At 71.1% G+C, this 57,671-nt stretch carries 43 protein-coding genes and 1 pseudogene (1 of these 44 running past the window's edge); 29 read left to right on the plus strand and 15 right to left on the minus strand.

Annotation, left to right across the window (positions count from 1 at the left end):
• Window positions 1-52: 52 nt before the first annotated feature.
• The 3 genes from AB0915_RS00815 to AB0915_RS00825 form a co-directional block, all read right to left on the minus strand.
• A complete protein-coding gene (locus tag AB0915_RS00815; protein ID WP_366689018.1) occupies window positions 53-1,243 on the minus strand; it encodes a DUF5667 domain-containing protein in 1,191 nt (396 codons plus the stop codon).
• Between the two features lie 210 nt (window positions 1,244-1,453).
• Window positions 1,454-2,230 (minus strand): ECF subfamily RNA polymerase sigma factor, BldN family, encoded by a 777-nt coding sequence (locus tag AB0915_RS00820; protein WP_030928170.1) that lies wholly within the window; start codon window positions 2,228-2,230, stop codon window positions 1,454-1,456.
• A 383-nt stretch (window positions 2,231-2,613) separates the two neighbouring features.
• On the minus strand, window positions 2,614-3,570 hold the full coding sequence (locus AB0915_RS00825; RefSeq protein WP_366689019.1) for an HAD-IB family hydrolase: 957 nt from the start codon (window positions 3,568-3,570) through the stop codon (window positions 2,614-2,616).
• Between the two features lie 158 nt (window positions 3,571-3,728).
• Between AB0915_RS00825 and AB0915_RS00830 the strand changes: the two genes are divergently transcribed.
• The 5 genes from AB0915_RS00830 (at window position 3,729) to AB0915_RS00850 (ending at window position 9,196) form a co-directional block, all read left to right on the plus strand.
• On the plus strand, window positions 3,729-4,004 hold the full coding sequence (locus tag AB0915_RS00830) for a glutaredoxin family protein (protein ID WP_358858408.1): 276 nt from the start codon (window positions 3,729-3,731) through the stop codon (window positions 4,002-4,004).
• 272 nt (window positions 4,005-4,276) lie between these two features.
• Window positions 4,277-5,050, plus strand: a complete 774-nt coding sequence (locus tag AB0915_RS00835) for a redox-sensing transcriptional repressor Rex (RefSeq protein WP_366689020.1) — start codon at window positions 4,277-4,279, stop codon at window positions 5,048-5,050.
• A complete protein-coding gene (locus AB0915_RS00840; RefSeq protein WP_366689021.1) occupies window positions 5,047-6,549 on the plus strand; it encodes a glutamyl-tRNA reductase in 1,503 nt (500 codons plus the stop codon). Before AB0915_RS00835 ends, AB0915_RS00840 begins: the two co-directional genes overlap by 4 nt.
• Entirely contained in the window at window positions 6,546-7,532 is a 987-nt protein-coding gene (hemC, locus tag AB0915_RS00845; RefSeq protein ID WP_366138332.1) for a hydroxymethylbilane synthase, read from the plus strand. The genes AB0915_RS00840 and hemC overlap by 4 nt, the downstream gene beginning before the upstream one ends.
• Window positions 7,529-9,196 (plus strand): bifunctional uroporphyrinogen-III C-methyltransferase/uroporphyrinogen-III synthase, encoded by a 1,668-nt coding sequence (locus AB0915_RS00850; RefSeq protein ID WP_366689022.1) that lies wholly within the window; start codon window positions 7,529-7,531, stop codon window positions 9,194-9,196. Before hemC ends, AB0915_RS00850 begins: the two co-directional genes overlap by 4 nt.
• Window positions 9,197-9,384: 188 nt before the next feature.
• Here AB0915_RS00850 and AB0915_RS00855 read toward each other — a convergent pair whose 3' ends face one another.
• The gene (locus tag AB0915_RS00855; RefSeq protein ID WP_366689163.1) at window positions 9,385-10,530 is read right to left on the minus strand and encodes a DUF6596 domain-containing protein; all 1,146 of its coding nucleotides are present in this window, start codon (window positions 10,528-10,530) and stop codon (window positions 9,385-9,387) included.
• Window positions 10,531-10,538: 8 nt separating this feature from the next.
• The gene (locus tag AB0915_RS00860) at window positions 10,539-10,946 is read right to left on the minus strand and encodes a YciI family protein (RefSeq protein WP_366689023.1); all 408 of its coding nucleotides are present in this window, start codon (window positions 10,944-10,946) and stop codon (window positions 10,539-10,541) included.
• Between the two features lie 145 nt (window positions 10,947-11,091).
• Here AB0915_RS00860 and hemB point away from each other — a divergent pair, with 145 nt between their 5' ends.
• Window positions 11,092-12,090: a porphobilinogen synthase gene (gene hemB, locus AB0915_RS00865; protein WP_366689024.1), complete on the plus strand. Its 999-nt coding sequence runs from the start codon at window positions 11,092-11,094 to the stop codon at window positions 12,088-12,090.
• Between the two features lie 418 nt (window positions 12,091-12,508).
• On the opposite strand, the gene AB0915_RS00870 is transcribed toward hemB, so the two are convergent.
• Complete coding sequence (locus tag AB0915_RS00870) at window positions 12,509-13,270, minus strand: 4'-phosphopantetheinyl transferase superfamily protein (RefSeq protein WP_366689025.1); 762 nt, start codon at window positions 13,268-13,270, stop codon at window positions 12,509-12,511.
• Between the two features lie 112 nt (window positions 13,271-13,382).
• Between AB0915_RS00870 and fabG the strand changes: the two genes are divergently transcribed.
• The 19 genes from fabG to AB0915_RS00965 all read left to right on the plus strand — a co-directional run bounded on the left by fabG (window position 13,383) and on the right by AB0915_RS00965 (window position 45,656).
• The gene (gene fabG, locus AB0915_RS00875; protein ID WP_366689026.1) at window positions 13,383-14,129 is read left to right on the plus strand and encodes a 3-oxoacyl-[acyl-carrier-protein] reductase; all 747 of its coding nucleotides are present in this window, start codon (window positions 13,383-13,385) and stop codon (window positions 14,127-14,129) included.
• A complete protein-coding gene (locus AB0915_RS00880) occupies window positions 14,126-14,887 on the plus strand; it encodes an alpha/beta fold hydrolase (RefSeq protein WP_366689027.1) in 762 nt (253 codons plus the stop codon). The genes fabG and AB0915_RS00880 overlap by 4 nt, the downstream gene beginning before the upstream one ends.
• A gap of 54 nt (window positions 14,888-14,941) precedes the next feature.
• Complete coding sequence (locus tag AB0915_RS00885; protein ID WP_366689028.1) at window positions 14,942-15,877, plus strand: TauD/TfdA family dioxygenase; 936 nt, start codon at window positions 14,942-14,944, stop codon at window positions 15,875-15,877.
• 71 nt (window positions 15,878-15,948) lie between these two features.
• A complete protein-coding gene (locus tag AB0915_RS00890) occupies window positions 15,949-16,923 on the plus strand; it encodes a TauD/TfdA family dioxygenase (protein ID WP_366689029.1) in 975 nt (324 codons plus the stop codon).
• Between the two features lie 24 nt (window positions 16,924-16,947).
• Entirely contained in the window at window positions 16,948-17,904 is a 957-nt protein-coding gene (locus tag AB0915_RS00895) for a beta-ketoacyl-ACP synthase III (RefSeq protein ID WP_366689030.1), read from the plus strand.
• Between the two features lie 100 nt (window positions 17,905-18,004).
• Complete coding sequence (locus AB0915_RS00900; RefSeq protein WP_366689031.1) at window positions 18,005-18,250, plus strand: phosphopantetheine-binding protein; 246 nt, start codon at window positions 18,005-18,007, stop codon at window positions 18,248-18,250.
• 3 nt (window positions 18,251-18,253) lie between these two features.
• A complete protein-coding gene (locus AB0915_RS00905) occupies window positions 18,254-19,651 on the plus strand; it encodes a condensation domain-containing protein (RefSeq protein WP_366689032.1) in 1,398 nt (465 codons plus the stop codon).
• Complete coding sequence (gene sbnA / locus AB0915_RS00910; protein WP_366689033.1) at window positions 19,648-20,661, plus strand: 2,3-diaminopropionate biosynthesis protein SbnA; 1,014 nt, start codon at window positions 19,648-19,650, stop codon at window positions 20,659-20,661. Before AB0915_RS00905 ends, sbnA begins: the two co-directional genes overlap by 4 nt.
• Window positions 20,655-21,671 carry a 2,3-diaminopropionate biosynthesis protein SbnB gene (gene sbnB / locus AB0915_RS00915; protein ID WP_366689034.1) on the plus strand — a complete coding sequence of 339 codons (1,017 nt, stop codon included), beginning with the start codon at window positions 20,655-20,657 and terminating at the stop codon, window positions 21,669-21,671. Before sbnA ends, sbnB begins: the two co-directional genes overlap by 7 nt.
• Before the next feature lie 198 nt (window positions 21,672-21,869).
• Complete coding sequence (locus AB0915_RS00920) at window positions 21,870-26,744, plus strand: amino acid adenylation domain-containing protein (RefSeq protein WP_366689035.1); 4,875 nt, start codon at window positions 21,870-21,872, stop codon at window positions 26,742-26,744.
• A 25-nt stretch (window positions 26,745-26,769) separates the two neighbouring features.
• The gene (locus AB0915_RS00925; RefSeq protein WP_366689036.1) at window positions 26,770-27,687 is read left to right on the plus strand and encodes an ornithine carbamoyltransferase; all 918 of its coding nucleotides are present in this window, start codon (window positions 26,770-26,772) and stop codon (window positions 27,685-27,687) included.
• Between the two features lie 44 nt (window positions 27,688-27,731).
• Window positions 27,732-29,096, plus strand: a complete 1,365-nt coding sequence (locus AB0915_RS00930) for an MFS transporter (protein ID WP_366689037.1) — start codon at window positions 27,732-27,734, stop codon at window positions 29,094-29,096.
• Window positions 29,089-29,853, plus strand: coding sequence for an ABC transporter ATP-binding protein (locus AB0915_RS00935; RefSeq protein WP_366689038.1), 765 nt, complete (start codon window positions 29,089-29,091; stop codon window positions 29,851-29,853). Before AB0915_RS00930 ends, AB0915_RS00935 begins: the two co-directional genes overlap by 8 nt.
• A gap of 5 nt (window positions 29,854-29,858) precedes the next feature.
• On the plus strand, window positions 29,859-32,339 hold the full coding sequence (locus AB0915_RS00940) for an FtsX-like permease family protein (protein WP_366689039.1): 2,481 nt from the start codon (window positions 29,859-29,861) through the stop codon (window positions 32,337-32,339).
• Window positions 32,340-32,584: 245 nt separating this feature from the next.
• Entirely contained in the window at window positions 32,585-32,800 is a 216-nt protein-coding gene (locus AB0915_RS00945; protein ID WP_366689040.1) for an MbtH family NRPS accessory protein, read from the plus strand.
• 136 nt (window positions 32,801-32,936) lie between these two features.
• Window positions 32,937-37,976, plus strand: coding sequence for an amino acid adenylation domain-containing protein (locus AB0915_RS00950; protein ID WP_366689041.1), 5,040 nt, complete (start codon window positions 32,937-32,939; stop codon window positions 37,974-37,976).
• A gap of 15 nt (window positions 37,977-37,991) precedes the next feature.
• Entirely contained in the window at window positions 37,992-40,751 is a 2,760-nt protein-coding gene (locus AB0915_RS00955) for a condensation domain-containing protein (RefSeq protein WP_366689042.1), read from the plus strand.
• Entirely contained in the window at window positions 40,748-43,600 is a 2,853-nt protein-coding gene (locus tag AB0915_RS00960) for an amino acid adenylation domain-containing protein (RefSeq protein WP_366689043.1), read from the plus strand. The genes AB0915_RS00955 and AB0915_RS00960 overlap by 4 nt, the downstream gene beginning before the upstream one ends.
• Before the next feature lie 271 nt (window positions 43,601-43,871).
• On the plus strand, window positions 43,872-45,656 hold the full coding sequence (locus tag AB0915_RS00965) for a BTAD domain-containing putative transcriptional regulator (protein ID WP_366689044.1): 1,785 nt from the start codon (window positions 43,872-43,874) through the stop codon (window positions 45,654-45,656).
• 38 nt (window positions 45,657-45,694) lie between these two features.
• On the opposite strand, the gene AB0915_RS00970 is transcribed toward AB0915_RS00965, so the two are convergent.
• Window positions 45,695-46,534: a 4'-phosphopantetheinyl transferase superfamily protein gene (locus AB0915_RS00970; RefSeq protein WP_366689045.1), complete on the minus strand. Its 840-nt coding sequence runs from the start codon at window positions 46,532-46,534 to the stop codon at window positions 45,695-45,697.
• A 354-nt stretch (window positions 46,535-46,888) separates the two neighbouring features.
• Entirely contained in the window at window positions 46,889-49,864 is a 2,976-nt protein-coding gene (locus AB0915_RS00975; RefSeq protein WP_366689046.1) for a BTAD domain-containing putative transcriptional regulator, read from the minus strand.
• A 361-nt stretch (window positions 49,865-50,225) separates the two neighbouring features.
• On the opposite strand from AB0915_RS00975, the pseudogene AB0915_RS00980 reads away from it, so the two are divergent.
• A pseudogene (locus AB0915_RS00980) lies at window positions 50,226-50,324 on the plus strand (ATP-binding protein); the annotation flags it as partial.
• A 283-nt stretch (window positions 50,325-50,607) separates the two neighbouring features.
• Here AB0915_RS00980 and AB0915_RS00985 read toward each other — a convergent pair.
• The 3 genes from AB0915_RS00985 to AB0915_RS00995 all read right to left on the minus strand — a co-directional run bounded on the left by AB0915_RS00985 (window position 50,608) and on the right by AB0915_RS00995 (window position 52,975).
• Entirely contained in the window at window positions 50,608-50,952 is a 345-nt protein-coding gene (locus AB0915_RS00985) for a hypothetical protein (RefSeq protein WP_366689047.1), read from the minus strand.
• A 48-nt stretch (window positions 50,953-51,000) separates the two neighbouring features.
• Entirely contained in the window at window positions 51,001-51,792 is a 792-nt protein-coding gene (locus AB0915_RS00990) for a DUF4253 domain-containing protein (RefSeq protein WP_366689048.1), read from the minus strand.
• Window positions 51,793-52,018: 226 nt separating this feature from the next.
• Entirely contained in the window at window positions 52,019-52,975 is a 957-nt protein-coding gene (locus AB0915_RS00995; RefSeq protein ID WP_366689049.1) for an Lrp/AsnC family transcriptional regulator, read from the minus strand.
• 161 nt (window positions 52,976-53,136) lie between these two features.
• Between AB0915_RS00995 and AB0915_RS01000 the strand changes: the two genes are divergently transcribed.
• Complete coding sequence (locus AB0915_RS01000; RefSeq protein ID WP_366689050.1) at window positions 53,137-54,117, plus strand: C-terminal binding protein; 981 nt, start codon at window positions 53,137-53,139, stop codon at window positions 54,115-54,117.
• Window positions 54,114-54,887: a class II aldolase/adducin family protein gene (locus tag AB0915_RS01005; protein ID WP_366689051.1), complete on the plus strand. Its 774-nt coding sequence runs from the start codon at window positions 54,114-54,116 to the stop codon at window positions 54,885-54,887. The genes AB0915_RS01000 and AB0915_RS01005 overlap by 4 nt, the downstream gene beginning before the upstream one ends.
• A gap of 50 nt (window positions 54,888-54,937) precedes the next feature.
• Here AB0915_RS01005 and AB0915_RS01010 read toward each other — a convergent pair whose 3' ends face one another.
• The 4 genes from AB0915_RS01010 to AB0915_RS01025 all read right to left on the minus strand — a co-directional run bounded on the left by AB0915_RS01010 (window position 54,938) and on the right by AB0915_RS01025 (window position 56,775).
• Window positions 54,938-55,582: a GNAT family protein gene (locus AB0915_RS01010; RefSeq protein WP_366689052.1), complete on the minus strand. Its 645-nt coding sequence runs from the start codon at window positions 55,580-55,582 to the stop codon at window positions 54,938-54,940.
• A gap of 69 nt (window positions 55,583-55,651) precedes the next feature.
• A complete protein-coding gene (locus tag AB0915_RS01015; protein WP_366689053.1) occupies window positions 55,652-55,774 on the minus strand; it encodes a hypothetical protein in 123 nt (40 codons plus the stop codon).
• A 127-nt stretch (window positions 55,775-55,901) separates the two neighbouring features.
• On the minus strand, window positions 55,902-56,639 hold the full coding sequence (locus AB0915_RS01020; protein ID WP_366689054.1) for a DUF4232 domain-containing protein: 738 nt from the start codon (window positions 56,637-56,639) through the stop codon (window positions 55,902-55,904).
• Window positions 56,640-56,643: 4 nt separating this feature from the next.
• Window positions 56,644-56,775, minus strand: coding sequence for a hypothetical protein (locus AB0915_RS01025; protein WP_366689055.1), 132 nt, complete (start codon window positions 56,773-56,775; stop codon window positions 56,644-56,646).
• Between the two features lie 174 nt (window positions 56,776-56,949).
• Here AB0915_RS01025 and AB0915_RS01030 point away from each other — a divergent pair, with 174 nt between their 5' ends.
• Window positions 56,950-57,671: the 5' portion of a helix-turn-helix transcriptional regulator gene (locus AB0915_RS01030; RefSeq protein WP_366689056.1), read on the plus strand. 640 nt of this gene lie beyond the right edge of the window; only the first 722 of its 1,362 coding nucleotides appear in the window; it begins with the start codon at window positions 56,950-56,952; its stop codon lies off the right edge, out of view.

Consider the following 57,671-nt stretch of genomic DNA (forward strand, 5'->3'; position numbering starts at 1 on the left):
GCAATGTTTGCCCCTTCGCGACGCGACGGGGCAAACATTGCCGGTCACGGCTCTAGCTGTCTTCGCTCTCGTTGTTGATTCCCAGGCCTGGGAGCAGCCCGGGGAGCAGCGGGGGCAGTGTGACGTCCGGGGTGGGTGAGTTGGATCCCCTGCCCGTGGTGGACGGGGTGGCGCCCGGTGACGGGGGGTCCAGGAGACCGTCCGCGCCGCCCGGGATCAGGCCGTCGGCCGGGGTGGAGGCCGAACTGGACGGGTTCGGGGTGCCAGTGTCGCCCTGTCGGCCCTGTGAGGCTTCGGGGGACGAGGGTGCTGGGCTGTCCGTGAGGGAAGGGTCGTCGGACTGCTGTGACGACCCGGGCTGTTGCGAGTCGGTATTCCGGTCCGGGGTGCGGGGCAGCAGCGACTGCAGCGGTGCGATCTCTTCGTCTATGGCATCGAAGACCGAGCTGACCTCGTCCCCGACGTCCGTCAGCTGGACCGGCAGCCGGTCGCGCAGGCTGCTCCAGCTCCCACGGTGGTTGCGGGAGAAGGAGTCCAGGGTCTGGATCGGGCCGAGTGCTCCGTCACGCTGGTACGCGGCGTGGAGCAGGCGGTGGCCCTCGGTGGCGTCCTGCGTCATGCCGTTCAGCGTGCGCCTGATCTCGCCCAGTGATTCGTGGTCCAGATCGCCCGCGCGGTCGCGTTCCATGAGCCTGCGGGCCTCGCTCAGCCGCGTCGATGCCTGGTCGAGGTAGACCTCGCCGCGGTCGATATCGCCGTTGGCCATACCGAGGTGGATGTCCTCCATGCCGCGCTTCAGCCCGTACAGCGAATCACCTGGAAGGGCGTCGGAACTGGCAGCGGCTACTCCGCCGAAGGCTCCTGCGGCGACGCCGACGGTGAGCCCGCCGGCGGCGAGCCCCTTCGTCCAGCGGGAGCGGGGGCGCAATTTTCGGAGCGGAGAGGCCCGGTGGGTCCCCTTGCTCCGTTGTTCGGGCACCGTAGGGCCCGTGGATGCGCCGCCCTCGGCAAACATGGCCTCCATGGCTGCCACGAGCCGCGCTCGCTGCACCACTTTGACCTCGGGATCCAACTCCGGTCTCGGCAGCTCACCGAGGCCGTTCGCCAGGGCCAACAGCGTTCCGTGGTCGGCCGGTTCGGCCGGTTCCTCGGGCTGTACGGCCGCCGCACCCTGGAGCTCCTGCTCCTCCAGCGCCTGGGCGAAGGCGTTCGCCCGCCGGTGTGCCGAAACGTTTGCGATCACTGGCGGCACCTCCTCTCGTCATGACGGTCGACTCCCCTGGGGGTCCGGAAGGTTGCACACCTTGAGCGCTTCCACACGAATGAGTGAGTGTAGGCGGACAGGGAGTGACGACAGGGGGCCTGCAACCGGCACAACGAGTGGCGCGGCACTTGGGTTACGCAGGAAAGATGATCGGACCAATGCGTGACCGGGGAGTCGCCGAGGGTGTTTTCAGCGGGCATCGTCCGGCAGCAGTCGGGCGAGGGTGCGGACGGCGCGGTACTGCAAGGTCTTGATCGCGCCCTCGTTCTTGCCCATCACGCGGGCCGTCTCGGCGACCGAGAGGCCCTGCAGGAAGCGCAATGTCACGCATTCCTGCTGCTGGGGGTTGAGTCGGCGCACGGCTTGCAGCAGTGCGGCGTTGGAGAGGGACTCCAGGACGGAGTCCTCGGGGCTGCGCTCGACCTCGTTGGCGTCGAGCATTTCGCCGGTGGTCACTTCCAGCCGGAACCGGCTGGACTTGAAGTGGTCGGCGACCAGGTTGCGGGCAATCGTGACGAGCCAGGCGCCGAAGTCGCGGCCCTGCCAGGTGAAGGTCGAGATGCGGCGCAGGGCGCGCAGGAAGGTCTCACTGGTGAGATCCTCCGCCGTCGCCTTGCCGCCCACCCGGTAGTAGATGTACCGGTACACGGTGTCGCTGTACTGGTCGTAGAGACGGCCGAAGGCGTCAGCCTCACCGGCCTGTGCGCGCTCGACGAGATCCATCATGCGCGCGCTGTCGCTGTCGGCGGTCGGCCGACGAACGGTGGACGTGGTCGTTGCGCCGCGGTTGCTGCGTCTTCCGACCGCCGCACCGCGTTCGGCCAGGGCATAGCAAGGGCCGACAGGTGCAGGGGTGGCAAAGGCGGGTACGGCGTACGCGGTGGGGACGAAGCCGCGCAAGCGGTCGGCGACCGTTGCGCGCAGCGTAGCCAGGCCCGAGGCGTCAACCCCGACGTGTGGGTACACGGGACTCCCAGAGGCAGAGCTTCCATCACGTGCAGTGCGAAACCGTCACTCGTCGTAGTGAGTGGGCGTTCCGGAATGCGTCTGAGGAGAATAACGCTTCGTACAGGCAGTGCTACACCCAGTTGCTGAAATCACCGATTCCGTCGCTTCTGTAGCGACTATGAGGCGCATCAAGTAGCACATCGTGACCAGTTATTGATCGGAATACTTCGCGATCTGGCTGCGGCCGCGACGGGTTGTGGTCGGGTGGGCGCAATCCGACTGGCGGGAGCGGTCGGTGGGTAAGGGGTCCCGATTGGCGGCGCGGCCGGGCGTGGCCCTGCCCCCCGAGGCGGGGGCCGGGCCACGTGGTCGGTGTGCCGGTGTGTCGGTGCGTCCGGGGGTCAGCGGCGGCGGCGGTGCAGGGCGACCGCGGCCGCGGTGCCGCCCGCGAGGGCGCCGACACCGGCGGCGGCCGGGATGCCGACCTTGGCCGCCTTGCGGCCCGTGCGGTAGTCGCGCAGCCGCCAGTCCAGGGCCCGGGCGTGCTTGCGGAGCTTGGTGTCCGGGTTGATCGCGTACGGGTGCCCGACCAGGGACAGCATCGGGATGTCGTTGTGCGAGTCGCTGTACGCCGCGCAACGCGCCAGGTCGAGGCCCTCGGCTGCGGCCAGGGCGCGGACCGCCTCGGCCTTCGCGGGCCCGTGCAGCGGTTCGCCGACCAGGCGGCCGGTGTAGACGCCGTCGATGGACTCGGCGACCGTGCCGAGCGCGCCGGTCAGGCCCAGGCGGCGGGCGATGATCGTGGCCGTCTCCACCGGGGCGGCGGTGACCAGCCAGACCTTCTGCCCGGCGTCGAGGTGGGCCTGGGCGAGGGCGCGGGTGCCGGGCCAGATGCGGTCGGCCATGTACTCGTCGTAGATCTCCTCGCCGATGGACATCAGCTCGGAGACCCGGTGGCCCTTGACGATGGACAGGGCGCTGTCGCGGGCGTCCTGCATGTGTTCCGGGTCCTCGACGCCGGCCAGCCTGAACCAGGCCTGCTGCCAGGCGAACCGGGTCAGCTCGCGGCGCTGGAAGAACTTGCGTTTGTACAGGCCGCGGCCGAAGTGGAAGATCGCCGCGCCCTGCATGACGGTGTTGTCCAGGTCGAAGAAGGCGGCGGCCCGTTCGTCGCCGACGACCGGGAAGGCCGGTTCCGGCTCCTCGGTCGTGGCGGGGGCCGTGCCGGTGGATCGTCCGGCGGGCTGTCCGGCGGGGAGTGACGACTTCCGCGCTGCCTCGGCTGCTGCCTCGCCTGCCAGCACGCTCAGTGCTGTCGCGGAACGCCTACGGGGTGTGAGCCATCCAAGAGCGGCCATGTCGTGAGCATAGCCAGTCCGTTCGGCCTTTCCCGACGTGCCGGGATGCGGTGGCGTGAACTCTCGCGGACCGAATTGTTAAGCGGGCGATTCCGGACGTAACGGATCGGCGCCCGACGGGCTCCGGAAACGGCGGGCGGGCGGCGCAGAATAAAGGCATGAGTGCCTTGCTGCGTCGTACGAAAAAGAAGCCCGCGGACCGTGTCGTGACCCTGGTCGGGAAGCCCGGTTGTCACCTCTGTGACGACGCGCGGCTCGTGGTGAGGGAGATCTGCGAGGAGACCGGCGCGTCCTGGGAGGAGAAGGACATCACCCAGGACGAGGAGCTGCACCGGGAGTACTGGGAGCAGATTCCGGTCGTCCTCATTGATAACGAACAGCACACGTTCTGGCGGGTGGACCCGGCGAGGCTGCGCAGGGCGCTGCTTTCCTGAGTGAAACCCGGTTACCATCATGGGCGTTTTGGGTGGTCTCGGGGGTGTAGTTGTGAGGAGTGTGTACCGTCTTGCCCCCTTCGGGCCTGCAACGGGCTGATGCGATCCATGGTTCCGGGATCGCGCGACGAATGTGCGTGACCCCGGTCACTTTGACCGGACAAAACGGACACTATCTTTGTGCACACGTTCACAAAGACATAGCCTGCATTCGACGGGGCGGTCTTGGAACATACGGCCGCCTGCAGCCCCGCTCATCCCGCAGGAGCACCGTGGCAACTGGCCGAACTCACCGACCGGCGACCCGTAGCCGAGGAATTCCCGAGGCCACCGTCGCTCGGCTTCCGCTGTATCTCCGCGCACTGACCGCGCTCTCCGAGCGCTCGGTCCCCACGGTCTCGTCCGAGGAACTCGCCGCGGCGGCGGGGGTCAACTCCGCCAAGCTGCGCAAGGACTTCAGCTACCTCGGGTCGTACGGGACGCGCGGTGTCGGCTACGACGTCGAGTATCTCGTCTACCAGATCTCCCGCGAACTCGGGCTCACCCAGGACTGGCCGGTCGTCATCGTCGGTATCGGTAACCTCGGCGCCGCGCTGGCCAACTACGGCGGCTTCGCTTCCCGTGGCTTCCGGGTCGCCGCGCTGATCGACGCCGACCCCGCGATGGCCGGTACGCCCGTCGCCGGGATCCCCGTCCAGCACGCCGACGAGCTGGAGAAGATCGTCACGGACAACGGCGTGTCGATCGGTGTCATCTCGACCCCCGCCGGTGCCGCACAACAGGTCTGCGACCGGCTCGTCGCCGCGGGCGTGACCTCCATCCTGAACTTCGCGCCGACGGTGCTCTCCGTGCCCGACGGCGTCGACGTCCGCAAGGTCGACCTCTCGATCGAGCTCCAGATCCTCGCCTTCCACGAGCAGCGGAAGGCGGTCGATGAAGCCCCTGGCGGGAGCAGTGTCGACCCGGCCGCGCCGCCCGTGCGTGCCGCCACGGACAGCAGCCGGAAGGGACCCGACGGGGACGTTCCCGCCGTGATGCCGGCATGAGTCTTCTTGTCGTCGGACTGAGCCACCGCAGCGCCCCCGTCTCCGTACTGGAGCGGGCCTCGCTGGCTGCCGGGACGCAGGCCAAGCTGCTGCAGGACGTCCTTGCCGCGGAGCCCGCGGCCGAGGCCGCCATCCTGGCCACCTGCAACCGCATCGAGCTGTACGCCGACGTGGACAAGTTCCACGCCGGTGTCGCCGAGCTGTCCACGCTCCTCGCCCAGCACAGCGGGGTCGGGCTGGACGAGCTCACTCCGTATCTCTATGTGCACTACGAGGACCGGGCCGTCCACCACCTCTTCTCGGTGGCGTGCGGGCTGGACTCGATGGTCGTCGGCGAGGGCCAGATCCTCGGCCAGATCAAGGACGCGCTGGCGCTGGGGCAGGAGCTCCACACCGCCGGCCGGCTGCTGAACGACCTGTTCCAGCAGACCCTGCGGGTCGGTAAGCGCGCCCACAGCGAGACCGGGATCGACCGGGCCGGGCAGTCGCTCGTCACCTTCGGTCTGCAGCAGCTCGCCGACGGCGCCGATGTCGCCGTCTGGGCGAAGGGCAAGAGCGCCCTGGTGATCGGTGCCGGGTCGATGTCCTCGCTGGCTGCCGCCACGCTGGCCCGTACCGGTGTCGCCGAGATCGTCGTCGCCAACCGGACCCGGGCCCGCGCCGACCGGCTCGTCGAGATCCTCCAGCAGCCCGGTGGAACGGGAGTGACTGCCCGCGCCGTGGAGATGGCCGCGGTCTCCGACGAACTGACACGTGCCGATGTCGTCGTCTCCTGCACCGGTGCGACCGGTCTCGTGCTCACCGCCGAAGCCGTCGCCGGAGCGCTCGGGCTGCCCTTCGATACGGCCGTCACCGCGCCCCCGGCGCCCGCACTGCCCGCCGCCGACCTGGACCAGCACGCCGCGTGGGTGGAGAACGGCTCCGCCACCGCGACCGCGCAGGTGCAGGCCGTCCGCCGGGCCACCGTGCCCGCGCAGTCCCAGTCCGCCGGACCGGTCAGGCTCGCCCTGCTCGACCTCGCGATGCCGCGCGACATCGACGGTGCCTCGACGCGCCTCGACGGTGTGCGCCTCGTCGACATCGAGTCGCTCGCCGAGGCATCCGCGGACGCTCCGATGGCCGTCGATGTGGACCAGGTGCGCACCATCGTCGCCGACGAGGTCGCCGCGTTCGGTGCCGCCCAGCGCGCCGCCCACATCACACCGACCGTCGTCGCCCTGCGCACGATGGCCGCCGATCTGGTGGCCGGCGAGATCGCACGGCTCGACGGACGCCTCCCCGACCTGGACGAGAAGCAGCGCGCCGAGATCACGCAGACCGTGCGCCGCGTCGTCGACAAGCTCCTGCACGCGCCCACCGTGCGGGTCAAGCAGCTCGCCAGCGAGCCCGGCGGCGCCGGGTACGCCGATGCGCTGCGGGAACTCTTCGACCTCGACCCGCAGACGGTCGCCGCCGTCTCCCGGGCAGACCTGAACGACCCGAATAGAGGGCGGTCATGACCGACAACTCATCCCAGCGCGCGCAGACCGACGCGCCGCTCCGGCTGGGCACCCGGCGCAGCAAACTCGCCATGGCGCAGTCCGGCCTCGTCGCCGACGCGGTCAGTGAGGTGACCGGGCGCGCCGTCGAGCTCGTCGAGATCACCACGTACGGAGATGTCTCCCGCGAGCACCTCGCGCAGATCGGCGGCACCGGTGTGTTCGTCGCGGCGCTGCGCGAGGCGCTGCTGCGCGGCGAGGTGGACTTCGCCGTGCACTCGCTGAAGGACCTGCCGACCGCACAGCCCGAGGGCCTCGTCCTCGCCGCCGTGCCGGTGCGCGAGGACCCGCGCGACGCGCTGGTGGCGAGGGACGGGCTGACTTTCGAGCAGCTGCCGTCCGGTGCCCGCGTCGGCACCGGTTCGCCGCGCCGCATGGCGCAGCTCAACGCGTACGCCCGCAGTCACGGCCTCGACATCGAGACCGTGCCGATCCGCGGCAACGTCGATACGCGTATCGGATTTGTACGAAGCGGTGAACTGGACGCGGTGGTTCTCGCCGCGGCCGGACTCAGCCGCCTCGGCCGGACCGGTGAGGTGACCGACTTCCTGTCGGTCGACACCGTTCTGCCCGCTCCCGGCCAGGGAGCACTGGCGATCGAATGCGCTGCAACCAGCGCGGACCTCGCCGCAGCACTCGCCGAGCTCGACGACCCGTACACCCGGGCCGCCGTGACCGCCGAGCGCGCCCTGCTCGCCGCCCTGGAGGCCGGCTGCTCCGCACCTGTGGGTGCGCTGGCCGACCTCCTGGTCGACGGACAGGTTGTCAACGAACTGCGCCTGCGCGGTGTCGTCGGTTCCACCGACGGTTCCTCGCTCGTACAGATGTCCACCACCGGTCCCGTCCCCACGTCGCCCGACGACGCGGCGGCCCTCGGTCGCGAGCTCGCGACCGAGATGCTTGCCAAGGGTGCGGCCGGTCTTATGGGGGAGCGAGCACTTTGAGCCCCACCGGCCCCGCCGCATCCGACTTTCCGGTCCTGTCCGCAGGGCACGTCACCTTCCTCGGCGCCGGTCCCGGCGATCCGGGACTGCTGACTCTGCGCGCTGTCGAGGCGCTCGCGAGCGCGGACGTCCTTGTTGCCGAGCCGGACGTTCTCGGCGTCGTCCGCGGCCATGCGCGAGCAGGCGTCAGCACCCCCGAGCTGGCTGTTGTTGACGTGACGTCAACAGCCGCCGGGGTGCCCGTTCTCAGGGACGCGGCCAATCTTGTCATGGAGGCCGCGAAGGGCGGCAGGCGGGTCGTCCGTGCCGTCGCAGGGGACCCGGGCCTGGACGGGAACGCAGGCGCGGAGATGCTCGCCTGTGCCGCCGCCGGCATTCCCTTCGAGGTCGTGCCGGGTGTCGCGAACGCCGTGGGCGTGCCCGCGTACGCCGGCGTGCCGCTGCGTGATACGCAGGGCGCCGACGTCCGGTTCGTCGATGCCCGGACCGCCTCGGACCGCTGCTGGACCGAGGTCGGCGCGAGCGATGCCACGGCGGTCGTCTCGACGACGCTGGACTCGGTCGCGGCCGCCGCGGGCGAGCTGGTCTCTGCGGGCCGCAAGCCCGACACCCCGCTGACCGTGACGGTCGCCGGCACGACGACGCGCCAGCGCACCTGGACGGCGACCCTCGGGACGATCGCCCAGGTCCTGAAGCAGGCGAAGGTGCTGCCGTCGCCGGATGGGCACCAGCCGGTCATAGCCGTGGTCGGTGAGTGCAGCTCCGCCGCCCAGCGCGACCAGCTCTCGTGGTTCGAGTCCAAGCCGCTCTTCGGCTGGAAGGTGCTCGTGCCGCGGACGAAGGAGCAGGCGGCGTCGCTCTCCGACCAGCTGCGTTCGTACGGCGCCGTGCCGCACGAGGTCCCGACGATCGCCGTCGAGCCGCCGCGTACGCCCCAGCAGATGGAGCGCGCGGTCAAGGGCCTCGTCACGGGCCGCTACGAGTGGATCGCCTTCACCAGCGTCAACGCGGTCAAGGCGGTCCGGGAGAAGTTCGAGGAGTACGGGCTCGACGCCCGTGCCTTCGCCGGGATCAAGGTTGCCGCGGTCGGCGAACAGACCGCCGCCGCACTGATCGATTTCGGTGTGAAGCCGGACCTGGTGCCTTCCGGTGAGCAGTCCGCCGCCGGTCTGCTGGAGGACTGGCCGCCGTACGACCCGGTCTTCGACCCGATCGACCGCGTCTTCCTGCCGCGCGCCGACATCGCCACGGAGACGCTCGTCGCCGGCCTCATCGACCTGGGCTGGGAGGTCGACGACGTCACCGCGTACCGCACGGTCCGCGCCTCGCCGCCGCCGTCCGACACCCGTGAGGCGATCAAGGGAGGCGGGTTCGACGCGGTGCTCTTCACCTCGTCGTCGACCGTCCGGAACCTGGTCGGTATCGCGGGCAAGCCGCACAACGTGACCGTCATCGCGTGCATCGGCCCCGCCACGGCGAAGACCGCGGAGGAGCACGGCCTGCGGGTCGACGTGCTCTCCCCGGAGCCGTCGGTGCACAAGCTGGCCGAGGCGCTCGCCGATTTCGGTGCGCAGCGCCGGGAGGCGGCGAAGGAGGCCGGTGACCCGGTGACGCGGCCGAGCGAGCGGCGTCCGGGTGCGCGCAGGCGTCGTACGACTACCTGACCGGCCGGGTCGGGAGTGTTCAGGGGTCCGGTTGCTTCGGCAGCCGGGCCCCTGCCCGTTTTTCCGGCTCTTCGTAGGGCAAACATTGCCGGTCACGGCATGAGTCTCGACCTGCCTACTCCCTGTGAGGCGACCACTCCGGCCACGGGGCCGCGCCAAGTGCTGCGGGAAAATCCGAGCGCGACCCGTCATCGACACCGGCGGGCGTTGAGCCGGGCGGCCTGGCGCGTCAGGTAATCGCGCTCGGCGAGGTTGGGTGCCTTGTGGGCCGCCTCGGCGTACAGCCGTGCCGCCGTCACCGGGTCGCCGTCGCGCTCGTGGAGGTACGCCGCCACGGCGGCGTGGCGGGGCAGTGAGTCGTTCAGTGCCGCGAGCGCCGCCAGCCCGGCGCGCGGTCCGTCGGCCTCGCCGACGGCCACTGCGCGGTTGAGCCGGACGACCGGGCTGTCGGTCAGGCGCGCGAGCTCGTCGTACCACTCGACGATCTGCACCCAGTCGGTCTCCTCGGCGGTGGGTGCGTCGGCGTGGAGTGCCGCGATGGCGGCCTGGGCCTGGAACTCACCCAGCCGGTCGCGGGCGAGGGCCGCCTGGAGGATCTCGACGCCCTCGGCGATCGACTCGGTGTCCCACCGGCCGCGGTCCTGCTCGGCGAGCGGCACCAGGCTGCCGTCGGGCGCGGTCCGGGTGGCGCGCCGGGCGTGATGGAGCAGCATGAGGGCGAGCAGCCCCGCCACCTCGGGGTGGTCGATCGCGTCCGCGAGCTGCCGGGTGAGCCGGATGGACTCGGCGGCGAGGTCGACGTCGCCGGAGTAGCCCTCGTTGAAGACCAAGTAGAGGACGCGCAGCACGGTGGCGACGTCGCCGGGCTGGTCGAACCGGACGCCGGAGACGGTGCGCTTGGCACGGCTGATGCGCTGCGCCATGGTCGCTTCGGGCACCAGGTAGGCCTGGGCGATCTGGCGGGTGGTCAGCCCGCCGACGGCGCGCAGCGTGAGCGCGACCGCGGACGACGGCGTCAGCGACGGGTGGGCGCACAGGAAGTAGAGCTGGAGCGTGTCGTCCACCGCGGGCGCGGGCCCGGGCGCCGGCTCCTCGTCGACGAGATCCTCACGCCGGCGGCGGGCGGCGTCCGCCCGGGTCGCGTCGAGGAACCGGCGCCAGGCCACGGTGACCAGCCAGCCCTTCGGGTCCCGCGGTGGGTCGGCCGGCCAGACGCGGACCGCCTCGACCAGCGCGTCCTGCACGGCGTCCTCGGCCGCCGCGAAGTCGGCTCCGCGGCGGACGAGGATCCCGAGCACGCTCGGCGTGAGGCTCCGGAGCAGGGCCTCGTTCATCGATGAGGTCACTCCGTGATGGTGGGCGGGCAGGCCAGGAACGGGCGTACCTCGAGCCACTCGTGGATCGGCTTCCCGCCTGCCCCGGGGGCGGCCGACAGCTCCCCGGCCAGCTCGATGGCGCGCTCGTAGCTGTCGACGTCGATCACCATCCAGCCGGCGATGAGGTCCTTGGTCTCGGCGAACGGGCCGTCGGTGACCGGGGGGCGCCCCTCACCGTCGTACCGGACGAACGTCCCCTCGGGGGCGAGCGCCTGACCGTCGACGAACTCGCCGGTTCCCTCGAGCCGGGCCGCGAAGTCGTTCATGTACTGCACGTGCGCCGAGATCTCCTCCGGCGTCCACTGGTCCATGCACACGTCGTTGACCGGAGCCGGAGCGCCGCGGTAGTGCTTGAGAAGCAAGTACTTGGCCATCGTGTTTCTCCTCGGTGCTGGTGCGACCCATTGTGGTCGCGTTCACCGCGGGGACGGAGCCAGTCACGGGTTCTCGACATCGCCGTCCATTTTTCCGGCACGGGTGTCGGTAAGACGGTGATGTGTACGGGTCTATCGTCGAAGGATGACTGTGTACGGAAACTTCCCCGGCTCCCGCCCCCGGCGGCTGCGGACGACCCCCGCGATGCGACGGATGGTCGCCGAGACACGGCTCGACCCGGCGAACCTGATCCTGCCCGCGTTCGTACGCGAAGGCATCACGGCGCCCGTCGCCATCTCGGCCATGCCCGGTGTCCAGCAGCACACCCTCGACACCCTCCGGAAGGCCGCGGTCGACGCGGTGTCGGCCGGGGTCTCCGGGATCATGCTCTTCGGTGTCCCCGCGGACGAGAAGAAGGACGCCCGGGGGACGGCGGGCACCGATCCGGACGGCATCCTTCAGGTCGGTCTGCGCGCGGTGCGCGAAGAGGTCGGTGACGACCTCGTCGTCATGTCGGACCTGTGCCTGGACGAGTACACGGACCACGGTCACTGCGGCGTCCTGACCGCCGACGGCCGCGTCGACAACGACGCGACGCTGGAGCGGTACGCCGAGATGGCCCAGGTCCAGGCGGACGCGGGCGCCCATGTGGTCGGCCCCAGCGGCATGATGGACGGCCAGGTCGGCGTCATCCGTGACGCGCTCGACCAGACGGGCCACGAGGACGTCTCGATCCTCGCCTACACGGCGAAGTACTCGTCGGCGTTCTACGGGCCGTTCCGTGAGGCGGTCGGCTCCTCGCTCAAGGGCGACCGCAAGACGTACCAGCAGGACCCGGCGAACACCCGTGAGTCCCTGCGCGAGCTGGCGCTCGACCTCGAAGAGGGCGCCGACATGGTCATGGTCAAGCCGGCCGGACCGTACCTGGACATCCTCGCGAAGGTCGCCGACTCGGTGAACGTGCCGGTCGCCGCGTACCAGATCAGCGGCGAGTACGCGATGATCGAGGCCGCCGCCGAGAAGGGCTGGATCGACCGCGACGCGGCGATCATGGAGAGCCTGACCGGGATCCGGCGCGCGGGTGCGCAGATGATCCTGACGTACTGGGCGACGGAGGTCGCGCAGCGGCTGCGCCGTTCGTAGCAGCGGACACCTGGAACCCGCGCCGACTCAGGCCGCGGGTTCCAGGCCCCGGGACGTCTCCTTCGCCCTCGACGTGCTCGCTCGGGAACAGCCCCTTGGTCCGGTCGGTGTGGCGGGTTTCTTCCTCGGAGGCTTTATGGCGGTGGCACTTGCCGGGGCCCGTGTCTATCCGCGGATCCTGTGGGCGGTGCTGACGGGGGCGGTCCCGTTGCCAGGGATCCCCGAGTTCCCTGGCGTGCTGGAGGCGCTGCGGAAGAAGTACCCGCTGGACGAGTCATCAGGGCCGAGCGGCCACTCGCGGAGGCGGCCGCTGGACGATGCCGCAGCAGAGCGCCACTCACCGGCAAGCAGCTCGGGCCACTCGCCGCGTATCCCGCCGTCGACCAGCCATGTTCGTGACTCTAGACGTGGCCACTGACTACGGGAGCGGAGGGCCGGGCGGGGCGGACGGCGGCGGGGCGGCGGGGTGTGGTGGTGAGGGCGTGGGTGCGAGCAGGGCGATGGCGGTCACGGCGAGGGTGCCGGTGGTGCGCCAGCGGCCCTCGAAGCCGGTCAGCCGGGTGCCGGACAGCTCCGGGCCGGGGACCAGCAGGGTGGCGGAGAAGGTGCCCCCAGGGTGCAGGGTGACCCGGGCGTCGTGGAATCCGAGCCAGGTTCCGGTGAGCGGGAACCAGGTCTTGTAGACGGACTCCTTGGCGCTGAACAGCAGCCTGTCCCAGGGGGTTTCGGGGTGCCGGGCAGCGAGCTCGCGCAGGGCGGCGCGCTCCGTGCCGTCGGAGACCAGCGCCAGGACCCCCGGGTCGGACAGCGGCTCCGCCGGTTCGGCGTCTATGCCCAGGGAGGCGACCTCGGTGGACCGGGCGACGGCCGCCGCCCGGTAGCCGGTGCAGTGCGTGAGGCTGCCGACGATGCCTTCGGGCCAGCCGGGTTCGCCCCGCGGGCCCGGCAGGATCGGCACCGGGGCCACACCGGAGACGGCCAGGGCGGCGCGGGCGCACGCGCGGACCGTGCTGAACTCGCGCCGTCTCCGGGCCGCGAACCGGGCCGCGACCGCCTCCTCCTCGGGGAACAGCGCGGCTCCCACCCCGTCGTGGCAGGTGTCGACGACGGTGACCTGGGCAGGGAGCAGGGCGGCGAGGACCCCGGCCGGGACCGGGCCGCCGTACGGAATCGGGGTCATGAACGGTCACGGTAGCGGGCGTCGATCCGCCCCGGGTGCGGTGCTGGCTGCCGTATAGGCCGGATATAGCCAGCGAAAGCACGCTCGACTCATTCGAACGAATGGGGGAAGCATGCCGGACCAAGAATCACAGGTGGCTCTGGTGACCGGGGGTTCGCGCGGCATCGGCCGGGCGGTCGCCACCCGGCTGGCACACGACGGGTTCGACGTGGCGATCTGCTACCGCTCGGACGAGGTCGCCGCGGAGCAGGTGGAGAAGGAGATCATCTCCGTCGGCCGCCGTGCGCTGATCCGCCGGGTGGATGTCGCCGACCGGGTCGGTGTCCGCGCCTTCGTGGCCGACGTCGAGTCGGAACTCGGCCCGGTGTCGGCGGTGGTGACCTCCGCGGGCATCACCCGTGACCGTCCGCTGGCACTGATGCAGGACGAGGAGTGGGACCAGGTCCTGCGCACCAACCTCGACGGCACGTACAACCTGCTGCGCTCCGTGGTCCGTTCGATGATCCGCCGCCGGGCCGGCACGGTCGTGACCCTCTCCTCGGTGGCCGGCGTCGTCGGCAACGCCGGTCAGACCAACTACTCCGCCTCCAAGGCCGGGATCATCGGTCTGACCCAGGCGCTCGCCAAGGAGTTCGGCCGGTACGGGGTCCGCGCGAACGCGGTGGCCCCCGGATTCATCGACACCGAGATGGTCGCCGGAGTCCCCGAGGCGGTCGCCAAGGACGCGCTGGCCCGCATTCCGCTGGGCCGGTTCGGCACCCCCGACCAGGTCGCCTCGCTCGTCTCCTACCTGGTCTCCCCGCAGGCCGAGTACATCACCGGTCAGGTGGTCCGGATCGACGGGGGCATGGCCCTGTGAGCGGGTCCGGGATCTGGTTCCGCCGGTACGCGCGGACGGTCCGGCCGCGGCTGCGGCTGGTCTGCTTCCCGCACGCCGGAGGGAACGCCCAGCTCTTCCACAGCTGGCCGGCGCGGCTGCCCGCGGACATCGAGGTCCTCGCCGTGCGCTATCCGGGCCGCCAGGAGCGGCTGGACGAGCCGTGCGTCGAGTCGATGGACGAACTGGCCGACCGGATCTCGGACGCGCTCACCCCTCACCGGGAGCTGCCGCTGGCGTTCTTCGGGCACAGCATGGGGGCGGCGGTGGCGTACGAGGTAGCGGTGCGCCAGGAGGCGCAGGGCGGTCCCGGCCCGGTCCGGCTGCTGCTCTCCGGCCGCAACGCCCCGCACCGCACGTCCCCCACCGCGCTGCACCGGGCCGCCGACGACGTACTGGTGGCCGGGGTGACCCGGCTCGGCACCCTGGGCGGCGACGCCTACTCCGTACCGGAGCTGCGGGAGCTGCTGCTGCCGGTGCTGCGCTCCGACTACCGGCTGATCGAGACCTACCACCCGGAGCGGCCCGCCGTGCTGCGCACCCCCGTGGTCGCCTACCTCGGCGACCGGGACCCCGGCGTCTCGCAGCGGCAGATCGTTGCCTGGGCCGAGCTGACGAGCGGCGGATTCGCCCTGCGGTCCTTCGCCGGCGACCACTTCTACCTCGCCCCCCGGGAGGCGGAGCTGACCGCGGACATCGCGGAGCGACTGGCTCACATCCCGTCCGGCCAGCCGGCCTGAGCACAGACGACAGACGACAGACGGCTTTACGGCAACAGTGAGAGGAGCGGCGCCGTGACGAGTTCCACGACTTGGGCACCACTGGAGATCGAGGCGCAGGACGGCGGCGGGGTCGAGGAGCTGCTGAGTCGCCTGGATGCCCTGGAATCCGGTCTGACCGGAACGCTGGTGAAGGAGAAGGGGCTGGTCTTCCGCGGCTTCGGGATCACCCCGCAGACGCTGGACAGGGCGCTGGACCGGCTGCTGCCGAACCGGCTGGCCTATGTGCACGGCAACTCGCCGCGGACCAAGGTCGGCGGCAACGTGTACACGTCGACGGAGTACCCGCAGGAGTACACCATCTCGATGCACAACGAGATGAGTTACGCCCACGCGTGGCCCACCCGGCTGGCGTTCTTCTGCCAGGTGCGGCCCGGCAGCGGCGGCGCCACCCCGGTGCTGGACGCCGCGACCTGGCTGGCGGTGCTGGACCCCGAGGTGCGCGACGCGTTCGCCGGCGGGGTGCGCTACGTGCAGAACCTGCACGACGGCTACGGCCTCGGCAAGAGCTGGCAGGACACCTTCGAGACCGCCGAGCGTGCCGATGTCGAGGCGTTCCTGAAGAGCGCCGGTGCCGAGTGGGAGTGGCGGCGCGACGGCAGTCTGCGCGTCGAGTCGCACCGCCCCTCGACCACTCGGCACCCGGTCACCGGCGCCGAGGTCTGGTTCAACCAGGCCGACCAGTGGCACCCGGCCGGTCTCGGTGACGACACCGCGAAGGAGCTGGCCGAGATCCTCTCCGAGGACGAGCTGCCGCAGTCGGTGACGTTCGCCGACGGCAGCCCGATCCCCGCCGAGTACGTCATCCAGGTGCGAGACCGCGGTCTGGAGGCCGCGGTGGACGTCGACTGGCGCGCCGGCGATCTGCTGCTCATCGACAACGTGCTGCTGGCCCACGGCCGGCGGCCGTTCACCGGGGACCGCCGCGTCCTGGTGGCGATGTCCGACTGAGCCCTGCCGGGCGCCCCGGCGTCCCTCTGCTCCCTGCTCCCTGACTCCCGCGACGACAGAGCGAGTTGACCATGACCATCACCTCGGAAGAGATACCCGCCGGCTGGGTGGGGAGCGGAACCGTGCCGGGGCTGTGCCGTCCCGGTGCACCCGGCACCGGTATCCACGGCTACCTCACCGAACACCGCGCCGAACTGCGTGAACTGCTTTCGGAGCGCGGTGCGTTGCTGCTGCGCGGCTTCGACGTCGGCGGTGTGGACGGCTTCGACGGGACCGTGCGGGCGTTCTCCGGCACGCCGCCGCTGGCGTACGCCGAGCGTTCCTCGCCCCGCTCCACCATCAAGGGGCAGGTCTACACCTCGACGGACTACCCGCAGAACGAGGAGATCTTCCTCCACAACGAGAACTCCTACCAGGCCGTCTGGCCGCACACCCTGTACTTCTACTGCGTGGAGCCGGCCGTCAGCCAGGGCGCCACTCCGCTTGCCGACATTCGCCAGGTGCTCCGGTCCATCGACCCGGAGGTCCGCGCGGAGTTCGAGCGGCGCGGCTGGCAGGTGGTGCGCAACTTCCACGCCGGGTTCGGCGTGCCCTGGCAGGAGGCGTTCAACACCTCCGACAAGGACGCCGTGGTGGCGTACTGCAAGGAGCGGCGGATCGAGGCCGAGTGGCGGCCCGACGGCGGGCTGCGCACCACAGCGGTCCGTGAGGCGGTGCACCGTCACCCGGTCAGCGGCGAGCCGGTGTGGTTCAACCACGCCACGTTCTTCCACGTCAGCACGCTGGCGCCGGAGGTCGGCGCGGGACTGCGCGCGATCTTCGCCGACGAGGACCTGCCCACGAACACCTTCTACGGCGACGGCGGGGCCATCCCCGACGAGGTGACCGATCATCTGCGCGCCCGGTACCGGTCGGCTTCCGTCCGGTTCGACTGGCAGCGCGATGACGTCCTGGTCGTCGACAACATGCTGGCCGCGCACGGGCGCGAGCCGTTCACCGGGCCGCGGCGGATCGCCGTGGCCATGGCAGAGCCGTCCGAAGCCTGACGGCTCGGGGGAGTTGAGGGAGAAATGCTCAAGACGTACGGATCACGCATCTCCGGGCTTGCGGTGTACCGGCCGGCCCGGCTGGTCTCCAACGAGGAGCTGGCGCAGCGCACGACGGTCTCCCCGCAGTGGATCGAGGGCCGGACCGGCATCAAGACCCGCCACCACGCCTCCGAGGAGGAGGACATCGCCACGATGTCGGCGGCGGCCGGGGAGAAGGCCGTGGTGACGGCCGACATCGACCCCGCCGAGGTCGACCTGACGATCGTCGCCAGTGCTACCCGCCGGGTCCGGATGCCGGGAATCGCCCCCGAGGTGGCCAGTCGGATCGGACTGCCGAACTCCGGTGCGTACGACTTGAACGCGGTCTGTGCCGGGTTCACCTACTCGCTGGCGATGGCGTCCAACGCGGTGCGGCTCGGTGAGGCGCGTCATGTGCTGGTCGTCGGCGCCGAGCGGACCAGTGAGTGGATCGACCCGAAGGACCCCGACACCTTCGTCATCTTCGGTGACGGTGCGGGTGCCGCGGTGGTCTCCCGTTCGGAGACGTCCGGCATCGGCCCGGCGGTCTGGGGCAGCGACGGCGCGCGCGCCGACGTCCTCGGCATCACCGAGAAGGAGGACGGCCGGGAGTACGTCACCATGAACGGCCCGCTCGTCTACAAGTGGTCCACGGCCACCATGCCGGACGTCGCCCACCGGGCCTGCGCCGCGGCCGGGATCACCCTCGACGACATCGACTGGTTCGTGCCGCACCAGGCCAACAACCGGATCATCAAGACCCTCAGTTCCAACCTCGGGCTGCCGCCGGAGCGCGTCGTCAACGACGTCGTGGACACCGGCAACACCTCGGCCGCCTCGGTGCCGCTGGCGCTCAGCCGGCTCAAGGACAGCGGACGGGCCACGCCCGGCGAGAAGGTCCTGCTGCTCGGCTTCGGCGCGGGCCTGACCTACGCGGGCCAGGTCGTCGACATGCCGTGACCGGTCCCGCGGACCGGACCGGCACCCGGATTCTTTCCCCTGCTCTGCCCTGTACCACCCCTGCGCAGCCGCGCCCATCCCATCGGAGAGACGGAAGACCATGACCAGAGACGAACTGATTGTCGAGATCATCAACCTCACCCTGCGCACCGCGCCCGACCTGGAGGGCGAGATCACCGCGGAGTCCAGCTTCGACGAGCTCGGCATGGACTCGCTGACCCGGATCGACCTGCTGGCCGCCGTGGAGAAGACGTTCGACCAGTCGGTTCCCGACGAGAAGGTCGGCGACCTGCTCCGCGTCATCGACGTCGTCGACTTCCTCGCGGCGAACAAGGCAGGAGTCTGATCCATGGACCACACGGACCCCATGGGCGGGGCGATGCCCCTGTCGGTGGGCCAGGAGGGGCTCTGGCTGCTCCACAAACTGGCTCCCGGCAGTGCTACGTACAACCTCGCGGGTGGTGTCCGGATGGAGCCCGCGCCGGACCCTGAGGTCCTGGCGCGGGCGGTCCGCGCCCTCACCGAGCGGCATCCGATGCTGCGTTCGGTGTACGTCGAGACCGACAAGGGACCCGGCCGTGTCGTCAAGACGCCTGGTGAGACAGGTGAGTTGAAGGTGCGTGAGGTGTCCGGCGCGGACGACGCGGAGATCGAGCGGCTCATCGCGGCCGAGGTCTCCGCCCCCTTCGCACTTTCTCAGGACGGCCCCCTCCGCGCGGTGCTGCTGCACCGCGGCCCGGACGCCGTGCTGCTGGTCATCACGCACCACATCGCCACCGACGCCATCTCACAGTGGCTGCTCTGGCGCGACCTGCTCGCCGCGTACGAGGCGTACGCCGTCGGCAAGGAACCCGGCTGGGCACCGGTCCCGGTCGGCTACGAGCACTTCGTCGAGAGCGAGCGTTCGCTGCTCGAATCCTCGCGCGGCGAGCGGCAGGCGGAGTTCTGGAACGAGCAGTGCGCCGGCTCCGTCGCCGGGGAACTGCCCACCGACCGTCCCCGCCCGGCCACGTCGTCGAACACCGGCACCAGCCTGGTGCGCCGGCTGCCCGACGCACTCTCCGAGGGGATCAGGCGGACCGCCGCCGACCGGGGTGTGTCGCAGTTCGCGCTGGCCCTCGGGTCGCTCCAGGCGCTGGTGAACCGCTGGACCGGCCAGGGCGACTTCCTGATCGCCTGCCCGGCGTCGGTCCGCCGCTCCTCCGCCAAGGACGTCGTCGGCTACTTCGTCAACCCGGTCCTGATCCGGGCCGACTTCACCAGAACCAGCACTCTGGGCGAGGTGATCTCCCAGGCCAACGACCGGCTCCGGCAGGCGACCGCCCGGGCGACCTACCCGTACCCGCTGGTGGCGCAGAACGCGGCGGCCGGCGGACCGCTCTTCCGGATCTCCATGACGATGGTGACCACGGACCGGTTCGGCGCCGAACTCGGCGTCGCGGCCGCCGGGGTGCCGCTCGATGTGGCGGGTGTGACGACCACCTACCTGGAGATCCCGCACCTGGAGGGCCAGTGCGACGTGTCGCTGGAGGTCACCCGGGACGCCAACGGGCTGACGATCGCGCTGCGTTATGACACCGCGCTCTTCGAGCGGGACACCATGGACCGGCTGTTCGACCAGTTCGTCCGCTTCCTGTCGGCGGCCACCGCCGACGCCGAGCGCCCGGTCGGCCGACTCCCGCTGACGGACGACGCCGAGCGTCGCTCGCTGCTGGCCCTGGGCAGCAACACCGGCGCCGGCTCATGAGGCCGCCCGTGCTCCACGGCATCCTCGACGGCGTCGGCAACACCCACCTCGTCGAACTCGGCGGCCTGCTGCCGCGCTTCGGCTCCCGGGTCTTCGCCAAGCTGGAGGCGTTCAACCCCGGCGGCAGCGTCAAGGACCGCTCGGCGCTCTCCATGCTGCTGGGCCGCATCCGCAACGGTGAACTCGTCCCCGGCCGTTCCACCGTGGTGGAGTCCAGCTCAGGGAACCTCGCCATCGGCATCGCGCAGATCTGCCGGTACTTCGGGATCGACTTCATCTGCGTGGTGGACCCCAAGACCACCCAGCAGAACCTGGCGATCCTGCGCGCCTACCGGGTCTCGGTCGAGATGGTCACCGAGGTCGACCCCGAGACCCGCGCCTATCTGCCGATGCGGCTGAAGCGGGTACGGGAACTGGTGGCGGCGATCCCGGGCGCGTACTGGCCCAACCAGTACGCCAACCCGCTCAACCCCCGGGCCCACGTCCAGACCATGCGCGAGATCGCCCAGGCGCTGGACGACCGGGTGGACTACCTGTTCTGCTCCACCGGCACCGGTGGCACCCTGACCGGCTGCGCCCAGTACATCCGCGACCGCGGCCTGACCACCACGCTGGTGGGCGTCGACGCGCTGGGCAGCGTGCTGTTCGGCGGGGTGTCCGGACCTCGGCTGCTGCCGGGTCACGGGGCGGCGGTCCGGCCCGAGCTGTTCGATCCGGCCCTGGCCGACGAGGTCGTGCACGTCTCCGACCTCGACTGCGTGGTGGGTTGCCGGACGCTCACGGACCGCGAGGCGATCCTCGCCGGCGGTTCGTCGGGCGCCGTCACCGCGGCCCTGGGGAAGTACGCCGAGCGCATCCCGGCCGGCAGCAACGTCGTGATGATCTTCCCCGACCGCGGCGACCGGTACCTCGACACGATCTACTCCGACGACTGGGTGCGCGCCCACTTCGGAGAGGTCTCACATCTGTGGAACGAATCCGAACTCTCCTTGGCGGTGGGCGCATGCTGATCCTCAGGCACGGTGAAGTGGCCGGGCTGCTGGCCGGACGTGAGAAGGAGGTCATCGACCTCGTCGCGGAGGCGTACCAGCGCCACGACGAGGGACGCACTGTCCTGCCGCACTCCGTCTTCCTGCGGTTCCCGGACCGCCCCAGGGACCGGATCATCGGTCTCCCCGGCTATCTCGGGGCCTCGTCCGACGGCGGTCCCGGTGAGGTCGCCGGAATGAAGTGGATCTCCTCCTTCCCCGGCAACGTCGCGGCGGGCCACCAGCGCGCCAGCGCCGCCGTACTGCTCAACTCCCTGGAGAACGGGCACCCCGAGGCGCTGATCGAGGGCTCGCTGATCTCCGCCCAGCGCACCGCGGCGTCCGCCGCGCTCGGCTCCCGGATGCTGCTCGCCGGCCGCCGGCCGTCCGGGATCACCCTGATTGGCACCGGGGTGATCAACCGGGAGGTGCTCCGCTTCCTCGCCGTCGAACACCCCGAGCTGGACTCCCTCGCGGTCTACGACACCGACCCGGATCGGGCCAGGCGGTTCACCGCCGACAACGCCCGGCTGCTGCCCGGTGCCCGGGTCCGCCACTGCACCTCGCTCGACGAGGCGCTCGCCGCGCACGACCTGGTCTCCTTCGCGACGACGGCCGCCACCCCGTACACCGGTCTCGACGCCTGCCCGCCCGGCACCGTCGTGCTCCACGTCTCGCTGCGGGACCTCACCGTGCCCGCGATCCTCGGCAGCCACAACGTCGTCGACGACACCGACCACGTCTGCCGCGAGCAGACCTCGCCGCACCTGGCGGAGCAGCACACCGGCGGGCGCGACTTCGTCGACGCCTCGATCGGCGCGCTGCTGCGCTCCACCGCCCGGCTGGAGCCGAAGGACGGCCGGCCGCTGGTGTTCTCCCCGTTCGGGCTCGGCGTGCTGGACCTGGCGCTGGCCGGTTTCGTCCGCGACGAGGCCGGATCGGGCTCCATCGGCACCCGCGTCGAGGGATTCCTGCCGGCCCCGACCCCGTAGGGCGTGTCCGCGAAGTTCCGCCCGGCCAGCGACGCCCGGCCCGCGCATCGCGGCGCAGCGTACGGCGTCCGCCGGGCGTACGGCGCGACTTCGCGGACACGACCCAGGGACTTTCGTCCGGATCCAACCGGACCCGCGGGGTCCCGCCGTCCGGCACCGCACTGAAGGCCGCAACTGATCAACACCTCTGGAGAAGAGATGTCTGTCCCGCTGCACGAACTGATCGCCCACCAGGCCGTCCGTACTCCCCACGCCACCGCGGTCGACGACGCTCAAGGGGCGATGACGTACGCGCAGCTGGACCGGCGCGCGAACCGGATCGCGCGACTGCTCCAGGCCGGCGGCGTGGGCCCGGAGGCGCGGGTGGCGGTCTGCCTGCCGCGCGGCCGTGACCTGGTCGCGGCGCTGCTCGGGGTCTGGAAGACCGGCGCGGCCTATGTGCCGCTGGACGCCGCCCACCCGGCCGAGCGGACCGCGTGGATGGTCGAGGACAGCGGCGCGGTGAAGCTGCTGACCGTCACCGCGTCGGCCGGTGCGGTCGACGGGCTGCTGCCCGACGGCACCGTGCTGCTGGACGGCGCGGACAGCGGACTCGACGCGCTGCCGGACACCGCCCCCGACCCGGTCGGTGTGGACCCGCTGAACGCCGCGTACCTCACCTACACCTCCGGCTCCACGGGGCGACCCAAGGGGGTGCTCGTCGAGCACGGCGGGATCGCCAACCGGGTCTCCTGGACGGTGGACCGTCAGGAACTCGGCCCGCAGGACCGGATGCTGCAGAAGACTGTGCTCACCTTCGACGCGGCGGCCTTGGAACTCTTCGCGCCGCTCGTCGCGGGCGGCACCGTGGTGATGGCCCCCGAGGGCGCCGAGTCCGACCCGGCCTTGCTGGTGCGTACGATCGCCGAGCAGCGGATCACCGTCCTGCAGGGCGTGCCGTCCGTGCTGCGCCTCCTCGCCGAGGAGCCCGGCTGGCCGGAGTGCACCGGGCTGCGGCTGGTCTTCTCCGCGGGCGAGGCGCTCGACGCCGAGCTGTGCCGCAGGCTCGGTGAGCCGACCGGCGCCACCGTCTGGAACACCTACGGTCCCACCGAGTGCTCCATCGACGTCACGGGTCAGGAGTTCGACCCGGAGCAGCACACCGAGGCGGTGCCCATCGGCCGTCCCCTCGACAACCTGCGGGTCTACGTGCTGGACGAGGAGCTGGACCCGGTTCCGATCGGTGTCGTCGGCGAGCTGTACGCCGCGGGCACCGGTGTGGCCCGTGGCTATGCCGGCAACCCCGCCCAGACCGCCGACCGTTTCGTGCCCGACCCGCACGGCCCGGCCGGCAGCCGGATGTACCGCACCGGTGACCTCGCCCGCTGGCGCTCCGACGGCGCCCTCGCCTACCTCGGCCGGGTCGACCACCAGGTCAAGGTGAACGGCGTACGGATCGAGCCCGCCGAGGTCGAGGCCGCGCTGGGCGCGCACCCCGACATCCGTGGCGCGGTCGTCGGCGCGTACACCGTGGCCGGTGCCAAGCGGCTGGTCGCCCATCTGGTCTCGGCCCGCCGCATCCCGCGCGACGAGCTGCGCAGCTTCCTGCGCCGCCGGCTGCCCGAGCCGATGATCCCGGCCCAGTTCGTCCCGGTGGACGCCTTCCCGCTCACCTCGAACGGCAAGGTGGACCGCGCCGCGCTGCCCGACCCGCAGGCGGCCGCCGTCGACGGCAGCGGTGAGGGCCCCGCCCATATCGCCCCCCGTACGCCCGCCGAGCGGCTGGTCGCCCAGGTCTGGGAGCAGCTGCTCCAGGTCGAACGGGTGGGTGTGCACGACGACTTCTTCGCCCTCGGCGGCTCCTCGCTGGTCCTGACCCGGCTCGCGGTCGCGCTGGGCAAGGCGTCCGGCGACGACATCCAGCTCCGTGGTCTCTTCGGTGCCTCGACCGTGGAGGCGCAGGCCCGGCTGATCGAGGAGTCCCGTCCGGCCGTGCCCGCGGTGGTCCCGGTGGGCCGTGACACCCCGCTGCCGCTCTCCTTCGGGCAGCACCGGCTCTGGTTCCTGGACCGGATGCACCCGTGCAGCCCGGAGTGGGTGGCCCCGCTGTTCCTGCGGCTGCCCGCGGGCACCGGCGCCGAGACCGTCCGATCGGCGCTGGACACGCTGGAGGAGCGGCACGAGGCGCTGCGCACCCGGTACGTGCTGGAGGGCGAGGAGCCCCGCCAGGTCGTCGCTCCGGCACAGCCGGTGGAGCTGCGGGTGGTGGACGCGGGCGAGAGCGAGCTCGAACAGCTCTTCGGTGAGCAGTTCGGCCGGGGTTTCGACCTGACCGACGGCCCGCTCTGGCGGGCGCTGCTGGTGCGGGTGCCGATCGGCGGCCCGGTGCTGCTGGTGACGACCCACCACATCGCCAGTGACGGCTGGTCGACCGTCGTCATGGAGCGCGAGATCCGCGAGCTGTGCGCCGCCGCGGCCGAGTTCCGCAGCCCCGAACTCCCGCCGCTGCCGGTGCAGTACGCGGATTACGCGGCCTGGCAGGCGGCCCGCTCCGACGACACGGTGCTGGACCGCGAGCTGGACTACTGGAAGACCGCCCTGCGCGGCATGCCGGAGCTCCAGCTGCACACCGACCGGCTGCGCCCGGCCCGCCGCGACGGCAAGGGTCAGGGGGTCCGGTTCTCCGTCCCCGCGGGTCTCGCCGACGCGCTCAGCGGGATCGGCCGGCAGCACGGCGCGACGCAGTACGCCACCCTGCTGGCCGTCTTCGCCGCGCTGCTCTCCCGGCACAGCGGACAGTACGACTTCGGCATCGGCAGCCCGGTCACCGGCCGGCTCAGGCCGGAGACCCAGGACACCGTCGGCTTCTTCCTCAACTCGCTCGTGATGCGCTGCGACCTGACCGGCGACCCGAGCTTCGCCGAGCTGCTGGGCCGCACCAAGGACACCGCGCTGTCCGGCTTCGCCCACCAGGAGCTGCCGTTCGAGCGGCTGGTGGACGAGCTCCAGCCGGTGCGTGACCTGTCGCGCACCCCCCTCTACCAGGTGGCCTTCGACCTCCAGGACGAGGGAGCGACGTCGGTGGCCGCCGACGGTGTGCTGATGGACGCCTTCCAGGGAGCCTGGCGGGTGGCGAAGACGGACCTGACGATGTTCATCTGGCGCCAGGCCGACGGCTCGCTGAACGGTGCGCTGGAGTACGCGACCTCGCTCTTCGACCGCTCCACGGTGGAGCGGATGGCCGACCACTTCGTGCGGCTGCTGCAGGGTGTGGTGGACGCGCCCGGCACCGCCCTGTCGGCGATCGACATCACCTCGGTCCACGAGCAGCGCCTGCTGCGGGTCTGGAACGACTCGGCGGTGCGGGTGGCCGAGGTGTCGGTGCCGGAGTTGGTGGCGCGTCAGGTGGCTTTGGTGCCGGATGCGGTGGCGCTGGAGTGTGGTGAGGAGCGGCTCGGTTACGCGGAGTTGGATGTGCGGGCGAACCGTCTGGCGCACCGGCTGATGGCGGCGGGTGTGGGGCCTGAGTCGACGGTGGCGGTGCTGTTGGACCGGTCGGTGGATCTGGTGGTGTCACTGCTTGCGGTGTGGCGGGCGGGTGCGGGGTATGTGCCGATGGATCCGGTGCTTCCGGTGGGCCGGATCGCCGGCATGGTGGAGGAGGCCCGGGTTTCGGTGGCGGTGACCTCGGCCGCGTATGCGGATCGGTTCGATGTGGATGTGGTCCGGGTCGACGACCCGGGTCTGGCGGAGTTCTCGGGCTTTGCGCCTTCGGTGGCGGTGGATCTGGATTCGGTGGCGTATACGGTCTTCACGTCGGGTTCGACGGGTCGGCCGAAGGGTGTGCAGGTCTCGCACCGTAGCCTGGTCAACCATGTCGACTGGGCGGTACGTGAGTTGGCTGCCTCCTGGTCGGGTGGTGCGCCGGTCTTCTCGTCGGTCGCTTTTGACCTGGTTGTGCCGAACGTGTGGGCGCCGCTGGCTGCGGGTCAGCGGACCTGGCTGTGGGATGGTGAGCTGACGGAGCTGGGCGGGAGCCTGGTGGCCGCGGGTCCGTTCTCCTTCATCAAGCTGACTCCCGGGCATCTGGAAGTGCTGTCCGGTCAGCTCTCCGACGAGGAGATCCAGGCGCTGACCGGTCGGGTCGTGGTGGCGGGTGAGGCGTTGCCGGGTGCGCTGGTGGAGCGCTGGCGGAACCTGCTGGGCAATGGGCAGGTGATGAACGAGTACGGCCCCACCGAGACCACGGTCGGTACCTGTGTCTTCCCGCTGGTCGAGCCGTTCGAGGGGGTCGTGCCGATCGGGCGTCCGTTGCCGAACATGGTGATGCGGGTGCTGGACACCGAACTTCGGCCGGTTCCGGTGGGTGCGGTCGGTGAGTTGTTCGTCGGTGGTGCGGGGGTGGCGCGTGGGTATGCGTTCCGTCCGGGTGCGACGGCGGAGAAGTTCCTGCCGGATCCGTACGGTCCGGCCGGCTCCCGGCTGTATCGCACGGGTGATCTGGCGCGGTGGCGGAGCGATGGTGCGGTGGAGTTCCTCGGCCGGATCGACGACCAGGTCAAGATCCGTGGCTACCGGATCGAACTGGGTGAGATCCGGGCGGCGTTGACCGCGCATCCGCAGGTCACCGATGCGGCGGTGGTCGTATCGGAGGACCAGCGGCTGATCGCCTACGTCGTCGGTGAGATCCCCGACCTGACCGACGCGCTGCCCGAGTACATGGTGCCGTCCGCGTACGTCCAGCTCGACGCGATCCCGCTGACCGCCAACGGCAAGCTCGACCGCCGCACCCTCCCCGACCCCGACACCGCGGGCCAGGAAGGCTTCGTCGCCCCGCGCACCCCCACCGAGCAGCGCATCGCGGCCATCTGGCAGGACCTGCTGGGCAAGGAGGCGAGCGCACAGGACAGCTTCTTCGACCTGGGCGGCCACTCCATCCTCGCGGTGCGTCTGGTCTCGCGGCTCCAGAACGAGTTCGACCTCGACCTGCCGATGCGCGTCGCCTTCGAGAGTCCCACGATCGCGCAGCTCGCGGTGGAGATCGAGGACCGCGTCCGGGCCGAGATCGACGCCGTGCTCACCGAGACCCACTGACCCCGCCGAGACGAAGGACGTCCTCATGCGACACCTCATCTCCATCACCGACCTGACCGACGACGACCTGCGCGGACTCGTGGCACGCGGGGCCGAGTTCGCGGCCGGGGCCGTGGCGGACTCCCTCCGGGACGCGATCGTCGGCATCTACTTCCGGCGCACCTCGACCCGTACCCGTACCGCCTTCACCAGCGGCGCGCTGCGGCTCGGCGCGAAGACCGTGACGTTCGGGCCCGGCGACCTCCAGCTGAACACCGGGGAGACCACCGAGGACACCGGCCGGGTGCTCTCCGGGATGCTGGACCTGCTGGTGGCCCGGACCGCCGACGCCACCGAGGAACTGCGCACCTGGGCGGCGGCCGGGCCGATGTCGGTCGTCAACGCGATGAGCGCCGAGGAGCACCCCACCCAGGGGCTCACCGACCTCACCACGCTGCACCACCACTTCGGGCGGGTCGACGGCCTGCGCGTGCTGTACGTCGGCGAGGGCAACAACAGCGCGGCCGCGCTGGCCCTGGCACTGACCCGGTTCCCCGGCACCGAGCTGGAGCTGCGCACCCCGCGCGGATACGGGCTGGCGCCGGAGATCCTCGCCACCGCGGCCGAGCAGGCGGCGCGCAGCGGGTCGAAGCTCTCCGAGCAGCACGACATGACCGGACTGCCGGCCGGGTTCGACGCCGTGTACACCACCCGATGGCAGACCACCGGGACCAGCAAGCCGACCGCCGACTGGCGTGAGGTGTTCGCGCCGTTCCAGGTCACCCGGGAGCTGTGGCGGGACAGCCCGGACGCGGTCTTCCTGCACGACCTGCCCGCCCACCGGGGCGAGGAGGTCACCGCCGAGGTGCTGGACGGCCCGGCGAGCATCGCCTTCACCCAGGCCACGCACAAGCTGCACAGCGCCATGGCGGTCCTTGAATGGTGCCGGGCCGCCCGTCCATGAGCACCGAGGGGGGATACCGCACGCGGGGGAAGGGTAAGCACGAAATGCCCTCGCTGCGCAGCTACCGCGACTTCCGGCTCCTGTGGACCGGCTCCGCGATGTCGGTCATGGCCGAGCGCTGCTCGGGCATGGCCTTCACCCTGCTGGTGCTCTGGCACACCGGGTCGAAGAGCGCGGCGGGGCTGGTGGGGTTCGCCGGTCTGCTCCCCGCGCTGGTGGTCCAGCTGCCGGCCGGGGTGCTGGTGGACCGGATGAACCGGCGCCGGGTGATGATGACCTGCGTCCTGGTGCGGATGGCGGCGGTCGCCACGGTGGCGGCCTCGCTGCTGGGGGACCGGGTCTGGGTCTGGCACATCGCCCTGGTGGCATTCATCCAGAGCAGCATGACGGTCTTCTACCAGCTGTCCGAGCGGGCCATGGTCCGCGGTGTGGTGCCGCCCCGGCAGCTCGGCGCGGCGATGGCGACGAACGAGGCCCGCTCCAGGGGGGTCAACTTCATCGGCCATCCGACGAGCGGTGCCATGTTCGGGCTCTCCGCCTGGGTGCCGTTCATGTCGAGCGTCACGCTCTATCTGTTCTCACTGATCACGCTGGTGCGGCTGCGCGGGGAGAACGAGCCGCCACGCCGTCCGAACAAGCGCCGCAAGATACGTGAGGACATCTCTGTCGGTCTGCGCTGGGTATGGAATCGAGCCTATTTCCGTACGGCGCTGCTGATCATCGCGGGCAGCAATCTGGTGTTCCAGGGTCTGATCCTGACCGTGGCCGTGGTGATCAGGGAGGACGGCGGAGCGGCGGGCACGATCGGCCTGATCATGGCGGCCGGGGGGATGGGCGGCCTGTGCGGGGCGCTCACCGGCGGCTGGCTGAACAAGCGGCTGGCGATGCGTCACATGATGATCCTGGCGCACGCCGCGTGGGCCGTGGTCATGCCCGCAGCGGTATTTTTCAGACAACCTGTGGCACTTGGTGTTCTCTTTTTCATAACGTCTCATATAGGAGCCACTGTTACTGTCTCCGGCATGTCTTATCAGGTGCGCATCACCCCCAACAACATGCAGGGGCGGGTCGGCAGTGTCGTCATGCTCCTGGTGTCCGGGGCGAGTTCACTCGGCGCACTCGGTACCGGATATCTGCTGGAGGCCGTCGGCAGCCGTCACACCCTGATGGTGGTGTCCGGCGTGATGGTGGTGCTGGCCCTGGTGGCGGCCGTGGTCTTCAGCAGGCCCGGGGCGGCCCGGGAGGACCGTCAGGACAACAACGAACCTCCCGAAGCGGTGCACACGCCCGTCCCGCCGGCGGCGACCGATTCGCCGGTGGTACCCGAGATGCCCGAGCCGGCTTCCGTCGCGGACGGGGCGACGGCCGATCCCCTCACGACCCTGGAAGCGCGGAGAACCGATGGATGACGCAGTGCGACTGGAGTCGCTGACCAAGACCTACGGCTCCGGCGACAGCGTGGTGAGCGCGTTACGCGAGATCAGCCTTTCCTTTCCGCGGGGGAGTTTCACCGCGATCATGGGTCCGTCGGGCTCCGGCAAGTCGACGCTGCTCCAGTGCGCCGCCGGACTCGACCGGCCGACCTCGGGGGAGGTGTTCATCGACGGCCGCAGCCTCGCCGGGATGAACGAGACCCGGCTCACCGAGCTCCGCCGGGAGTCCACCGGCTTCATCTTCCAGGCCTTCAACCTGCTGCCTTCGCTGACTGCCGAACAGAATGTGGCGCTGCCCATGCGGCTGTCCGGCCGCAAGCCCGACAGGAGGACGGTGCGTCAGGCGCTGGCCCAGGTGGGGCTGGAGAACAAGGCGGGCAACCGCCCGAGCCAGCTCTCCGGCGGCCAGCAGCAGCGGGTGGCCATCGCCCGCGCCCTGGTGTCCAGGCCCGCCGTGCTCTTCGCCGACGAGCCCACCGGGGCGCTGGACCTCACCACCGGGCGCGAACTCCTGGACACCCTGCGCGGACTGGTCGGCCAGGTCACCGGTTCCGAGGCCGGCCAGGAGGACCGGGTGACCACCACCATCGTGATGGTCACCCACGACCCGAACGTCGCCGCGTACGCGGACCGGGTGCTGTTCCTCGCCGACGGCACCCTGGTCGGCGAGGAGCTCTCGCCCACCGCCGAGGCCGTCGCCGCCCGGATGACGTATCTGGCGGTGTCGCAGTGATCAGGGTGGCCTTCCAGACCCTGCGGGCGCGATGGGTGTCGTTCCTCGGCACCGTCGTCGCCCTGGTGCTCGGGGTCGCCCAGGTCGCGGCCATGGGGCTGCTCCTGATGACGATGCTGGACATGCCCGACCGGCCGGTGGAACGGTTCGCCGGCGCGGCGGCCGTGGTCCAGCCGTCCTCCGCAGGTTGGAACGACGCCCAGCACGACCTGGGCATCCGTTCCCCCGAAGCGGCCCGGGGCATCTCTCCCGAGCTGCGGGACAAGGTCGCGGCCACCGGGCAGACCGTGGTGGACCGGGCGTTCTACGCCCAGCTCGAAGGCGGCCCCAAGGACCAGGTGGGCCACCCCTGGGCGGTGGCCGGGTTCGGCGGCTACAAGCTGGTCGACGGCAGGCAGCCTACCGGGGACCGCGACATCGTCGTCCCCTCCGACCAGGCCCGCACTGGTGACAGGGTGACCGTCCTGACCGCGTCCGGCGTCGAGCCGTACACGGTCAGCGGCACCGTCTCGCCGGTCGGCTACGAGGACGCGGTCTTCTTCTCCGACGCGGAGGCCGCCCGGCTCTCCCCGCGAATCGAGTCCCTGGTCGCGCTCGGCCCGCTCGCGGCGGTCAAGGCCGCCGTCGGTGACAGCGCCACCGTGCTCACCGGTCAGGACCGGCACAAGGCGGACGCCAGCGAGGCGGCCGACCGGGAGACGCTCGACAACACGATCACGCTGGTGCCGGTGATGGCCAGCGTGGCGGGGACCACCGCGATCTTCGTGGTGGCGTCCACCTTCGCCTTCGCGGTCGTCCAGCGCCGCCGGGAGGTGGCGCTGCTGCGCGCCGTCGGCGCCACGCCCAAGCAGGTGCGCAAGATGGTCCGCAACGAGGCACTGCTCGTCGGCGGCGCGGCCTCCGCGATCGGCGCGCTCCTGGGACTGTTCGGCGCGCAGCTGCTCGCCGACATGCTGATCTCGATGGACATCTCGCCCCCGTGGTTCACCGTGGAGCCGTCGCTGCACTGGACCGTGCTGGCACCGCTCGTCGCCGCGTTCCTGGTCGGTCTGGTGGTCTCCGTCGGCGGTGCGGCCTCCGCGGCCCGCCGGGCCGGCTCCATCCAGCCGATCGAGGCGCTGCGCGAGGCCTCCGTCGATGACACCGGGGTGACGCCGGGCCGTGCGCTGCTCGGCGGGATCGCCCTGGTCGGCGGGGTCGGCTGGACGGCCTGGATCGCCACCGGTTCGCCGGGCACGGTGCTCTCGCCGACCGTGTACGTGGTCTCGCTGATGGTGCCGGTGCTGGCCGCAGCGGTGCTCGCGCCGCTGGTCGTCGGACCGCTGACCAGACTGCTGATGTGGCCGTTCCGGCATGCCTCGGGGCCCACCGCAATGCTGGTCCGGGAGAGCGCGCTGACCTCGCGTCGGCGTACCGCGGCGACCGCCGCCCCGGTCCTGCTCACCGTGGGGCTGTCCTTCTCGCTGCTCGCCGCCACCGACTCGCTCGGCGCGGCCCGCGACAGCGGACTGCAGAACCGGGTCACCTCGCAGTACGCGCTCGCCCCCGACCACACCCCGGGCATCAGCCCGCAGGTGGTCGACCGGGTCGCGCGCATCGACGGGGTGAAGATCGTCGCCCCCGTCCTGACCACGATCTACGCCAAGGACGAGGACCGATACGACGAGAACGACGGGCTCGTCGTCGACCCCGCGGCGCTCAAGCGGACGATGGACCTCAAGGTCACCGAGGGTTCCCTGGACGATCTCGACGACAACAGCATGGCCGTGGCCGACCTGTGGGGCATGGACCTCGGATCCAGGCAGAAGCTGCTGATGGCGGACGGCCAGGAGGTCGAACTCCGGGTGGCCGCCGTGTACAAGGCACTGCGTGGCGAGGACGTCGCCTATCTGCCCCAGCGGTTCGCCGGGACGGCGCTCTACGCACGGGACGGGCTGGCCCGGCGCGCGTACATCACGCTGGACCCGGGCGTCGACCGCACGGCGGTCACCGCCCAGATCCGCAAGGCGGTGGCGGGCAGCGGCGCGACATTCATGACGAGGGACCAGCTGGTCGAGTCGGAGAGCGCGTACGCCCGTCATCTCACCGAGGTGCGGCAGCGTTCCACGGCCCTGATCATCATGCTGTTCTGCTTCATCGCGATCCTCAACACCCTGCTCATGGCGACCGCCGACCGCCGGCGCGACCTGGCGGTGCTGCGGATGACGGGGGCCACGCCCCGGCAGGTGGTGCGGTTCTTCCTCGCCGAGTCGCTGCTGGTCTCCGCGATCGGCCTGGTACTGGCCCTGGTGGCCACGGTGGTCAACCTCACCGGGTTGTGGAGCGCGCTGTTCCAGCTGTTCGGTACGACACCGATCGTGGTGCCGTACGCGATCGTCATCGGCGTCGCCGCCGTCTCCACCCTGCTCGCCGTCATCGGCACGGTGCTGCCGGTCGGCGCGGCGCTGCGGGCCAGGGCCGTGCAGTTCGTCGGCTCGCGCGAGTAGCCCGCCCCGCCCCACCGCTCCACCTGTGACCCACGCGGTCCGGTCCCGCCACCCCCGACGGGACCGGGCCGCGTGCTGCGTCGTGCCCGTACGACGGCGGCCGCGGGCTCCCCGGCCCGGCCCGGCGGCCGTCCCCTGGCCCGGCGGCGGCCGGAAAAGAGGACCGGTAAGAGAGCCGATAAGAGGGCCGGTATAGGTCGGCGCCCGAAGCTGAGGGCGAATCCGACCACCGAAGGGAAACCGTCATGGCTGACGAGCAGACCGACCTCCGTGTCTACCAGGTCGTCCTGAACGACGAGGAGCAGTACTCGATCTGGGACGCGGACCGGGAGCTGCCGGCCGGCTGGCACGCCGAGGGCACCGAGGGCGCCCGGCAGGACTGCCTCGACCGGATCGAGGAGCTGTGGACGGACATGCGTCCGGCCAGCCTGCGCCGCCGTATGGAGCAGGCGGGCGTCTGAGCGCCACTCCGCCGGCCCGGCCGACGGCAGCAGCTCCGCGCACACCACAGCACGCATCACCCCGCGCGCGTCACACGCACGCACAGGCAGCACACCCAGTAGTCGTACGGAACGAAGGTCGGGAGGGGCGCTCAGCATGAGTACTGGCGAAGTTCGCACGGGCGGACAGGCCGAGGAGAGGCGCGAGGAACTGGTGCGCGCCCGGCTCGCCGGAGGCCGCAGCGGCCGGCGTGCCGCAGTGGTTCCGGTCGACCGGAGCGGCCCGCTGGCGCTCTCCCACGGCCAGCAGCAGATGTGGTTCCTGAGCCGGCTCGACCCGGACAGCTGGGAGTACAGCGTCCCCGTCGCCCTCCGGCTGCGTGGACCGCTCGGGACCGACGTGCTGCGCCGCAGCTTCGACGAGCTGGTGGCCCGGCACGAGATCCTGCGCACCCGCTACCGGCTGGAGGGCACCGAAGCCGTTCAGCTGATCGACCCTCCCGCCCCCTTCGACCTGCCCGTCGACGACCTCACCGGCACCGGTGGTTCCACCGCCGACCGCGAGCGGCGCGCCCTGGCACTGGCCGAGGCCGAGCCGGGCCGCCCGTTCGACCTGGAGAACGGCACCCCGCTGCGCGCCCGGCTGATCCGGATCGCCGACGACGACCATCTGCTGGTCGTGGTCTTCCACCACGTGGCCTGCGACGAATGGTCAGTCGGCCTCTTCATGTCCGAACTCTCCGCCGTGTACGGGGCGTTCGGCCAGGGCGAGAAGTCGCCGCTGGCCCCGCTCCCGGTGCAGTACGCCGACTACGCGGCCTGGCAGCGCGAGCGGCTGGCCGGTGACGCGCTCACCAAGCAGCTCGACTACTGGCGCGGCCAGTTGGCCGACAGCACGCCCCTCGAAGTACCCACCGACCGGCGCCGCCCGGCGAACCGCAGCTACGCGGGCGACGCGGTGCCCGTGCTGCTCCCCGCCCCGCTGGCGGAGAAGCTGCGCGAGCTGGGCTCCGCGCACGGCGCCACCCCGTTCCAGACCCTGCTGGCCGGCTACCAGGCGCTGCTCTCCCGCTACACCGGGCGCGACGACATCGCGGTCGGCACCGTGGTCTCCGGCCGCTCCCGCCCCGAGCTGGAGCAGCTCATCGGCTACGGCATCAACACCCTGGTGCTGCGCGGCCGCTGGCAGGGCGACCCGACGTTCCGGCAGATGCTGACCGGCGCCCGAGAGACGGTCCTGGACGCCTTCGACAACCAGGAGTTCCCGTTCGCCCGGATCGTGGACGAGCTGGTGCCGGTACGGGACATGTCCCGCACCCCGCTCTGCCAGGTGGCCTTCACCATGCACCGAGAGCGCACCCGTGACTTCCGGCTCCCCGGCGTCGACGCCGAGACCCTGCACGCCACTTCGCAGGTCTCCCGCTTCGACCTCACCCTTCAGCTGCGCGAGGCGGCCGACGGTTCGGTCACCGGCACTCTGGAGTACAGCACCGCCCTCTACGACCGGACGACCGTCGAGCGGATGGCCCGGCACTTCGTCAACCTGGTCGAGTCCGCGGTCGCCGACCCCGACCTGCGGCTTTCCCGGCTGGAGCTGCTGGACGGCTCCGACCTGGCCGTGCTGCTGTCCGAGGCCCACCAGTACCGGGCCCCGGACCGCTGCGTCCACGAACTGGTCGAGGAGCGGGCCGCCGCCACCCCCGACGCCGTCGCCGTGGTCTTCGGCGATCAGCGGCTCAGCTACGCGGAGCTCAACGCCCGCGCCAACCGCCTCGCCCACCTGCTGCGCGAGAACGGCGCCGGCCCCGGTGGACTCGTTGGCGTCGGCCTGGACCGTGACCTGGACCTCGTACCCACCCTGCTCGGTGTGATGAAGTCCGGGGCCGGATACCTGCCGCTCGACCCGGAGCACCCGGCCGACCGCATCGGCTACACCGTCGAGGACGCGGGCGCCCGCCTGGTCGTCACCTCCGCCCGGCACGCCGCCCACCTGTCCGGTGTCGTCGACGGCCGGCTCGTCGTGCTGGACGACCCGGCGGACGCCGCGGCGCTGGCGGCGTCGCCGGACCACAACCCGGTCTCCGGCGCAGTGCCCGACGACCTGATCTACACCATCTACACCTCCGGCTCGACCGGCCGTCCCAAGGGTGTCGGCCTCAGCCACTCCAATGTGGTCCGCCTGTTCACGTCGACGGAGGAGCACTTCGGCTTCGGCGAGCAGGACGTCTGGACGCTCTTCCACTCGTACGCCTTCGACATGTCGGTCTGGGAGATCTGGGGCGCCCTCGTGTACGGCGGCCGGCTCGTCGTCGTACCGCCGGACGTGGCCCGCGCCCCCGAGGAGTTCCTGCGGCTCCTCGTCGACCAGCAGGTCACGGTCCTCAACCAGACCCCGTCCGCGTTCCGCGGCCTGGTCGCGCTGGCCGCCGACGGCAACCCATTGATCGAGGAACTGGCCCTGCGGTGCGTGTCGTTCGGCGGCGAGCGGCTCGACATACCGGCGCTGCGCCCCTGGGTGGCCCGCCGCGGGCTGGACCGCACCGAGCTGGCGAACCTGTACGGGATCACCGAGACGTGCGTGCACACCACGTTCCACCTGTTGACCGAGGCAGACCTCGACGACGGGACCGGGAACGCGATCGGCGTCCCGATCCGCGATCTCCAGGTCCACCTGTTCGGCCCGCACGGCGAGCTGGTCCCCATCGGTGTCCCCGGGGAGATCCACGTCGGCGGTCCCGGCGTCGCCCGGATGTACCTCAACCGGCCCGCGCTGACCGCCGAGCGGTTCGTCCCCGACCCGTACGGCGCGCCCGGCACCCGCCTCTACCGCAGCGGTGACCTCGCGTCCCGGCGCCCCGACGGCAGCCTGGACTACCTGGGTCGCATCGACCACCAGGTCAAGATCCGCGGCCACCGCATCGAACTCGGTGAGATCAAGGCCGCGCTCACCACCCACCCCCGGGTTCGGGACGCGGTCGTCGTGGCCCGCGAGGACACCCCCGGCGACCGCCGTCTCGTCGCCTACGTCGTCCCCACCAGCGACGCGGTCGCGGCCCCGAGCGAACTGCGCGCGCTGCTCGGCCGGTCGCTGCCCGAGTACATGATCCCCACGGCCTTCCTGGTCGTCGGCCGGATCCCGCTGACCGTCAACGGCAAGCTGGACCAGGCCGCGCTGCCGGCCCCCGACCGGGGCGCGCTCGGCGTGGAGACCACCCATGTCGCACCGCGCACCGCGGCCGAGGAGGAGATGGCCGCGGTCTGGCGCGAGGTGCTGGGCGTCGACGTCGTCGGCGTCGAGGACAACTTCTTCGACCTGGGCGGCGACTCGCTGCGCGCGGTGGCCCTGGTCGGCGCGTTGCGCGACAGCGAGTACGACGTCACGGTCCGCGACGTGTTCGAGCACCGGACCCCCGCCGAACTCGTCGCGTTCATCACCGGCCGCCCGGCGCCCGCGGTCCCGGAACCGGCCGTCGAACCGTTCGCCCTGCTCGCCCCGGAGGACCGCGACCGGCTCCCCGAGGGTCTGGTGGACGCGTACCCGCTGGCGCAGGTGCAGCTCGGCATGGTCGTCGAGATGCTCGCCGACGACGGCCGCAACCACTACCACAACTCCACCTGCTTCCGGATCCTCGACCCGCGCCCCTTCGACCTGCCGGTGCTCCAGGAGGCTGTGGACATCGTCCTGGCCCGGCACGAGATCCTCCGCTCCTCGTTCGCCATCGAGGGCTACTCCGTGCCTCTCCAGCTCGTCCACGCCGCGTCCGAGGTGGAGTCCCCGGTCGCCGCCCGCGACCTCACCGGGCTCGACGCAGCCGCCGTCGAGGCGTCCCTGCGCGCCTACATGGCCGAGGAGCGCAAGCAGCTCTTCGACCTGACCCGGGCGCCGCTCATCCGGTTCACCGGACACGCCTGCGACGACGGCTCCTGGTGGCTGACGCTGACCGAGTGCCACGCCGTACTGGAGGGCTGGAGCCACCACTCCCTGCTGATGGAGCTGGCGACCACCTACCGTGCGCTGTCCACCGGGCAGCCGCTGGAGCGGCCCGAACCCGCCGCCGTCCGTTACGCGGACTTCGTCGCGGCCGAGCTGGTCTCCCTCGCCGGCGACGAGGACCGCGCCTACTGGCGGCAGATCCTCGCCGACCACGCCCCGTTCGAGATCCCGGCGGGCTGGGGCGACGACCCGGAGCTGACTCCACGCGGCCTCAACCGCGCCTGGGTGCCGTACCACGACCTGGAGGCCGGGCTCCGGTCGCTGGCCGCGAAGGCGAAGGTCCCGATCAAGAGCGTCCTCCACGCGGTGCACCTGAAGGTGATGAGCCAGCTCACCCCGGAGAAGTCCTTCTTCACCGCGCTGGTCACCAACGCCAGGCCGGAGGCGGTCGGCGCCGAGCGGGTCTACGGCGTCTACCTCAACCCGCTCCCGTTCGCCTTCACCCGGGGCGCCGGGACCTGGCGTGATCTGGTGCGGCAGGTCTTCGACCAGGAGATCGAGGTCTGGCCGCACCGCCGCTTCCCGCTCGGGGTGATGCAGCGCGAGCTCAGCGAGACCGACCGCCTGGTCAACGTCCGCTTCAGCTACCAGAACTTCCGCCAGGTCGACCAGGACCTGGTCGACTATCCGGCCACCATCGACGACAGCCCCACGGAGTTCCCGCTGGGTGTCTCGACCCGGGCCGGCTTCATGGTGATCACCGCCAACCGCCATCTCATCGGCCGCGAGGGCACGGACCGTCTCGCGGCGATGTACCGCGCGGTCCTGGAGTCGATGGCCGCGGACGCCGACGGCGACGCCGGCGAGGTGTTCCTGCCCGGCGGCGAACGCGAGCGGGTCCTCACCGGCTGGAACGACTCGGCGGTGCGGGTGGCCGAGGTGTCGGTGCCGGAGCTGGTGGCGCGTCAGGTGGCTCTGGTGCCGGACGCGGTGGCGCTGGAGTGTGGTGAGGAGCGGCTCGGTTACGCGGAGTTGGATGTGCGGGCGAACCGTCTGGCGCACCGGCTGATGGCGGCGGGTGTGGGGCCTGAGTCGACGGTGGCGGTGCTGTTGGACCGGTCGGTGGATCTGGTGGTGTCACTGCTTGCGGTGTGGCGGGCGGGTGCGGGGTATGTGCCGATGGATCCGGTGCTTCCGGTGGGCCGGATCGCCGGCATGGTGGAGGATGCCCGGGTTTCGGTGGCGGTGACCTCGGCCGCGTAAGCGGATCGGTTCGATGTGGATGTGGTCCGGGTCGACGACCCGGGTCTGGCGGAGTTCTCGGGCTTTGCGCCTTCGGTGGCGGTGGATCTGGATTCGGTGGCGTATACGGTCTTCACGTCGGGTTCGACGGGTCGGCCGAAGGGTGTGCAGGTCTCGCACCGTAGCCTGGTCAACCATGTCGACTGGGCGGTACGTGAGTTGGCTGCCTCCTGGTCGGGTGGTGCGCCGGTCTTCTCGTCGGTCGCTTTTGACCTGGTTGTGCCGAACGTGTGGGCGCCGCTGGCTGCGGGTCAGCGGACCTGGCTGTGGGATGGTGAGCTGACGGAGCTGGGCGGGAGCCTGGTGGCCGCGGGTCCGTTCTCCTTCATCAAGCTGACTCCCGGGCATCTGGAAGTGCTGTCCGGTCAGCTCTCCGACGAGGAGATCCAGGCGCTGACCGGTCGGGTCGTGGTGGCGGGTGAGGCGTTGCCGGGTGCGCTGGTGGAGCGCTGGCGGAACCTGCTGGGCAATGGGCAGGTGATGAACGAGTACGGCCCCACCGAGACCACGGTCGGTACCTGTGTCTTCCCGCTGGTCGAGCCGTTCGAGGGGGTCGTGCCGATCGGGCGTCCGTTGCCGAACATGGTGATGCGGGTGCTGGACACCGAACTTCGGCCGGTTCCGGTGGGTGCGGTCGGTGAGTTGTTCGTCGGTGGTGCGGGGGTGGCGCGTGGGTATGCGTTCCGTCCGGGTGCGACGGCGGAGAAGTTCCTGCCGGATCCGTACGGTCCGGCCGGCTCCCGGCTGTATCGCACGGGTGATCTGGCGCGGTGGCGGAGCGATGGTGCGGTGGAGTTCCTCGGCCGGATCGACGACCAGGTCAAGATCCGTGGCTACCGGATCGAACTGGGTGAGATCCGGGCGGCGTTGACCGCGCATCCGCAGGTCACCGATGCGGCGGTGGTCGTATCGGAGGACCAGCGGCTGATCGCCTACGTCGTCGGTGAGATCCCCGACCTGACCGACGCGCTGCCCGAGTACATGGTGCCGTCCGCGTACGTCCAGCTCGACGCGATCCCGCTGACCGCCAACGGCAAGCTCGACCGCCGCACCCTCCCCGACCCGGACGCGAGCGCCGAGGACAGCTACGTGGCGCCCCGCACCCCCGCCGAGGAGTGCATCGCCGCCGTCTGGGGCCGGGTGCTCGGCCTGGAGCGGGTCGGGGTCGAGGACAACTTCTTCGACCTCGGCGGCCACTCCATCAAGGCCATCGCCCTGGTCGGCGCCCTGCGCGCCGAAGGGTTCGAGGCCGCCGTCCGCGACGTCTTCCAGCACCGCACGGTCGCCGGACTCGCCACCGCGCTCACCGGCGGCGAAGGCGAGACGGCCGCGGAGCAGGCGGCGGTCGCCCCGTTCGCTCAGGTCTCCGCCGAGGTGCGGGCCGCGCTCCCGAGCGGGCTCGTGGACGCGTACCCGATCTCCAAGGTGCAACTCGGCATGCTCGTCGAGATGCTCGCCGACGACGGGCTGAACAAGTACCACAACACGTCCACGTTCCGGATCAAGGACGGTCGGCCGTTCGACCCGGACGCACTGGACAGGGCCGCCCGGACGGTGGTGGAGCGGCACGAGATGCTCCGTACCTCCTTCGCGCTGGAGGAGTTCGAGGTACCGCTCCAGCTCGTCCACCCGAGCGCCGGGCTTCCGATCACCGTGCGCGACCTGCGGGGCCTGGACGCGGAGCGGTTCGCCGGGGCGCGGCAGGAGCACATCGCCGCCGAACGCGCCGAGCTGTTCGACCTGACCCGCCCCCCGCTGCTCCGCTTCTCCGCGCTGATCGAGTCCGAGGAGGCCTGGCACCTGGGCTTCACCCACTGCCACGCCATCACCGAGGGCTGGAGCCAGCAGTCCCTGCTGCGGGAGGTCCTTGACCTCTACCACGCGTACGCGGCCGGGGAGACGCCCGAGGAGCCGGAGCCCGTCGCGCTCCGCTATGCCGACTTCATCGCCGCCGAACAGGAGTCGCTGGAATCGGACGAGGACCGCGCCTACTGGCAGCGGATCGTCGACCGGCACGCTCCATGCGTGCTCCCGGCGGAGTGGGGTGACGGCAACGGAGCACCGCGCGAGGACTTCAAGCTGTCCGTGGAGTTCCGCGACATCGAGCCCCGGCTGCGGGCGTTCGCGAAGTCCAGCGGCACGTCGTTCAAGGCGGTCCTGCTGGCCACCCACCTGAAGGTGCTCAGCACGGTCACCGGCGAGGAGGCCTTCCACACCGGTGTGCTGTACAGCGCGCGTCCCGAAGTCCCGGGAGCGGAGCGGGTGTTCGGCATGTATCTCAATACGCTGCCGTTCGCCCACGACCGCACCGCCCGGACCTGGCGGGAACTGGTCCGGCAGGTCTTCGACCGGGAGGCGGAGGTCTACAGCCACCGCCGCCACCCGCTCCCGGCCGTGCAACGCCTCGCCGGCGGAAGGCGGTTGTTCGACATCATGTACCGCTACCAGGACTTCCACCAGGCGGACAACGGCACGGTGGACGTCCAGGCCGGCGCCGGTGACAGCTCCAACGAGTTCACCCTGTCCCTCGCGAACGTTCCGGGCCGGCTGGTCCTGCGGGCTGTCTCCACCGGGCTCAACCGGGCCAACGCCGAGCGGCTGGCCGGCATGTACCGGGCGGTGCTCGAAGCGATGGCCGCCGACCCCGACGGAGACGTGAACGTGGCACTCCTGTCCACGGCGGAACTGACGCAGGTCCTTGAGGACTGGAACGACACCGAGGTGGAGTGGGGATGAGAAGGTACGTCCACGAGGTGATCGAGGGGCAGGCCGCGGCCACCCCCGACGCCGTCGCCGTCCAGGTGGGGGAGCACACCCTCAGCTACCGGGAACTCGACCGCCGTGCCAACCGCGTCGCCCACCATCTGCGCGCGGCCGGGGTGGGCCCCGAATCGGTCGTCGGGGTGCTGCTGCACCGGGGCCCCGACACGCTGCCCACCCTGCTCGGCATCTGGAAGGCGGGCGGCTCCCATCTGCCGCTGGACGCCGGGCTGCCCACCGAGCGGCTGACCTACATGCTCGACGCCGCCGGGGTCCGGCTGACCGTCGCCCAGGGCTCCACCGCGGGGCGGCTGGGTGAGGGGTACGCCGGGGCGCTCGTCGATCTCGACCGGGACGCGGAGGGCATCGCGGCCCGGCCCGCCACCCCTGTCGACAGCTCGGCGGACCGGGACCCGGCGGATCCGGCCCGCACCCACCGGCTGGCCTACACGCTCTTCACGTCCGGCTCGACCGGCCGTCCCAAGGGGGTGCAGATCGCCCAGTTCTCCCTGGTCAACGTGCTCTTCTCGATGCGGGAGCGGCACCGGTCGGCGCCGGGGCACCGGTGGCTCGCCACGACCTCGCTCTCCTTCGACGTGTCGATGGCCGAGCTGTATCTGCCGCTGATCACGGGCGGCCGGGTGGTCCTCGCCACCGAGGACGAAGTGCGCGACGCCTCGGCGCAGTTGAAGCTGATCGAGAACGCCGGGATCACCCATGTTCAGGCCACCCCGGCCGGCTGGAAGCTGCTGCTGGCCGCGGGAATGGACCGGCTGCCGGTCACCGCGGTGACCACCGGGGAGGAGTGCCCGCCCGGACTCGCCCGGGACCTGGCCGGACGGGTGGGCCGGCTGATCAACCTGTACGGGCCCACCGAGGCGACCGTCTGGTGCACCGGCTGGGAGGTCCCGTCCGGCACCGAGACCGTGCCGATCGGCCGCCCGCTGCACAACTACCGGGCGTACGTGCTGGACGCGGCGCAGCGGCCGGTGCCGGTGGGTGTGATCGGTGAGCTGTACGTGGCCGGTGCCGGGGTGGCCCGCGGCTATGTGGGCCGGCCGGGGCTGACGGCCGAGCGGTTCGTGCCCGAGCCGTTCGGCGGGCCGCCCGGCTCCCGGATGTACCGCACCGGCGACCTGGCCCGGTTCCGGACCGACGGTGAGCTGGAGTGCCTGGGCCGGATCGACAACCAGGTCAAGATCCGCGGCTACCGCATCGAACTCGGCGAGATCGAGGAGCTCCTGCACGCCCACCCGGGTGTCCGGGACGCCGCGGTGGTGGCTCTGGACGACGCCCACGGCGAGAAGTGGCTGGCCGCCTATCTGGTCACCCAGGAGCGTCCCGGCAGGACCGCGGCCCCGGACCACACCGAGCTGCGCGACCGGCTGGCCGCCGCGCTGCCCTCCTACATGGTGCCCACCGCCTTCGTGATGCTGGACGCGCTGCCGCTCAACGCGGCGGGCAAGGTCGACCGCAAGGCGCTCCCGGTCCCCGGGCGGGCCGCGCTGGTCGCCGGCCGGGAGTACGTGGCGCCGCGCACCAGGACCGAACGGCTGCTGGTGGAGACCTGCGCCGAGGTGCTCGGGGTGGTCGAGGTCGGCGTACGGGACCGGCTGCTGGACCTGGGGGCCGACTCCATGCGCATCGTCCATGTGATGGCGGCGGCCCGGCGGGCCGGGCTCGGCCTCACGCTGCGGATGCTGCTGGACAGCGAGACCATCGAGGATCTCGCGGTGGCGCTCGACGGCACGACGCCGGACGGGCACGGAACCGACATGGGAACGGGCAGAACGATGAAGGTTTCAACTGCGCAGGCGGACCTGGCGGGTTCCGGCCTGGCGGAGGTGATGGCGGCCCACGGGGTGCCGGGCGCCGCGGTCGCAGTGCTCAGGGAAGGCCGGCTGGTCGGCGTCCAGGCGTACGGGGTTCGGTCCTCGGACACCGGCGCCCCGGTGACGCTGCGGACCCGCTTCCAGGCCGGTTCGATCAGCAAGCACGTCACCGCGTTCGCCGCGCTGCGCCTGGTCGACGCCGGTGTGCTCGGCCTGGACACGGACCTGGACGGCCATCTGGCCGAGCGCCGCGCCCCGCGCGCCCCGGGCGGCAATCCGGTGACCCTGCGTCATCTCCTCTCCAACACCGCGGGGTTCTCGCAGACCCCCGCCACCTGGTGGCGGCCGGGCGAGACGATGCCGGAGCTCTCCGCCGTGCTGGACGGGGTCCGGGCGGAGCACGAGCCCGGGGCGCTGTTCCGCAAGGCGGGCAGCCAGTGGGCGCTGGCCGAGCGGCTGCTGATGGACGTGACCGGGCAGGACTTCCCGGAGCTGGCGCAGGAGCTGGTGTTCCGGCCGCTGGCCATGCGGGACAGCTCCTTCGAGGCGTCCGAGGACCCGCACGGCGCCCGGAACGACGTGGCCGTCGGCCACGACCAGCACGGCAGGGCGCTGCTGGACGGCTACCGGGTGCGTCCGGTGCGGGCCGGCAGCGGGCTCTGGTCGTCGGCCGCCGACCTGGCGCAGCTCGCCGTGGAGATCCGCCAGGCCCACCTGGGCTTCTCCGAGCTGCTGCCCGCGAAGCTGGCCGGTGTGATGCTCACCGAGGCGTTCCCCGGCAGCTTCTACGGGCTGGGCACCGTCGTCGACGGCTCGCTGGCCGACCCGGAGTTCGGGCACGGTGGGCAGACCGCCGGGTTCCGTGCGCTGTCGTCGCTGCGGCTGCGTTCCGGCAGCGGCTGTGTGGTGCTGACCAACGCGGACAACGGCAAGCAAGTGCACAAGGTGGTCGCCGCCCAGCTCGGACGCGATCTGGTGGTCACCGCGGACTGACGGCCGGTCGTCGGCGGCGGGCGCGGCCGGGCATCCGGGTCACCGAGCCGGATGCCCGGCCGCGCCCGCCGACCCCGCCCTTACCCAGCGGTCACCAGGCCCAACCGGTGCTATTACCGAACGGATAACACGAGAATAAAGCCCCCGCATAGCTTCTGTAACGAGCACACGTTCGTATACGCCAGACGGGGGGTGCCGCATGGACTTCCGAGTCCTCGGCCCGGTTGAAGCTCACAGGGGCGGCGCACGGATTGCGCTGTCAGGTTCCAAGGTGCATACGGTTCTCGCGACCCTGCTGCTCGCCAGGGGACGCGTGGTGTCCGACACACGGCTCAATTCCCTGCTGTGGGGCTGGGATCCGCCGGCTACGTCGGGCGCGCAGATCTATACGTACATGTCCCGGCTCCGCAAACTCCTCGGCGACGAGGTACGCATCGAACGTCGCCAGCCCGGCTATCTGCTCCAGGCCCCGCACAGCAGCGTGGACCTGCTCGAATTCGAACGGCTTGACCGCCTCGGCCGCTCCGCACTGGCCCGTAAGCGCTACAGCGAGGCCGGGGCGCTGCTCGCCGAGGCGCTCGGGCACTGGCGCGGCACCGCCCTCGCCAATGTCACGGAACACCTCGCCGACGCCGAGCTGCCCCAGCTCGAAGAGGCCCGGATGCACGCCCTGGAGAGCCGTATCGAGGCGGATCTCGCGCTCGGCAGGCACGAGCAGCTGACCGCCGAACTCACCGGCCTGGTGGCGCAGTTCCCGCTGCGGGAGAAGCTGCGGGCCCAGTTGATGACCGCGTTCTACCGCAGCGGCCGGCAGAGCGACGCGCTGCAGAGCTACTACGAGGGCCGCACCCTGCTCGCCGACCAGCTGGGCATCGACCCGGGCGAGGCGCTCGGGTCGACCTACGCGGCGGTGCTGGAGGGCACCCGTGGCCCCGGGCCCGGCGCCCGGGCCCGGCACACCGGAGGGTCCGAGGACGGCGGCGGGGGCGCGCCGAGCACCCTGCCCCCGGACGTCGACGAGTTCGTCGGGCGGCAGGCCGAACTGGCGTCCTTACGGTCCCAGTTGGCGGAGTCCGCCGCCGGGAACGGGCCGCGCCGGCTGCTCGTCACCGGAATGGCGGGGGTCGGCAAGACCGCGCTCGCCGTGCACGCCGCCCACACCAGTGCGGCGAGCTTCCGCGACGGCATGCTCTTCGCCGAGCTGTCCGAGCCGGACGGCCGGCCGCGCAGCCCCCGGGAGATCCTGACCGGCCTGCTGCGCGGCCTGGGCGAGCGGGTCGGAGGCGCCGGCGGGGTGCAGGGTGGCAGTGCGGCCGACGACCGGCTGGAGCTGGAGGAACTGGTCCGGCTCTACCGGGCGCGCACCGCGGGCAGGGAGCTTCTCGTGGTGCTGGACGGCGCCGTCGAGGGGCGTCTGCTGGACCCGCTGCTGGCCGGTTCGGCCGACGCCGTGGTGCTGATCACCGGACGGGCCCGGCTGACCCAGGTGACCGGGGCGCGCACCACCACGCTGGCCCCGCTCGGCGACGGCGCCGCCTTCGACATGCTGGCTTCGACGGCCGGCCGGGCCAGGCTGCTGGCCGAGCCGGACGCCACGGACGACCTGCTCGCCTACTGCGGGGGGCTGCCGCTGGCCCTGCGGATCACCGGCAGTCGGCTGGCCGCCCGCCCCTACTGGTCGGTGGCCCGGATCGCGGACCGGCTGGCCGACCCGGAGAACCGGCTGCGGGAGCTGTGCTTCGGCGGTATGGACGTGGTCGGTGCGCTGCTGCCCTCCCTGCACGGGCTGCCCGGCCCGGCCAGGGCGTCGCTGGGCCGGCTGTCCGGCATCGGCTCGGCACCCTTCCCCGCACACCGGGCGGCCGGCCTGCTGGGGATGCGGGAGGCGACCGCGGAGCGGCTGCTCGAAGAGCTGGTGGACGGTGCGCTGCTCGATCTGTGCGGGGTCGACCGGCAGGGCAGACCGCTCTACCGCTTCCATGAACTGGTGCTGCTGTTCGCCGCGTTGCCGGTGACCGCGTCCGCCGTACATCCGAAGCCCACCCCGGCGCTCTGACACCCCCACGGGCCTTGGCGGACGGGGAGCGTTCCCCTTCACCAGGGCCCCGGGGGCTCCTCGGGCGGTGTGTCGCCGGGCAGGTGCAGCCGGACCGGGCCCTGGGCGGTCACGGTGCCGGCGGGCTGGGCGCAGGCGGCCGCCACCCGGTCGGACAGCTTCAGGTCTCGTACGATCCAGCCGTCGTAGGCGCTCGCCGAATCCCCGGGGGAGCGCATCAGCACGGTTCCGGAGATGCCCGGATGGGACTCGACCTGGTCGAGCCGGATGGAGCGGACCCCATGGCCCATGGCCTTGAGGACGGCTTCCTTCCGGGTCCAGCACCGGTAGTAGTGCGCGTCGCGGTCCGGACCGCGCGGGATGGCCAGCAGATGAAGGGCCTCGTCCGCCGTCAGCCACGGCTCACGCAGCACGTCCTGGCGTACCGGGCGCAGCATCTCGGTGCCGATGCCGATGGCGGGACCGGTGCCGATGGCCAGTGCGGTGTGTCCGCCGGTCCTGGCCAGGCTGATGGTCAGCGGTACCGCGGGCCGGCCGATCCGGGTCTGTCCGTGCCGGGAGTCGTCGCAGGCGGGACAGACCGGGCTGTTGATCTCGACGTCCTCGGGGGCGACCCCCAGCAGCTCTCCGACGGCCCGCCTGGTTGTCGCCCTGATGTGGACGTACGCCGCGGCGTCCTGCTCGGAGCGCAGACTCAACGCCCGCTGGAACTCTTCGGTGTTCAGCAGCGAGAGGTCCGCGGGGTCGGTGTGCAGCGGATGACGCCACCACCAGATGTTGGTCTCGCGGTCCGAATGGAGCGCGTGGAAGGCGGCCGCGGGGCTGTCTTCAGCCCCGCGGCCGCTGTGGTTCTCGAACATGTTGTAAGGCGGCGCCATCTGCCCTCATCTGTCATTTCGACTGCTGGCTGCGTGGCGCGGACCGTACCGTCCCTGTATATGGCGGATATATTTTCGAGCTGTGCGGGCCGGGCTGCCCGGATCGCGCGCGAGGGCCGGTCGGCCCCACGTCTGGGCTCAGTGCCAACTCTCGTCGTCGGCAGCTCCGGCTGCCAGGACGGTATGCGATGCGCGGGTGCCACGGATGTTTGACATTCTCTTCCCCCAGGTCGTCAACGTGCTCTGTGATGAACGTTAGGCCGTTGGGGTTTCGGCTCATTATCACTCGGCTTTCGGTTCACCGAATGTTCCGATACCCAGGCGGAGATCAGGTGCGGGCTTTCCCGACTCCCCTTAGGGCTCCGTCAGTTCATTGAGAGCCGTGCAGGCCCGCTCCGTCCATGTCGCCACGCCGATCCGGCTGAAATCGGTCAGCGCGTCGGCGTAATACCGCCGTGCATCCGAATGGTCGCCGCATTTCCAACTGGCGGTTCCGAGAGCGAGTTTGAGTTTCCCCTCAACCAACGCGCTGTCGACCAGGCCGGCGATTTCCAGTCCCTGCCGAAGTGTTTCCCTGGCCTGATGCCAGCGCTGGGCGCCCATCCGGGCCTCGCCGAGCGCCAGCAGCCCATGGGCCAGCCCGAGCATGTCGGCCTGGGAGCGGACGATCCGGATCACCCGCAGCAGCGCCTCCTCGGCGAGCTCGTACTCGTTCTGCGCGAGATAGACCCGGGCCAGCCGGTGGGTTCCCAGCGCCAGGCTGCGGGCGCCGCCCTCACCGATCGCGGTGGAGACCCGCACCGACTCCATACTCAGCTGCTGGGCCCGCTCGGTCTCGCCGCGGTCGAGCTGGATCTGCGCCATGTTGTTCAGCACATGGGCCACCGAGGACAGGTCGCCGACCGCGTGGAAGATCTCCAGAGCCTGCGCGCTGCGCCCCATCGCCGTGTCGAGCTCGCCGCGCATCTCGTCGATCATCGCCATGTTCCGCAGCACCAGGGCGCGTCCGTGCTCCTCACGGGCCCGTTCGTGGAAGGCCAGCGCCTCGGCGAAGAGTCCGTACGCGGCCGAGAAGTCACGCTGGCGCATCTCCAGCGCGCCGAGGTTGTGCAGCATTGCGGCCTGACCTCGCGCGTTCCCGGCGACCCGGGCCGCGGCGAGCGACCGCTCGCTGCATTCGCGCCAGTCGTCCAGGTAGTTACGGGTCTCGAAGAGGACCAGGGACGACATGGTGAGGTCCCAGGCCAGATCGTCCATGCCGAGCCCGGCCGCCTGGTCGATCACGGCGGTCAGCGAGAGACGCTCGGTCTCCAGCCAGTCCAGCGGACGGACGAGGAGCCCTCCGGTGAGCTCCTGCGGCAGCGGATGGCGGGGCACCGCGCTGTGGATGATGCTGAAGTCGCCGCCGTAGGCCCGCCGGTGGGCCTGTTCGGCGAGGGTCAGATAGGCGCGGAAGGCCCGGTCGAGCAGGGCCCGCCGTTCCTCCTCGGTCTCCTCGACCTCGGCGCGCTCCCGCGCGAACAGCCGCAGCAGGTTCTGGAACCGGTAGCGGGGGTGCCCGGTCGCGTCCAGTCCGACCACGTCGAGGAACTGCGCGTCGACCAGCTGCTCTATGAGCTGCTCGCCGGTGTAGAGGTCGGTGTCCAGCAGCGCCGCGGCCACCCATGCGGAGAAGTCCGGCACGTTGAGCAGCCCGAGACTCCGGTACAGCAGCGCGGTCCGCGGGGAGAGCCCCCGGTACGTCAGCGCGAAACTGGCCCGCACCTGCGACTCGCCCTGACTCAGCTCGTCCAGCCGCAGCCGCTCGTCGCTCAGCCGGCGCACCAGGCGTGCCACGGTCCAGTGCGGCTTCGAGGCGAGCCGGGCCCCGGCGATCCGCAGCGCCAGCGGAAGCAGGTCGCACAGTTCGACCAGTCGGTCGGTGGACGGCGGATCGGCGGCGATGCGTTCCTCGCCGACGATGCGTCCCAGCAGCTCGACCGCCTCGTACGAGGAGAGCAGCCCCAGCCGTACCCACGCCTGCGGCGGCCAGGCGACCATCTCGGAGAGCTGCTCCCGGCTGGTGACCAGCACGCAGCAACCGCCGCTGCTCGGGAGCAGGGGTCTGACCTGAGCGTAGGTGCGAACGTTGTCAAGGACCACGAGTACCCGGCGGTCGGCCAGCATGGAGCGGTAGAGCGCCGCCCGTTCCTCCGGCTCTGCGGGGATCTGTCCTATGGGCACCGAGAGGGAGCGCAGGAAGCGGCCGAGGATCTCGTCGGCCGTCGTCGGTTCGAGGTGTTCGTCGTAACCGCGCAGGTCGGCGAAGAGCTGTCCGTCCGGAAACCGTTCTGCGACGCTGTGTGCCCAGTGGATCGCCAGACTCGTCTTGCCGACGCCCGCGACACCGGTGATCAGCCCCGTCGCGGGCCCGCGCAACGTGGCGCTCAGGTCCAGCAGTTCGTTGAGCTGGGCCAGCTCCTCCTTGCGTCCGGCGAGTCCGGGCACGTCCGGGGGCAGCTCCAGCGGGTCGCCCACCGGTTTCAGCAGCAGCGGTTCACCACCGCCCGAACCCTCCGGGCCGCGCACCGCCAGCGACGGCTCGTCCTGGAGGATGGCGTTGTGCAGCTCGGACAGGGCGGGCCCCGGTTCGAGCCCCAGCTCGTCGATCAGCCGGCGCCGCCCGTCCCGGAACGTCTCCAGCGCCTCGGCCCGCCGCCCCGACCGGTACTGCGCCGTTATCAGCTGGTGCCGCGCCCGCTCGCGCAGCGGGTGGTCCCGGACCATCGCCGCCAGGTCGGGCAGGATCTTCTGGTGGTCGCCGAGCAGCAGCCGTACGGCCGTCGCGTTCTCGTAGGTGTTGAGCCGCAGCTCCTCCAGCCGCTGGGCCTCGTCCTCCACCAGCCGCCCGGTCACCCCCGCCAGCGGCTGACCGCGCCAGAGGTGCAGCGCCTCCGCATAACAACGGGACGCGTCCTGAAGCCTGTTGTCCCGCGCGGCCGACTCCGCCGCCGAAACCAGTTCGGCGAACTCGGCCGAGTCCAGCCGGTGCGTTCCCACCCGCAGCAGATAGCCGGGATGAGCCGTGACGATGACCTCGTCGGGGAAACCAGCAGCCTTGAACGTTTTCCGCAATGCCGCAATGCAGATGGACACCTGGGTGCGCGCCGTGGCCGGTGGGCGATCGTTCCAGACCGCTTCGATCAGCGTGTCGACCGGAACGATCCTGCCCGGATTGAGGAGCAACAACACAAGAATGGTGCGGTGCCTGGGCCCCCCGACCGGCACCTGCACATTCCCGGAGCCCACTTCGAGCGGGCCTAACACCCGGAACTCCAGCCGCTGCTCCATGTACCCCCCCTGCTCCACGGACAGTGGAAGCAGTATCCCCGTAGTCGTCTTATCCGGCGACCAGCCCAACGCCCCACGATACGGCGGCCGGTGAGGCTACTGCACAGTACGGCAGCGCTACCCTCGGTAGCACGCAAGTCTTCATCCGGAATATGTTCTCTGCCAGTGACAATGTGAGACCTGTTCAGCTTGTCCCGCGGGTCCAATTGTGAATCGCGCAATACGGAAATGGGGGTACGGGGATAACGCGGGTCCACCGTCAGCGGCACGTGCCCCCGGCATGCCAGGTGAAGGCGGCCCAGGCGGTGGGGCGACGGTGAAGGTGGGGCCGTCGGGGTGGACGGCGGCGGGGTGGGCGGCGGTGCCGCCGAGGCGCGGCTACCGACTGCGGCTCTGGCTGGGGGAGCAGGGACAGCTGTGGGTCGAGGTCCACGACAGCGGGGACGGCGAACCGGAGGTGCGCACGCCGGACGGCGCCTAGACGGGGTCCGTGCGGGCACTTCGCGAGGGTCCGGAGCCGGACGCGCCGGTCACCGGCAGCCGTGGCAGCTGGGGTCTTCAACATGTCTGCGAAAGTCAGGAGTTGAGGGGTGCGTGGGCAGCCGGGCCGCCGGGCAGCCCCAGGATGCGGGGTGGTAGCACCACTCTCTCGCTCCCACCAAACGACCAGGTCTTCTGGTTCGGCACGTGCTGGACCGCGTAGGCCCGGAGGGTGTCCGGGGCTTGCTGTCAGGCGTTCTTCGTCAGGGCCAGTCGATCAGGGCCATGAACGTTACCCATGCGATGAACACGGTGCCGGGTGCGAGCAGGGCCAGGACGACACCGGCCGGAGGCTTGCGACGGCAGAACGCCCAGCTCGCGACCAGTGCGACCAGTGCCAGAACCAGGCCGCAGCAGAGAACGGTCCAGGCGGGATCGAAGCTGGCGTCGAAGCGGTCGGAATCGGCGTCCGAGCAGGAGTCGCAGGCCATCGGCGAGAGCCCGCCGAAGACCAGGGCGAAGAACGCGAGCGGGAGCGTCACGACCGTGGAGATCAGTGAGGCGATCCAGGTGCGTGGTGGACGGTTCGTCGACATGTCTTCGGGCATGCGTATGAGTCAACTCGGTTTCCGGGGGCGTCACATGAGTTCTCGTACTCAGTCCCACCAGAAGGACCACGCCGCCTGGTTCAGCAGCATCTTTTCGGCATAGACGTCCAGGTCGTACGGCGGGTTCTGCTCGATGTTGTCCGGGCAGAACGCGAAGTGCTCGGCGGCAAGCGCCCGCGCCTCGGCCAGGGTGGTGGGCGGTCGCCCGACGGAGACGGTCAGGGTGTCGAAGCCGAGCGCCACGACCCGTATGCCGAACCGGTCCTCCCAGGAGCGGAGCACCGCGCAGAGCCGGGCGGTGTCGTCCTCGTAGTTCACCGACCCCGACCAGCCGATCGCCGCCGGGATGTCCGCACTGCGCCGGGCCGGGACGAGCGCCGCCCGTGCGCCGGGGAAGCAGCCATCCCGTTGGGTGAACCGGTCGGCCATCTCGGCCGCCACGTTGTCCGGGGAGTCGGGCCCTTCGGCGGACGGAGCGGGTGCCAGGCCCGGCCACTCGTCGTCGACGGCGTCGAGTTCGTCGGGCGCGCACTCGGCCCAGTACTCGCCGAGCACCTCCTCGGCGTCGTGGTCGCCGGGGTACGACGTCCTGTCCGGGGCAAGATCCCACGTATCGGGCCACTGGCCGCGTACGCCCCCGTCGATCAGCACGGGAAGCAGCCCGACCGTCCGCCCTGCCGCCCGCAGCCCGGCCCACGTCCCGGGGGACGCGGGCTCGTCGGCGTACCAGAGCAGCGGCTCGTGCCACGGGCCGTTGTGCGTCTCGTCCACCAGTGTGCCGGGAGGGAGTTGGAGCCCGGAGGTGGCCAGGGACGGAAGCGGGTTCGGGAGCGTCGCCATGCCGGTGACCTTAGAGGCCGCCACCGACAATCGACGGCCCGGCCCCCGGCGTCAGCGCCCGACGTGACCGGTGAAGGCGGCCCAGGCGGTGGGGGCGACGGTGGCGACTCCGCTACCGGGACTCCGGCGGGCAGTTCGCGGGCGGCGTCGGTGAGAACGGCGGCGAGCGTCTCGATGTCGGTTACGCGTTCGGGGCGGCAGTCGACCCGGGCGAGTCCCTGCCTGTTCAGGACGGGTGGGTGGTGAGGTCGTAGCGCTCCTTGATCAGTTCCAGATGGATCCAGCTCTCCACCGCGCGCACGCCCGTGCAAGCCCGCATGTCCTCCAGTGTGTCGCGCACCGCCGTGAGGGACTCCGCGCTGATCGTTCCGACGAGCTCCGCGCGCCCCATGCAGGCGGAGAGGAACGAGACCCGGTCCCAGGCCGCCAGGTGTCGGGCGACCGGGTCCCGTTCGCCGTCCAGCTGTACGGCGAACCCGCACAGGAAGCCCAGCCCCAGCAGCTCCGGGCGCACCAGTGCGAGCACCTTGGCGACGCCGCCGTCGAGGAGGCGCAGCGTGCGGGCGCGGGCGGCGCCGGGTGAGAGGCCCACGCGCTCGGCGAGTTCCGCGAAGGGCAGCCGCCCGTCGCGCTCCAGTTCGTCCAGGATCAGCCGGTCCGTCTCGTCCGGTTCCGGCACCTCGGGCCGGCCCGCCAGCAGATACGGATCCTTGAGGTGCTCCAGGGAGATCAGTGGATCCACCACGTCCACACCCTTCAGGGAGCGGATGGACTCCACGGCCCGGTCCAGCTCGGCCAGGCCCTTGGTGCGCAGCTCCGCCATGATGGCGGAGCTGCCCGCGGTGAGCGTGACGAACGGCGCCTGCGGCATGGCGGCGATCGCGCGGGCCACCGGCTCGGCCGGGCCGCGCACATCGATCGACAGGTGGGCCGATGCGGTCAGCTCCCGTACGGCGGGATGCACGACGGCCACCACCCGCACACCGCCACCCGCGAGCAGCCGCTGCACCCGGGCGCGGGTCGCGGGCCGGGAGAGGCCGACGCGCTGCGCCAGCGTCTCGTACGTCAGGCGGCCGTCCGTCTGCAGTTCGCGGACGACGGCCAGATCGGTGTGGTCCAGATCCACCTGAGCGGTTCCCCTCGGCTCGACGGCCCGGGGCGGTGCGCCCGGGGTGGGGTCCATTCTCGACCACCGGGGTGCGGGGGCCGGACCCGGACGGTGTGCCTCGCTGACGATCGCATCACCATCGCTGGACAATTCTGTCGGATGAAACGTAGGTTCTGTGCGAGCGTGGCGAACGAATCATCTTTGCGTGACGCTCTGAGGAACTTGAGGAGGATGGGATGAGCCGGCCCCTGGTGGTGTTCACGGACTCCGAGGAACTGGACGTCGGTCCGGGCGTACGACTGCTGACCGACGCGGGATTCGACACGCGCGTCGTCGGCAGCCGCGACCCGGACGCGATCGCCGCCGCCGCGCGTGACGCCGTCGCGCTGATCGTCGGCTACGCAAGCGTGGACGCCGCGCTGCTCGACCGCCTCCCCGGTGTCGGGATGCTGGCCACCATGTCCGCCGGATACGACATGATCGACACGGCGCAGGCGCGGCGACGCGGGCTGTGGGTGAGCAACCTTCCGCATGCCGCGACCGAGGACGTCGCCGTGCACGCGCTCGCCAGCGCGCTCAGCCTGGTGCGCGCGCTGCCCCAGGCCGACGCCACCGTGCGCGGCGGCGGCTGGAACACCGAATTCACCGCGCTGCCGCGCAGGGCGGGGGAGCTGACGCTCGGACTGCTGGGATTCGGACGCATCGCGCGGGCCCTGGCCCGGATCGCGGCCCCCGTCTTCGGCCGGGTCGCCGCGTACGACCCGCACGCCGACGCGGCCGGGTGGCCCGACGGCGTCGAACGGCTCGGCCTGGACGAACTGGTCGCCGCCTCCGACGTGCTCTCCCTGCACACACCGCTGACTCCGCAGACCCGCGGCATGGTCGACGCGGCGCTACTCGCCCGGATGCGGCCCGGGGCCTTTCTCGTGAACGTCGCCCGCGGCGAACTCGTCGACTCAGCGGCCCTGCTGGCCGCCCTGGACAGCGGACGGCTCGGGGCGGCGGCGCTGGACGTGTTCCCGGTCGAACCCCCGCCGCTCGACGACCCGCTGCGCAGCCACCCGCGCATCCAGCTGTCCCCGCACAGCGCCTATCTGTCCGACGCGTCGCAGCGGGCGTACGTGTGCGCACCGGCCGAGAACGTCATCGCCTGGCACCGCACCGGGCGACCCCTCACCCCCGTGGTCGACCCGACCCTCGAAGGAGCCCCCGCATGACCGACGTGCAGACCGTCGACGCATCCGTCGACGAGGAGACGCGGCTGCGGCGCGAACTCGCCGCCGTATACCGGCTCGTGGCGCACTTCCGGATGACCGACCTGATCTTCACGCACATCTCGCTGCGGCTTCCGGGGCCCGATCACCACTTCCTCATCAACCCCTACGGCCTCCTCTTCGAGGAGATCACCGCCTCCAACCTCGTCAAGATCGATCTGGCGGGCAACCCGGTCGAGCCCACCCCCTATCCGGTCAACCCCGCGGGCTTCGTCATCCACAGCGCGATCCACGCCGCTCGCGAGGACGCCCACTGCGTGCTGCACACCCACACCAAGGCCGGCTGCGCCGTGGCCGCGCAGCGCGACGGGCTGCTGCCGCTCAACCAGATGTCGATGGAGTTCTACAACCGCGTCGGCTACCACGACTACGAGGGCGTCGCCCTCAACCTCGACGAGCAGAAGCGCCTGGTCGACGACATCGGCAGCCACCCGGCGCTGATCCTGCGCAACCACGGTCTGCTGACGGTGGGAGAGAGCGCCGCCCAGGCATTCCTGCGCATGTACTACCTGGAGAAGGCGTGCGATATCCAGGTCACCGCCCAGGCGGGCGGCGGACCGCTGATCGTTCCCTCTCCCGAGACCTGCGAGTACACCGCCCGTCAGCTCGCGGGCGAGGCGGACGCGGACTTCCAGGACGACGGGGCGTACGACCTGGCCTGGGCGGCGATGCTGCGCCTGCTGGACCGGGTGGCGCCGGATTACCGGGACTGAGCGGCGCCCAGGGCATGAAGAGTGAACCAACAGGGCATTCCTGACTCAGGTCACTGGCCGGTGGCAGGCACGTCCCAGGACCGGGGTCGAGTGAGCGCCTGCCACTCGTCCCGGAGCAGGGCAAGCACCGCGACGTCGTACCGTTGGCCCCGATGCAGGCAGGCGGAGCGGCGCACCCCCTCCTGGACGAACCCGGCCCTGGCCAGGACGCCGAGGGCCGCGGTGTTGGTGGTGTGGGTGACAGCCTGGACGCGGTGCATGGGCAGTTCACCGAAGGCGAAGTCGACCAGCGCGTCCACGGCGTCCGCGCCATAGCCCTGGCCCCGGTGGTCGGGGTCCAACATCAGCATGATCTCGGCTGTGCCGTCGACCATGTCCTGGTCCGTCAGGGCGATGTGGCCGATCGGTGTGCCGTCGGGGAGCAGGACGAGGAAGTCATCGCGGTCGTGCTCGTCGCGGTCACGCTCGATGCGCTCGCGCACGGCAGAGAGGGAACGCGGCCAGATGCCGACCTCGTGGGCGGCCACGGGGTCGGCGCGCCAGACATGGACCAGCTCCGCGTCGTCGACGTCGAGCGGCGCGAAGGCGACACCCCTACCCCGCCAGCAAACCTCCCGGGGCGATCCCGCGTCCCTGTCCTCCGATTCCTCCCAGGCAACGCGCCCAGTCACAGCCTCTGTCGTGTCCTCGATCATGGGCGGATGCTACGGCCGCCGGGACCGGTGGACCAGTCAATTCTGCCCCCCGGACGGCCTGCTCACCGGCTAGAGCTTCGTGGCGCAGAGCACCTGGTCGTTCCTGACCGGGTCCGAGTCGAACAACGAGTTGACGGTGATCAACGCCTCGTCGAAATACTTGCAGGGGCTGCTGAAACCACCTGACACCACGCTGCTGTCGACGAGGATCTCGCGGACCCTGTGCGTGGCCCGGTCCTTGCCCTTCTCCTTGCAGGCGACCTCGTGCGTGCGGCCCGTGCGGCCAGTCCGCTCAGTCCGCTCAGTCCGCTCAGTCCGCTCAGTACGTGAGGGCGTCGGCCATGTCGCTCTGCCAGTAGGTGACGAAGCCGTTGTCACCCCAGGAGGTGCCGGCGGGGAGCGTCAGCTCGGCGGGGGCGCCCGTGGAGCCTCGGTTGCTCTTGCCGGTGAAGTACACCGTGAGGTGGGTGCCCTTGTGCGGCTCCTGCCCGTCGGGCTCACCGAACAGCCCGATGGAGGCGTAGGCGGACTGGCCCGGCGCAAGGGTGACCACGGCCTGCGGGATGCTGTCGCGGAGGACCGGGAAGGCGGCCTGGGCGTCGTCGAAGCGGAGCGCCGGCGCGTGGTACGCGTAGCAGGGGCGGTTGCCCGTGTTGGTCGCGGTGAGCAGCAGGTGGTTGATGGGGCGGCTCACCTTGCTGACGGTGACCTTGGTGTTCGAGCCGGTGCAGGTGACGGGGGAGCTGTTGCCGGTGCCCTTGTTGCCGGTGGCGCCGCTGTTGCTCTTCTGGCCGCCCGTGCCGGAGGTGGAGCCCTTGGAGTGGGCCGCCGTGTTCTCGGCAGGGGCGTTGGACGTGCTGTCGGTGTCCTTGGCGTCCTTGCCCGAGTCCGGCGCGGTGGCCGCCGGGGACTGCTGGTCGGCGGTGCTCCCTGCCGGAGCCGCCGCTCCCGCCTTGCCGTTGTCACCGCTGCCGTTGTCGCTGCAGGCGGTGAGTGAGAGGGCGGCCAGGAGGGCGGTCGCGGCGAGGGCGGTGGTGCGGACGCGGTTGCTGCGCATGGTGTTACTCCCCGTATGTGTTGGTGAGGTCGTTCAGCCAGTGATGGCAGATCAGGACCATGACGATCGCGATCGACACGATCACTACGCCGATTGCCACGGCATCGATCAGCTCGATGCGGAAACGGGTTCGCACTGTGTCGTCCCGGTGGTCTCTGCGGTGTGGTCACAGATTGCGGGACGGCGGATTCCGGCCGCAACGCCGAACGGCCCATTGGGGACGCTGGAATGCTTGCGCGTACGGTGACCTGGGCAGATTCCACGTCCCTGGAACGGTGTTCCGGGACGAACCAGGAGGGGGAACGCCGTAGTGGCGACACCGGAGGCCGAGGAATTCGCGGCTCTGCTGAAGGAACTGAAGGACCGTTCGGGGCACAGCTACGGGGTTCTCGCCGGAAGACTGCACGTCAGCACATCGACGCTCCATCGGTACTGCAACGGTGACGCCGTGCCCAATGAGTACGCGCCGGTGGAGCGGTTGGGGCGGCTGTGCGGGGCGAGCCCGGACGAGCTGGTGGAGCTGCACCGGCGGTGGATCGTGGCCGATGCGGCGAGACGGCGTCCTGCTTCCGTTCCCGCTCCGGCTACTGCTCACGTTTCTGATTCCGAGCCCGTTCCCGAGCCGGGAGCTGCGGCTGAGGCTGTGGCTTCGCCCGAGGACAACGACGACGCGACCGCGCCCGAGGTCGTGGCCGCCGGGGCGAGCCGGCCCCGGCGGTTCTGGTCCTCCCCGCGGGCGCGCGTCCTGCTCGCGGCCGTCGCCGTCGTCGCGCTCACCGTGCCCACCACGGTCATCGTCAGCAATCTTTCGGACACGGACACGGGCAGCCTCAGCGATGCTCCTGCCGTGGACGGCGTATCCGAACTGCCCGACGACGAGAGCGCGTCCGCGTCGCCCGGCATGCCGGACCCGTCGGGCAAGCCCGCCGAGCCCGGCAAGTCCGGTGCCGTGACCACCCCGTCCCCGGGGTCGGGCTCCGCCTCCGCCTCCGCGTCCACCGGGCACGGCGCGGGAGCGGGAGCAGGGCCGGG

This window comes from Streptomyces sp. NPDC048411 (assembly GCF_040704695.1).
Lineage (GTDB): Bacteria > Actinomycetota > Actinomycetes > Streptomycetales > Streptomycetaceae > Streptomyces.

Bases quoted from the DNA above. Each gene is read 5' to 3' on its own strand.
- AB0915_RS00825 (WP_366689019.1), bottom strand. From the start codon at position 3,570: ATGGCCGCTCTTGGATGGCTCACACCCCGTAGGCGTTCCGCGACAGCA.
- AB0915_RS00830 (WP_358858408.1), top strand. From the start codon at position 3,729: ATGAGTGCCTTGCTGCGTCGTACGAAAAAGAAGCCCGCGGACCGTGTC.
- AB0915_RS00840 (WP_366689021.1), top strand. From the start codon at position 5,047: ATGAGTCTTCTTGTCGTCGGACTGAGCCACCGCAGCGCCCCCGTCTCC.
- hemC (WP_366138332.1), top strand. From the start codon at position 6,546: ATGACCGACAACTCATCCCAGCGCGCGCAGACCGACGCGCCGCTCCGG.
- AB0915_RS00855 (WP_366689163.1), bottom strand. From the start codon at position 10,530: ATGAACGAGGCCCTGCTCCGGAGCCTCACGCCGAGCGTGCTCGGGATC.
- AB0915_RS00860 (WP_366689023.1), bottom strand. From the start codon at position 10,946: ATGGCCAAGTACTTGCTTCTCAAGCACTACCGCGGCGCTCCGGCTCCG.
- hemB (WP_366689024.1), top strand. From the start codon at position 11,092: ATGACTGTGTACGGAAACTTCCCCGGCTCCCGCCCCCGGCGGCTGCGG.
- AB0915_RS00870 (WP_366689025.1), bottom strand. From the start codon at position 13,270: ATGACCCCGATTCCGTACGGCGGCCCGGTCCCGGCCGGGGTCCTCGCC.
- fabG (WP_366689026.1), top strand. From the start codon at position 13,383: ATGCCGGACCAAGAATCACAGGTGGCTCTGGTGACCGGGGGTTCGCGC.
- AB0915_RS00890 (WP_366689029.1), top strand. From the start codon at position 15,949: ATGACCATCACCTCGGAAGAGATACCCGCCGGCTGGGTGGGGAGCGGA.
- AB0915_RS00895 (WP_366689030.1), top strand. From the start codon at position 16,948: ATGCTCAAGACGTACGGATCACGCATCTCCGGGCTTGCGGTGTACCGG.
- AB0915_RS00900 (WP_366689031.1), top strand. From the start codon at position 18,005: ATGACCAGAGACGAACTGATTGTCGAGATCATCAACCTCACCCTGCGC.
- AB0915_RS00905 (WP_366689032.1), top strand. From the start codon at position 18,254: ATGGACCACACGGACCCCATGGGCGGGGCGATGCCCCTGTCGGTGGGC.
- sbnA (WP_366689033.1), top strand. From the start codon at position 19,648: ATGAGGCCGCCCGTGCTCCACGGCATCCTCGACGGCGTCGGCAACACC.
- sbnB (WP_366689034.1), top strand. From the start codon at position 20,655: ATGCTGATCCTCAGGCACGGTGAAGTGGCCGGGCTGCTGGCCGGACGT.
- AB0915_RS00920 (WP_366689035.1), top strand. From the start codon at position 21,870: ATGTCTGTCCCGCTGCACGAACTGATCGCCCACCAGGCCGTCCGTACT.
- AB0915_RS00925 (WP_366689036.1), top strand. From the start codon at position 26,770: ATGCGACACCTCATCTCCATCACCGACCTGACCGACGACGACCTGCGC.
- AB0915_RS00930 (WP_366689037.1), top strand. From the start codon at position 27,732: ATGCCCTCGCTGCGCAGCTACCGCGACTTCCGGCTCCTGTGGACCGGC.
- AB0915_RS00935 (WP_366689038.1), top strand. From the start codon at position 29,089: ATGGATGACGCAGTGCGACTGGAGTCGCTGACCAAGACCTACGGCTCC.
- AB0915_RS00945 (WP_366689040.1), top strand. From the start codon at position 32,585: ATGGCTGACGAGCAGACCGACCTCCGTGTCTACCAGGTCGTCCTGAAC.
- AB0915_RS00950 (WP_366689041.1), top strand. From the start codon at position 32,937: ATGAGTACTGGCGAAGTTCGCACGGGCGGACAGGCCGAGGAGAGGCGC.
- AB0915_RS00960 (WP_366689043.1), top strand. From the start codon at position 40,748: ATGAGAAGGTACGTCCACGAGGTGATCGAGGGGCAGGCCGCGGCCACC.
- AB0915_RS00970 (WP_366689045.1), bottom strand. From the start codon at position 46,534: ATGGCGCCGCCTTACAACATGTTCGAGAACCACAGCGGCCGCGGGGCT.
- AB0915_RS00975 (WP_366689046.1), bottom strand. From the start codon at position 49,864: ATGGAGCAGCGGCTGGAGTTCCGGGTGTTAGGCCCGCTCGAAGTGGGC.
- AB0915_RS00985 (WP_366689047.1), bottom strand. From the start codon at position 50,952: ATGCCCGAAGACATGTCGACGAACCGTCCACCACGCACCTGGATCGCC.
- AB0915_RS00990 (WP_366689048.1), bottom strand. From the start codon at position 51,792: ATGGCGACGCTCCCGAACCCGCTTCCGTCCCTGGCCACCTCCGGGCTC.
- AB0915_RS00995 (WP_366689049.1), bottom strand. From the start codon at position 52,975: ATGGACCCCACCCCGGGCGCACCGCCCCGGGCCGTCGAGCCGAGGGGA.
- AB0915_RS01000 (WP_366689050.1), top strand. From the start codon at position 53,137: ATGAGCCGGCCCCTGGTGGTGTTCACGGACTCCGAGGAACTGGACGTC.
- AB0915_RS01005 (WP_366689051.1), top strand. From the start codon at position 54,114: ATGACCGACGTGCAGACCGTCGACGCATCCGTCGACGAGGAGACGCGG.
- AB0915_RS01010 (WP_366689052.1), bottom strand. From the start codon at position 55,582: ATGATCGAGGACACGACAGAGGCTGTGACTGGGCGCGTTGCCTGGGAG.
- AB0915_RS01020 (WP_366689054.1), bottom strand. From the start codon at position 56,639: ATGCGCAGCAACCGCGTCCGCACCACCGCCCTCGCCGCGACCGCCCTC.